Below are 57238 nucleotides of genomic sequence, written 5' to 3' on the forward strand. Positions count from 1 at the left end.
CGGCCGCTCGGACACCACGGTGAGGTTACCGCCATGACCCTCGACGATGGCGCGCACGATCGCCAGGCCGAGCCCGGTGCCGGAGCGCCTCGACGACTGCGGCCCGCCGCTCCCGTCGTCCGCCTGCGACCGGGCGAAACCGATACCCCCGTCCTCCACGTCGATCACGGCACCGTCGCGGGTCGCGTGACAGCGCAGCGCGATGGCGTCACCGTCCACGGTGAACTTCACGGCGTTCTCCACCAGGGCGTCGAGGGCGGCCTCGAGCCGTGACTCGTCACCTTCGATCAGGGCGGAGGGCGTGTCCAGGTGCCAGTGACGGTCCGAGGCCGGCCGCCACCGCTGGACCGTTCGCCGCAGGAGAGAGCCCAGGTCGACGGGCCCCCACTCGAACTCGGTGGGCTCATAGGCGTCGGCCAGGACGAGGAGACGCCCGGCGAGGCCGCCGAGTTTGTCCAGCTCGTCCACGACGACGTCGAGGTCCTCCTTGCTCTCCGGGGTCGGCAGCTCGTTGCGGACCATCTCGGCGTAGCAGCGGGCCACCGTGATCGGCGTTCGCATCTCGTGCGAGCAGTTGCGGACGAACAGCTCCTTGACCTCCTGCGCGCGACGCTCCCGCTCGACGAGGCTCTGCATCTTCGCGAGGGCAGCCGCCCGCCGGCGTACGTGCCAGACCATGGTGAGGAACACCAGCGCCATCAGCGGCACTTCGGCGAGTTCGTCCCGGGATGCGTAGCCCTCCGCCACGACCCCGCCCAGCGTCGTACCTGTGACCAGGGTGACCACGGTCAGCACGACGGACGTGCGGCGGGCCGACCAGTTCTGGACGCCGTAGACGAGGGACATGCTGATCCACACCAAGTGGAACGCCACGGTCTCGAGGTCGGGCACGACGAAGATCAGCAGCTGGCTGCACGCGGCGAACAGCGCCCAGCCGGCGAAGACGAGCCGCCGGCGCTCAGCCGGCACGGAACGCGTACCCGACATTGCGCACCGTCTCGATGACCGGCTGGGGCACCTTGCCGCGGATCCGGCGGACCGTCACATCGACCACGTTGCTCCCGAGGTCGTCGGCATATCCCCAGACACTCGTGAGGATTTCACGTCGGCTGCACACTTCCCCGGCTCGCCGCATGAGGTGGCCGAGCAGCATGAACTCCCGGTGCGACAGGGGCACGTCCCTCCCGTCCAGGCTGAGCGTCTGCCGCTCGAGATCGAGGGTGACCTCCCCGACGTGCAGCCACCGCTGGGACATGCCGGTGGAGGGCGTACGGAGCCTGGTGCGAACACGCTCCACGAGCTCCGCAGTCGCGAAGGGCTTGCCAAGGAAGTCGACGGCCCCGATCCGCAGGCAACGGACCCGTGTGGCGACGTCCATCACGGCGGACAGGACGAGGACCCGCTGGTCGGGTCGCAGTTCGAAGGCGCGCCGCATCACCTCGAAACCGTCGAACCCCGGCAGCATGAGGTCGAGTACGACCAGGTCGAACTTGCCGTCTTGCAGGCGCCGTACGGCGGCCGGGCCGGACCCCGTGCCGTCGACGACGTGACCGTCCGCCTCCAGCGTGCGCGTGAGGTAGGCGCGCAGCCGTGCCTCATCCTCGACGACCAACAGTTGTGCCATGGTGGCTACTACCTCCCCTGCACCGCACTCGACAGTCCCCCCTGGGCTGTCATCTGCGGCTGTCCCCGGACCTTTGTAAATGCCGCACCCGGGGTTGCGCAGCCGATCTCGGATAGTGTCGTGATTCGACCCGGTTTGATGCCCACCGAAGGCGATTGATGTCACGTTGAGTAAGTTGACATGCGCACGCCGTAATGGTGGGAACAGTGCACCGGCATCCCCCACGGGCCGGCCTCTCGACATCCCGTCATGACAGCTGGATGAGAGGCGCGTCATCTTCGCCCCGCGCGCGGCGTCCCGCCGCACAGTTGTCGCGCAGACCCGCGGGGCGCGGCACTGGGGAGGCCGCGGCGGGTCACCAAAGGGAGGGGGAAAGGCGTGTTCATCCAACGCGCGAAGAGATCCACGCTTGGGGCGTGGGCACGACTCACCGTCGCGCTGATCATCGCCGGGGCGGCGGTGGCGATGTTGATGTGTCTGCCACCGTCGCAGGTCCAGCAGGCGCAGGCGGCGGCTGCCGCCGATGGGCCGAGCAGCCCGACGGACGAGACGAAGGTCCCGCACTACTTCGGCCCGTCGCCGAACTGGGCCAACAGCCCGCTGACCGTGTCGAAGGCCCGTGTGAACATCACGTCCACCACGGGCGCCGGGACCGGTGCCGAGGCGACGGCTACCGTGGACCCGCAGACCGGCGGCATCGCGAGCATCGACGTGACCGCCCCGGGCCACGACTACGTCGCCAGCTCGACGACGGTCACCATCGACGGTGGCACCATACCGGCGACCGCGGAGGCCACCGTCCAGTCGAGCGGGGGTGTGGTCGGCCTCAAGGTCGGCGCGGGCGGCAGTGGCTACGGCGGCTTCGCGGTGGACATCAGCGGCGGCGGCGGGAGCGGTGCCGCCGCAACGGCCTCAGGTGGGGTGGACGCCGTGACGATCACCGAGGGCGGGTCGGGCTACACCATGCCGACGGTGGACTTCGACCTTCCCGACGACCCGAACGGCACCGTGGCCAAGGGCCACGTCGAGCCGGCCGATCTGGCTGCCGACGGCAGCATCACCAAGGTGACCGTCGACGATCCCGGCAGCGGCTACAGCAGCGCACCCGGCGTCGCGATCCACAACGGCACGCTGGCCGACCCGATCCTCGGCGCGACGGAGGCGAAGGCCTCCAGCAGCCTGAAGCTGGTGGCGCTGACCGTGGACAAGGTCGGCTCCGGCTACACCGCAACGCCCGACGTCACGATCACCGACCCGACGGGCAAGCAGGGCGCCGGGGCAACGGCGAACGCGGTGACGGACGTCGGTGCCATCCTTGCCATCAAGGTTACTGACCCGGGGGCCGGTTACCTCACGGCCGGGATGAAGAAGTTCCAGGACGAGCTGCCGGTCACCTGCGCCCCCGGTGTGGACGGCACGGGTTGTCCCGACGTCCCCCAGCTGCAGGCGCCGTCGACGAAGCCGTCGGAGAAGTTCATCCCCATGGGTGTGCCGGAGCCCGTCACCACCAGCGCCAAGCCGGCCGACGAATACGTCATCGGTCTCGTGCAGTACCTCACCCGGTTCTCCTCGGACCTGCCGCCGACCCTGGTGCGCGGCTACGTCCAGCTGTCGACGGACGCGGTGCCCGGACGGAAGGTCCCGCTCTACAACGAGCTGATGGACGGCACCAGGCAACCGCTGCCGTACACGGGTGTGACCTCGCCGCAATGGATGGGTCCCCTCATCGCCGCGACCAAGGACCGGCCGGTGCGGATCGTGTTCCGCAACCTGCTGCCGAAGGGCGCCGACGGTGACCTGTTCCTGCCGGTCGACAGCACCGGCATGGGCTCCGGCATGGGCCCGATGGCGATGCCCACACCGAAGAACGACGGCACCGTCATGGACGAGGTGCGCAATCCGACGTGCACGAACGCCAGGACCGGCTGCTTCACGCAGAACCGGGCCACGCTGCACCTGCACGGGGGCATCACGCCGTGGATCAGCGACGGCACCCCCCACCAGTGGATCACCCCGGCCGGCGAGACCACGGACTGGCCGGAGGGGGTCGCCGTGCAGAACGTGCCGGACATGGTGGACAGCAACGGGGCGACGCTCTGCGCCGCGAAGGACGACGGCTGCTCGACGTTCTACTACACCAACCAGCAGAGCGCGCGGCTGATGTTCTACCACGACCACTCCTACGGCATCACCCGGCTGAACGTGTACGCCGGCGAGGCCGCGGGCTACACCATCACCGACGACACCGAGAAGGCGCTCGTCAAGAGCGGCACCATCCCCGACGCGGCCGACACCCTCCCGCTGCTCGTCCAGGACCGCACGTTCGTCCCGGACGACGCACAGCTCAAGGGGCAGAAGGACGCCGACGGCAAGGTCGTCTCCTACGGTCAGGACCCGACCTGGGACACCAAGCGCTGGGGCACCAAGGGCAGCTTCTGGTACCACCACGTCTACATGCCCGCGCAGAACCCGGGCGACCCGTCGGGCATGAGCGCGTACGGGCGCTGGATGTACGGGCCGTGGTTCTGGCCGCCGGCCGGCGACGCCAAGTACGGGCCCATAGCTAATCCTTACTACGACCCGAAGTGCAAGCTGGACGACCCGTCGACCTGGCAGTACCAGACCGACCCGTACTGCGAGCCGGAGCAGATCCCCGGCACGCCGAACATCTCGATGGGCATGGAGCAGTTCAATGACACGCCCATCGTCAACGGGGTCGCCTACCCGAAGGCGACGCTTCAGCCGAAGACCTACCGGATGCGGCTGCTCAACGCCGCGAACGACCGGTTCTTCAATTTCCAGTGGTACACCGCCGACCCGAAACAGGGCGACGGCACGACCGAGGTGGCGCTGAAGCCGAACGAGCTGGAGGCCGCGCAGACCGACCCGAACGTGTCGCCCACCCCGGTGGACGCGAACAACGACGCCGCCGGGCCGGACTGGATCCAGATCGCCAACGAAGGTGGTTTCCTGCCGGCTCCGGCCGTGATCGACGGTCAGCAGCCGACGACCTGGATTACCGACCCGACGCGCTTCGACGTCGGGAACGTGGACAAGCACTCGCTGGCTCTCGCGCCGGCCGAACGGGCGGACGTATTGGTGGACTTCTCGAAGTTCGCCGGAAAGACCCTCATCCTGTACAACGACGCACCCGCGGCCTACCCGGCACGCGTCTCGTCGTACGACTACTACACAGGCGCACCCGACCTCAGCCCGGTCGGCGCACCGAAGATCCTGCCGGGGTACGGGCCCAACACCCGCACCGTGATGCAGGTGACCATCGCGGACACGACGCCGGCTCCGGCGTTCGACCTGGCGAAACTGCGGGCCGCCTTCAAGCACCACGCGGACGGCTCGGGCGTCTTCGAGTCCGGGCAGAACCCGACGATCGTCGGGCAGGCAGCCTACAACTCGGCGTATGGCACGAGCTTTGCCGCCAGCAGCAACTGCAACGTCAAGAACACGTCCGTGAACACCTGTGACGGCCTGGTCCGCGTGAACGACACGTCGACGTTCGGCTTCAACACGCTCAGGTCACCGACCAGCAAGATGGCGATGCCGTTGCAGCCGAAGGCCATCCACGACGAGATGAACGCGACCGCGTTCGACGACTTCGGCCGGATGGAAGCCAACCTCGGCATCGAGGCGCAGCCACCGTCACCGGGTGCCCAGAACGTGACGTTGTACCCGTACGTCAATCCGCAGACCGAACTGATCGACGGCACCGACCTGCCCAAGGGCGACACGAAGGTGACGCCGATAAGAACCAACGCGGACGGGACGCAGATCTGGCGGTTCACCCACAACGGGGTGGACACGCATCCGATCCACTTCCATCTGTACGACGTCCAAGTCCTCAACCGGGTGACCTGGGACAACATCATCATCCCGCCGGACGCCAACGAGCTGGGGTGGAAGGACACCGTGCGGATGAGCCCATTGGAGGACACGATCGTCGCGCTGCGGCCGGTCGTGCCGACGGTACCGTTCGAGGTGCCGAACTCCATCAGGCCACTCAACCCGGCGATGCCACTCGGCGACACGTCGATGTTCAACAGCATCGATCCGCAGGGCAACCCGACGGCGGCCATCACCAACAAGCTGGTGAACTTCGGCTGGGAGTACGTCATCCACTGCCACATCCTCAGCCACGAGGAGATGGACATGATGCGCCCCGAATCGCTGGTGCTGCCGCCTGCGAAGGCGACCGGCCTTTCTTCCTCCGTCGTGGGCACGGGCAAGAACGCCCGGATCCGGCTGGCGTGGCAGGACAACTCGATCAACGAGACCTCCTTCGTCGTCCAGCGGTCGAGTGACGGAACCACATGGGCCGACGTCGGCACGGTCGCCTCGCCACTGAACCAGCCGAACGTCCATGAGGCCCGCTCCTTCGACGACCCGACGGCATCGGTGACGACGCCGTACCTCTACCGGGTGGTCGCGCTCAACACGGTCGGATACGGCAGCGAGTTCCCGAGCATGACGGCGAAGTCGGTGTCGGACCCGTTCGGCGTCAACGCCCCGCAGTCCCCGACCGGCCTGACCGCCGCGTTGCAGACCGGGCCGAAGGTCAGCCTCACCTGGCGCGACAACGCGACCAACGAGTCCGGGTTCGTCGTCGAGCGGTCCACGGACAACGGCGCGACGTTCAGCCAGGTCGGCACGGTCCCGGCCCGCAACAAGACCGGACCGGTCACGTTCGTGGACAGCACCGTCGCACTGGGATCCACCTACCAGTACCGCGTCTCGGCGCTGAACATCGCCGGCCGCGGCACGACGCCTCCCGTCACGGTCATGGTGTCGGCCCCGCCGATTGCCGGCAGGCCCGGGTCGGCGGCAAGGAAAGTATCCAAGTGACCTGGGGTGATGTCTCGGGCGAGTCCGGCTATGCCGTCAGGTGGAGTGACACCAGCACGTTCACCACGTTGGCCGGGACGTCGCCGGGGATTTCCGCCGGGCCCCGGCTCTACAGGACGGGCAAACTAGCTCGCCAGGTCTGGTACGTGCAGGTCCGAGCGACAAACGCACTCGGAAGCTCGGCGTGGTCGTCCCCGGTCCGGGTGTCCGCGGCACCGTGACCCCGGGAAGGGCGGAGCCGGTCCCGGCCGAGTGACCACGCAGGCCAGGAGGGCGGGACCCCGCCCGCCCTCCTGGCTCTGCACGAGTGGACTAGGGTTCGTCGGAGCCGTCGGCCCGCGAATGGTCCGGATGTTGTCCCCGGCGAGACGAGCCTGGTCATCTGTCGACGTCGGACCCCTCGGCCCGTGGACGGCTCCAAGCGGATGTGTCGGCCCGCCCGGTGCTACGGCGAGGCGGGCAGGTGCGGGGAGCGGAGCACGAGCAGGGTGATCTCGCTGGGGGCGAAGACGCGGAACGGCGGACCCCAGAAGCCGGTGCCGCGGCTGGTGTAGAGGAGGGTGCGGGGGCCGTGGTGGCTGAGGCCGGCGAGGGCGGGCTGGTCGATGCGGACGAGGTGGTGGAAGGGCCAGATCTGGCCGCCGTGGGTGTGGCCGGAGAGTTGGAGGTCGATGCCGGCTGCTGCTGCCCGGTCGATGAACTTGGGCTGGTGTGCCAGGAGCAGGACGGGTAGGTCCGGGTCGGCGCCGTTCAGGGCTCCGGCGAGGTGGGCGCGGTGGCCTGCCAGGCCGGAGGACTCGGCGGTGACGTCATCCACGCCGGCGACCACGAGGGTGTCGCCTCCGCGTTCGAGCAGCAGATGGCGGTTGCGCAGCGGCTCCCAGCCCAGCTCGTCCATCAGGTCGACCCAGCCCTGGGCCTGGCTGTAGTACTCGTGGTTGCCGGTGACGTAGACACGGGCCCGGGTGGCCCGCACGGTTCCGAGTGGGGCGGCCTGGGCGCGGCGGCGTTCGGCCGTGCCGTCCGCGATGTCGCCGGTGTGGCAGACCAGGTCGGCTTCCAAGGTGTTCACCGTCTCGCACACCCGTGCCGACCAGCGGGCGCGATCGAGGGGACCGTAGTGGGTGTCGGTGATGAGGACGACGCGGATGCCATCCAACCCCGCGCCCAGCCGCGGGAGTTGCACGTCGAGTCGGCGCACCCGTGGCACGCGGCGGGCCTCGGCGTACCCCCAGGCGAGCAGGACGGCGGTTACGCCGAGGACGGCCCAAGTGACTATTCGGGCCCGGTCCTGACTCTCGCCGACGCCGGCCACGGTCAGGGCGAGCCGCAAGAGGACGCCGATCAGAGTGGACCAGGTGAACAGGACCCAGCTGGTGCCCAGCAGGGTGTCACCGACGATCGCCGCCCGGTCCTGCTGACGCCGGCCGTGGCCGCGCACCATCGCGAGCGGCATACCGACGAGGCCGAGGACGAACAGGGCGGTGCCGACCAGCGTGACGGGCAGCGGCCAGTGCTGGCCGGTGTACAGGAGCACCCAGCAGGGCACGGCCCATAGCAGGACCGGGGCGATCAGGGGGATGTAGCGCATCAGGCGGTGCAGTCGGCTCTGCCGCGGCGCTTGCGCTTCACCCTCAACGGGCCGGGTGTTGCTGGTGTCGGTCACGCTTCCCCTCCCTGACCAGGCTGCCGTCTCGCGCACTGTATCCGGTCGCCCTCGGGCCGGCGGACCGGCGTTCACGGGCGCGGCCCCCTGGGGCGAAGGGTTCTCCGCAGGATGGCAAGACTCCGCCGCAGACACCTCCCTTGGCATGAGCCGCGATCAGGGCGCTACCGCCCCGGCTTGGCACTGCCGCCACTGGAGGGCGCGCCGGTGGGGCGATGGCCTAAGAGAACGACTCTGACCGCCCCCTCCCTGGACCTGGCTGGCTGTCGCGCGGCCCCTCCCTTGTGCGCGATGTCCTAGCTTGTCTGTTACAGGAGTCCGAGGCCGTAACGACGGCGTCTCGGCCTGAACACCAAGGGGAGATCATGGCTGTCACGACCACGCTGGCCGCACGCACAGGAGCGGCCTTCCAGGTATCGCAGGGCGGAACACTGCGTGTGATCAACACGTACGGAAGCCAAGTGGTCGACACCTGGGCAGTGGCGAGGCAGGAGCCGCAGCACGGGCTGTCGATGGCGCACACGCGCGCCGTGCTGGGCCGCCTGATGGTGAAGGCCGGTGACGAGCTGGTCGACGACTTGCGCAGGCCCATCCTGCAAATCGCCGAGGACACCTCTCCGGGCGTGCACGACACCCTCATCCCGGCCTGTGACCCCGTCCGGTACCAGCGACTGGGACACAAAGGCCACCACGACAACTGCAGCGACAACTACCACCGAGCCCTCGCGGAGTCCGGCCTTCCGGACCTCCTGACCCCGGTGCCCGCTCCGCTCAATTTGTTCATGAATGTGCCCGTGAACTCGGACGGCGACATCGTGTTTCGCGCGCCGGTCAGCCGTCCGGGCGACTCGGTGCTCCTGCGGGCGCTCACGGATGTGGTGGTCGTGCTGTCCGCCTGTCCGCAGGACCTCGTCCCGGTTAACGGCGATCTCCAGCAGCCAAGGGACGTGGAGGTCCGCATCACGGACGCCCCGGGCAAGCAGGCACAAGAGCAGTCATGAACCGGAAAACGAGCTCGGGCGGACGCCGATGCCCATGCGATCATCGATCCGGTGAACTGCGCGATGGACACCTGGGCCTGAGCCTCGATCAGAGCGCCGTGGGCCGCAGCGTCTCCGCACGCAGGTAGTACTGGTCGAGGTGGTATGGGCCTCGTGAAGTCATCGTTGCAGGTGGGAGGTCGTGCTCCTCACCGTGCTTCCCTCCGTTGGGAAGAACCCACGGTCGTGTGGCACACGATGGTCATGACAGTGAGACCCCTTGTCAGCGGGACGGAGGGACACCGACCACCCAGCACGACGGATCCACCCGCGGTACGTGCCGGGTCTGCGGGATGCTCAACGGCCGCACCATCCCTTGTCGAGCCTTGAACGAGCAGGAGGGTCGTGCAGCAAGGTGCCGACGACCCGGCACCGGCGCATCCCGGGCAACACCCTGTGGGTGGCCTGCCTCATAGCGGGCACGGCTGCCGCAGCCAACTGGGTTACAAGTCGCCGCCTGCGCGCCGCAGCGCCGGCCCGTCGGTCGGAACGGTCAGCTGGTGTGAACGGTCAGTCGTCCCAGCCGTCCCACTCCTCCAGGTCTTCCTCGTCCAGCCCATGATCGGCCATCATCTGCTCGGCCTCGGTCCGCGCGCCGCGTGCCCGCAGGGATCGGACCAGTACGACGACCGCGTTCCAGCGGGCGTCGTTCCAGGGGTCGTCGGGGTCCGTCAGCAGGTCCAGTGCCGCACGGGCCGCCTCCTCCGCGGCGCCTGTGGCACCGAGGCGCAGGCGGACGACCGCGAGTGCGGTCAGGATCTCACCGAGCAGTTCCGCGGTCTCGGTGGACCGCGCGGCGGAGGGCCCGGTGAGGAGACCACGGGCGGTCGACAGGTGCGTCGCAGCCTCCGTCAACCGCCCGTCGCGGTGCAGCATCCGGGCGCAGGCGTGCAGGAGCCCGGCCCTCGGCTCGACCGGCGTGTGCGGCTCGGCCAGTGCGGACTCCGCCTCGGCCAGCAGCTCGGCCACCGCCGCAGGGGCGGGGTTGCGCAGCAGCGCCTGCCGCAGCGCGGACAGTCGCTCCGCGGGGTGACCGGAGGCGGCGAACCCCCGTGCCGCCGAGAAGTACCAGCGTGACGCCTCAGGGCCGTTTCTCAGCCACTCGCCGAGTGTGGCCTCCAACTCTGGGCGGTCGGGCGCCCCAGGGGCCTCCCCGTGCTGCTTCTCCAGCAGCTCACGCAGCCGGCGGACGGCCTCGCCCCGATGGCCGTCCTGCTCGTAGGCGCGGGCCAGCAGCACATGGCAGCGGGTGGCGTCCTCGGCCATGCCGAGGCGTTCCAGTTCGCGGATCGCCTCCTCCGCCGCTTCCACCGCCTCCGCCGGGCGTTCGGTCTCCAGGAGGACTTCGGCTGCGGCGAGCCGCGCACGGGCCGCGCCCTCGGCGTCACCCGCGGCGGTTGAGGCGGCCACCTGCTCGATCAGACCCCGGACGCGTTCGCCGCCGCGCGTGTGCGCCGACGCGGAGAACACGGACATGGGTACGGGTGCACCGATCGGCCCGGCCGCCATCCATCGCCGGATCCGCTTGCTCTGGTAGTCGTTGCCATTGCGGGTGTCGAACCGGGCAGCGATGTCCATGGCCGTTTCGCGGAGTTCGGTGGCGAGAGCCGAGACGCTGGTGTCCGGGCGGCGCCGGCCACCCGCGGCCGGGAACCGCAGGAGCAGCTCACCCTCGCCCTGGTTCTCCAACGCGGCCAGGACGGCCACGGCCGCAGCCGCGAACTCCGCTTCCGCCAGCGGTGTCCGGGCCTGGTCCAGCCAGGACAGATGGCGCTCGATCAGGTCGAGGCCGCGGCCCGCGTTGCCCGTGTGCACGCAGAACAGCAGATGCAGTGCGAGCTCCGCCAGGTGGTGTGGATTGTCGCGCATCCGCCGATACGCAGTGCGGTGGGCCTCGAGTGCCTGCTCCCCGCGGCCGGTACGCACGTACGGCAGCAGCAGCTCGGAGTTGATCCACTGAGGCTGCTCGCTGCAGAACGAGGTGCGGGCCGGCTCCCCGATCCGTATCGCCTCCACGTCCCGGCCCAGCGCGACCAGGGTCCGCACCTGACTGCTCGGGACACAACCTGAGCAGTCCGACAGCGAGTCGCGCCGGGTGCGGTCCATCCGCTCGTAGAACTCCTGGGCCTGCTCCAGCTCGCCCACGCTCTCCGCGATCAGCCCCCGGTGCTGCAGTACGGCGTGCATGCTGTGGCCGCCCCGCCGGTAGCGGCGCTCCATGTCGTCCAGCAGGTCGAAGGCGCGCTGCAGCGGAATCTCCGGGAACTGGTGGACGCTGTAGATCATCCACTTGATGTTCCACAGCAGCCGGTGCTCGGCCCGCGCTCCGAAGCGCTCGGGCTCACGGTCGTACGCCGCCAGACACCAGGAGTAGGCCAGGAACGCCTTGGCCGGCACCCAGCTGTGCTGGAACACCGAGGTCGCCTGCATCCGTACCTCGAAGGCGAACTCCACCAGGTCGAGCGCGTCCGCGTGCCGCATCACCTCCTCCAGCGCCGCGAACTTCGCCGCTCCCCTCGGCATGCCGAGGGCATCCTGGTAGAGCTTGCGCAGCTCCTGCTCGGTGTGGCTCACCGGGCACCGCCGGCGACGGCGCGGCCGATGAGGCCGAGGAAGGACTGGTTGAGGACGGCGGTGTCCGCCGGGCGCAGCGGATGGTGCCCCAGCAGCAGCGCCTGCACGTACAGGCCCTCCAGACAGGTCGAACGGAGTTCGGCGTCGTCCAGGGCCAGCACTTGGCGGGCGAGTGCGTTGCGGTGGTTGAGCACGAGGCGGGGGCGGGGAGCCTCGGCGGTCTGGAAACTGCCGAGAATCGACGCCCAGACGTCGTCCGCCTGCTCCTTGGTCTCGCGCAGGTCCACCTGGAACGCCGTGTCGTCGTCGAGTAGATACAGCGCCGGGAGCCCGGACGGATCGAAGGAGCGTACGAGAAGGTCGCAGCCGAGCCGTGCCAGGACGCGGTCAGATGCGGCGAGGGCAGGGGCGACGGCCCGTTCCTCGGCTGCCGTCAGCCGCTCCAGGTGCGTGGTCAGATCGGCCGCGCGCAGCGTCTCGGCCTCCAGCTCCCGATCCGCCGTGACCAGCCGGTCGATGATCTGGGCGTCGTACACGTAACCGGCGTTGACGACGGCGAGGCCCTGGGCCGCAGCGACAGGGGCCAGCTGACGGAACTCGTCGACCAGTGGGGTGAACCGGAGCACGCCGTATCGCTCCCGGAACTCGGCCAGGGTCAACGGGCCGACATTGGTCTCCATCGGCCAGAAATCCGTGACCAGCCGGAGCATCTCGTCGTCGTGCAGCGCCAGTGCCTTCACACCCAGATGGTGCACCCGCAGGAACTCCCGCAGCCGTGCCGGGTCCTGCCGGCTGAGGCGGACCAGCCATGCACGCAGCACGTCGCCGAGCGCGTCGCGGGTGTTCTCCAGCAGCGAGTCCTCATAGAGGGCTTCCCGGCTCGCGGTGGGGCGGAGTTCCGCAGTGTCCGCGACGCAGCGTACGAAGAAGGCCCACTCGGGCAGCAGCCGCTCCGCGCCCTCGGACAGCAGCATCTGCTTGAGGTAGACCCGGTGCGCGGCAGGAACCGCCGGATTGGCGGGCATGGGCAGAACGAAGGCGACGCCGCGCAGGCCCGCCTCGGCGGCGGACAGGTCCACCATGTCGAACGGGGTGAAGCCGAAGACCCGCTCACAGTAGGCCTCCAACCGTGCGCGGCGCTGCGCCGGATCCTCGCCCTCAGGGCGGTCCCAGGGCGCAGGGCCACCGGTGATCTCCATGCCGTCCACGATGACGGTGTGCGGCAGATGGGCACCGTAGTGGGCGACCAACTCGGTGACGGCATCCCGGGTGAGCAGGTGTTCGCAGCCGGGGCGCGGGCGCAGGGTGACGGTGGTGCCCGGCTCGGTGCGCTCGTCCTCGGACGGGGCCGCGTGCACCGTGTAGCTGCCGTCGGAGCGGCCGTGCCACAGCACGGTGGGCTCGTCCGCACGGCGGGTGGTCACCTCGATGGAGTCCGAGACCATGAAGCAGGACAGCAGCCCGATGCCGAACTGGCCCAGGAACTCGTGCCGTGCGAAGCCGAGTTCGTCCCGCTTGGAGCTGCGGCCTATGGTGGCCAGCAACTCGTGGACCTGCGTCTCGGTCAGCCCGATTCCGTTGTCGCTGATCGTCAGTGATCCATCGCTGGTGGAGTCGGCGGACGAGACGACGATCCGGCCGGACCTCCGAGCGGCGGCGTCGGGACTGTGAGCGGCGGTGATCGCGTCCACCGCGTTCTGCAGCAGCTCGCGGGCATAGACCTGCGGACTGGTGTAGAGGTGATGGCTCAACAGGTCGACGATCCCGCGCAGATCGACGCGGAAGGTTTGGTTCACGGACTCTCCCCATTCTGGACTGGGCAGCACCTTAGGGCCGGGGACTGACATCGCAGAACGAATATCGTCCACGGGTTCGATCGGGAGGTTCGCCCGCACCATCCGTCCATGCGTCCGGTCGGCCTCGCGCGATCCGCGTCCGCCCGCCGCCCGGACCTGCAGGCCGGTGACACCGATCCGCCGTAGAAGTGGTCCAGTCGGCGGCGCGCTCACTGCGGGCTTGCTGCTGGGATGAGTACGCGGCGAGTCGCGCAGAACGAGTCACCCGTCGCCGTGGCTGAGGTTGCCCGGGTCTTCTGGCGTGGCCAGGATTCCAGGGCTTTCGCGGCCGGGGCCCGCACGCTCCTCGCGGGCGAGGGCAGCGATGGTGCCTCCGGCCAGGATGGGTGAGACGGCGGCCGTCGCTGAGGTGGTGGTGGACCTGGTAGGTCTCGTTCTTGGTGGCGTTGTGCACCTGAAGGCGGGGTTCGGCTCCGGGAACGAGTGCGGCGTGGTGGTCCACCCACGGCGCGCCGCCGGTCGGCGTCGTGCCGGGCGGAAGCCGGCGGCTCTGCAGGACGCGGCTGAATGGCTTCGCTGACCTTGTATCCCAGTCGGCGTAGTTCGCCGTGTACGCGTCTGAACCCCCAGCGGGGGTTGTCGGTACCGAGCTGGGTGATCAGGTCGCGGAGCTCGTCGGCTATCGGCGGGCGTCCTGGTGAGGGTGGCTGGGTCCACTTCTGCTTGACCAGGCGCTGGTGCCAGGCGAGCAAGGTGCGTGGCGAGACGATCCGTTGGCCGCGGAGTCGCTGAGGCAGGTGCCGGACGAGGGCGGCCAGCAGCGCACGATCCGGCCAGTCAGGCTTCGGCGCGGCGACCTGAGGGCGCAGCACCGCGACCTCGCGGCGCAGGATGAGCATCTCGGCGTTCTTCGCTGCGGTAGACCTGCACAGCAGGGCACGCCAGGCGAAGGTCTGTGTGGCATCAGGTAGATCATCCGTACGAGCACGAGAACGGATCAGGCCCGACCACGGACAACACCCAGGTCAACACCGGTGAAGGATTTTGGAGCGCTACGCGGCTCTGGGCCGCGAGCCCCTCCCCGGCGCGCTTCGCGGCTACGACGCTTTGCCGTGAGCGGGGTGCGGATGAGTTGGGCTCAGTCCTCGTTCTGGGCGCGTCGGTAGAGCTTGGCTATGTCGTCGTCGAAGTATGCGGCGTAGGAGACATCGTCCTGGTCGCCGCCGCCCTCGTGGCCGCCCAGGACGCCGATGACGGTGCCGGTGTGGCTCTTGGGGTTGTAGTCGGTGAGCCAGGGGCTGCCGCTGGTGCCGTCCTCGAGGTCGGTGCACTGGATGCGCAGCTGGGTGTCGCTGAACTTCGTGGTGCGGTTCTGGCATGAGATGGGGGTGTCACGGCTGGTGGGATAGCCGGTGATCTTGACCTTGTTGTCGAAGCCGCGGTTTATGCCGAGGGTGTTGCCGCCCAGGACGTCCTGGATGTTCTTGCCGTCCTTCTGGTCGAGGACGAGGAAGGCGACGTCGAGGTCCTCGTCCTGCGACGTGGCCCAGCGGTCGTCGACGACCACCTTGCTGACCTTCCACAGGCCGGTGGGTTCGTCGCCGTTGCGGTAGCCGGGGGCGAAGATGAGGTCGTTCAGCGGCTGTCCGGAGTCGGCGTCGAAGGCGCAGTGGGCCGCGGTGATCAGCATGTTCCGGCCGGGACTCTGCACCACGCTCGCCGTGCAGAAGTGGGCGCCCTTGTCGTCCTTCTCGAAGACCGCGCCGATCCGGGCGTTCTCCTCGGTCGTGCGGGGGGTGTACGCGTTGCCGTCCTCGGCCGGGGCTGTCGCGGGGAGGTCCTGGTCCTGCTCCCGCGGGGACTGGCCCGGCTCGCCGGACTTGCCGAAACCGCTGCGTGCGCTGGTTCTGGCCGCATGGGTTTCCCCCGGCGCGTCGCCCACCACTGCGGCCGCCCCGACGATGACCAGCGTCAGGGGCAGTACGGAATTCCTGACCAGCGAGCGCACAAGGTCATTATCGACGCGGGCCGGGAAATCGGGAGGTGCTTCACCATGATCCGCTGGTCTGGGCCTTGAGGAAGGCGGCCCACTCGCGCCCGCTGGGGCGGACGCCCCCTCCCAATCGCAGCTTGAACTCCGAGTTGCCGGCCGGGCCGGGCGGGAGCCGCGGTCGGGTGCTGGACGGCCGCGCCGGGGACACTCCGGGGCGGCCGCGTGCGAGTCCGACAGCGCCGGTCAGCTGCGACGGTGCGCCGACTCCTCCAGCCGCTCGACGAGTTCGGCAGCCATGGCCTTGATGGTTTCCAGCCCCTTGCGCCCCCACGGCTGTGGGTCCTGGTCGACCACGCAGATCGTGCCGAGCACCACGCCGGTGCTGTCTATCAGCGGTGCGCCCAGGTAGGACTGGACGCCGATCGCGTCGACCACCGGGTTACCGGCGAACCGCGGGAAGTCCCGGATGTCCTCCAGCACCAGCGCCCGGCGGCGCTTGACCACGTGCGGGCAGATGCCCATGTCGATGTCGCGGGGCATGACGCGGCCGGGAACCGGATCCTCCAGCAACGGCGGTCCCACGTGGACCGTGGTGTCCTGCGCGGCGCTGTACAAGCCTGCGAAGTACTGGCGGTCGGCGTCGAGGAAGAAGTTGACCCCGGCGTAGCAGCCGCCGGTACGGTGTGCCAGTTCCCGTGCGAAGGCGTCGAGTTCGGCATCCGGACGGGCATCGATGCCCAGCTCGCGCAGCCGCTCGGATCGGGCACGCACCTGTGGGTCCTCCGGGGGGAGGAGCAGGTGGCGCAGGGCGATCCCGGACTCAGGCCCGGAGGAGGGGTTGGTCGGTGTCGGTGCCATGGGAACTCCTTGTCGTGAGCAGATGCTGAATCAGTTCGAGCAGCACGCGGATGCCCGAGCTCTGGACGCGGGCGTCGCACAGCACCACCGGCACCTCCTGACTGAGGTCGAGCGCGGTCCGCACTTCCTCCCCGCGGTAGCGGTGGGCCCCGTCGAACTCGTTGACGGCAACGACGAAGGGCATGCCGCGCCGCTCGAAGAAGTCCACCGCCGCGAAGGAGTGCTCCAGCCTGCGGGTGTCGGCGAGAACCACCGCCCCGAGCGCTCCCTCGGAGAGTTCGTCCCACATGAACAAGAAGCGCTCCTGTCCGGGCGTGCCGAACAAGTACAGGACATGGGAGGGACTGAGCGTGATACGGCCGAAGTCCAGGGCCACCGTGGTGGTGGCCTTGTTCTCCACTCCGTCCAGCCGGTCCGTGGCCGCGCTGACGGCGGTCAGCATCTCCTCGGTGCTCAGCGGCTCGATCTCGCTGAGCGCGTTGACGAAGGTGGTCTTTCCCACGCCGAACCCGCCGCCGATCAGCACCTTGATGCCCACTGGCAGGACTTCGGCCGGCAGCGGGTCACAGTCGTTTGAGGAGGCCATCGCGTACCGCTTCCAGGAGGTCTCGATCAGGTCGTGCGTCGTGGCCCGGGGACGCCGGGTGCGCATCGCCTGCGACCACCGCGCCTCCCTCGGCCAGATCGGAAAGCAACACCTTGACCACGGCGGCGGGCACCTGCATCCGGGCCGCGACCTCGGCGACGCTCACCGGCCGCTCGCACAGCGCCAGCACCTGCGCATGCTCCAGGCCGAAGGCGCCCTGTGTCTGGGCGCCGGTGGCCCGCACCATGGTCACCAGCGTGAAGTGGGACGTGGCCCTGGTCCGGCCGTCGCTCACCGTGTAGGGACGGACCAGCCGCCCGGCCGCTTCGTCGACCAGCGGTCCGTCCGGGAGGACCGGCGTCATCGGTCACCCCACCGGGTGCCGGGGCGGTGTGGCCAGGTGAGGGCGCACGCTCTTCACCATCATCCCCATCTCGTAGCCCAGCACCGCCGCGTCGGCCTCGCGTCCGGCCAGCACTGCCAGCACCGCGCCGTGCCCGGCGGACGAGACGAACAGCAGCGAGGTGCTGAGCTCCGTCACGATCTGTCGTACGTCCCCGCCGTCGTCGAAGTGCCGGCCCGCGCTGCGCGCCAACGAGTACAGCCCACTGGCGAGGGCGGCCAACCGGTCCGCGGCGTCCTCGTCAAGCCCCTCCGCTGCCTTCACCAGCCCGTCCGAGGACAGCAACAGGGCGCTTCGGGTGTGCGGCACCCGGTTCACCAGACCCGTCAACAGCCAGGAAAGGTCTTCGCTCGCCACGATCGTGTAACTCCTCTTCTACGGAAGGAAACAGCTTGCTGGACGGGGCCCCGGGCCTTCAGGTCGGCTCGGCTGTCAGGGCGTCTCCGCTTCCTCGGCCCTGCGCATTCCGGTCTGGAACGCGGCCATCAGGCCCGGGTCGTGTGAGGTGTCCTCGGAGACACCGGTGCTGGGGGCCGCGTGCGGCCGTTCGGCGGCGTGGCTCTGGCGGCGGCGCTGAGGCAGCTGCGGACGGTCGTCCGCGCCGTCGGAGGGCACCGGGGCGGGCTGGGGTTCGGAATCGGACACGCGCGGATCCGCAACGACCTCCGCTGTTGCCCGGAGGTCCGCCGCCTCGGGTTCCACCGGGTCCGGCCCCGCGTCAGGGGTCGGGACGGTGTGGTGCGCGGGCGCGGGAACTGCCGGCTGCGAGCCGAGCAGTGCGCTGGGCAGCACCATGACGGCCTGAGTGCCCCCGTAGACGTTGCTCAGCAATTGCACGGCGATGTCGTGCCGCTGAGCCAGGACGGAGACCACGTACAGGCCGATCCGGCCGTCTTGCAGCAGCTCGCCGAGGGCGACCTTGTCGGGTGCACTCAACACGGTGTTCATCTGATTGCGCTCGGCCGGGGACATGCCCAGACCCCGGTCCTCGACCTCGATCGCCACCCCCGCGGCGACGGGCTCCACCCGCACGTGCACGGTGGTCTGGGGCGGTGAGAAGACCGTCGCGTTCTCCAGCAGCTCGGCCAGCAGATGGACGACGTCGACCACGGCGTGGCCGCTGACGGTTCCATCGATGGGCGGGACCAGCTTGACCCGGGCGTACTGGTCGATCTCGGCGACGGCGGAACGCAGCACGTCGGTCAGGCCGACGGGGCGGGTCCACTGGCGGTGGGTGCTCGCGCCGCCGAGCACGGCCAGGTTCTCGGCGTAGCGGCGGATCCGGGTGGACAGGTGGTCCACCCGGAACAGCCCTTTGAGCAGGTCGGGGTCCTCGACCTCGTTCTCCAGGTCGTCCAGCAGGCCGATCTCTCGGTGCACCAGGGACTCCAGGCGTCGTGCCAGGTTGGCGAACACCTCGAACTGCTCCAGCCGGGCGTTGTGTTCCGCACCGACCGCACCGGCGGCGGTCTCCAACAGGGCTGCCTCCGCCTCCTGCCGGGCCGCGGCGATCTCGAACCCGAGGCGGGAGAGTTCGTCCGGGCCGGTCTGCGGCGGCAGTTCTGGCCGGCGCCGCGCGGGCCGCTCCCCGTCCCGCAACCGGCGGCACAACAACTCCAGTTCGGCCCTGCCCTCGGCAATGGTACGGGTCAGCTCGGCCAGCTCGGCACGGTTCCGGTCGGCCTCGCGGGACAGCTCCGCCCAGTGTTTGGTGACTGCTCGTGCCTCCGCCGAAGCCCGTATGCCGGCGATCCCGGCCGCCATGGTGCCGATGAGCACCACGCCGCCGAACACCACGCCCTGGTCCGCCCCGCCCAGGTGGCCATCGCGGGCCAGGGCGGTGGCCACCGCACCGGCCACGGCGACCAGGCCCGGCGGCAGCACGGACGACAGCACCAGACGCCGCCTCAAGGCCCCGGCTCGCGACTCGGCCGTCACACGGGAGATCACGGACGACGTCGGCCGGTCGTCCGGCGACATGGAAGGATCAGGCATAACAGTCCCCGGACAGTGCGATGATCGGGCCGAACGCGCACGTTATCGCGCACCAGGACCCCGATGTCAGCCCCTGGCGCGTACAGAAATCGAACCGTTGTCCTCGAGTTCGCTTCGAAGTGCCCGTCCCAGGCGTGCGAGTGTGGAAAGGGCCACCAGCACCGGGGGCAACCTTCGTGCCCGCGGCCGTCACCAGCAGGCTGGTGCGCAATCGCCACGCCTCCACGAGGAATCCGTCGAGCAGCGAGCCGAGCGGGGCCAGCCCCATGCCGATGCATGTCCCCCTGCGCCCGATCCGCCAGCAGAGCCTGGGCCCCAGCGGGATCACCGGTCCCACGGATCCGCCGCGCGAGAGGACCGGACGGCACTACGGTTCAGCTCGCCGAGGTCTGACGCCGTTGTGCTTGATGCGTCCAGGCGATGGCGTCGAAGACGCGCAGGACGATGTCCTCGCCGATACCGGCCTTGTGACGGAGACGGATCAACTGATCGCAGAGGGCGCCGTTGCCGGCCCGAAGCGCTGCTGTCAGCGCCGCCCTGAAGGGCTGATCCGTCCGCGGGCGCTCGAAAAGGCGGGCACGGCATGCGCGTCAGCGGCTGCTCAGGCACTGTGCCCATGCGACCTGAATCCCCGGCGGCGCATTGCCTTTCCTGGCTATGGCCCCAGCTGCGGTGGTCGCGCCACGATTGGAGCACCAGGCCGATCCGGCCGCGCCAGGCGTCGTCGGCGTGCGCCGGGTCCTTGCCAAGGACCCGGACCTCGCCGGCGGAGCGCTGCCGGAAGCCCTCCAGGATTTCGACGGTGGTGGTCTTCCCCGCGCCGTTGGGGCCGAGTAAAGCGAAGATCTCTCCGCGGTGGATGTCCAAATCGACGCCTTTAAGCACCTCGGTGCTGCCGTACGACATCCGCAGCTCCCGTGCGAAGACGACTGGTTGGCGAGAGTCGGCGGCTGTGGTGGGGGTGCTGGTCATCGGCTCGTCTCCGCGCGCTGCTGTTCGGGTGCCGTCTGCTGCGCCGCGGGGCCCGCGCCCTCGACAATGGCGCGGAGAGCGGCGACATGGCCTTCGAAGGCGGTACGCCCGCGGGCCGTCAGCCGTACCTTGGTGCGGCGTTTGCGCCCGCCGCCCTCCTTGCGGATCTCCAGATAACCGGCCTCCTCCAGGGTGTGCAGCTGCTTGGAGAGCGCGGAGTCGCTGAGCGAGAGACCGTCGCGGATGAACGAGAAGTCGGCCCATTCCGTGGCGGACAGCAGGGCCACAATCGACAACCGGGTGGAGGGATGGATCAGTTCATCGAAGCCCGTTGGGGTACTCATAGGCCCGCCTCCTCGTCAATGGCTTGTGTGGCGTGGCCGCGCAGCGCGCGTTCGCGGAGTGTGCTGACCGCCCAGCGGTTCGCCGGGCCGGTGAAGAGGACGAACACGGCAGCCCCGACGGTCGCTGTGATCAAGCTGGGGCAGGGCAGGGCGAGTGAGTCCGCCAGGTGGTCGGCGAGCAGGATCGTGCCGCCGGTGAGGCACCCGCCCGCGATGAACGTGGCGAAGCTGCGCCAGCTGTACCGGGAGCGGTGCAGCCGCATCCGGGCGCGGCGGCTGTAGACGACGGCCAGGGAACCCAGGACGCCGACATAGGCAGCGAGCGTCAGCCACAGGCCCCACGCCGGGAGCTTGAGCCCCATGCTGGCAATGAAGACCCACATGACCGCGGCCGTCATGTAGGTCGCCTTGGGATCACCGTGCGCGCATCGCTCGATCTCGTCGTACACCCGCTCCTGCGGCACCCGGATCCGCTGGAGATCCTGCCAGGCCCGCTCGGCATCCACCGGTGTGGTCATGCCATCGCCTCCCCGAAGACGTTGCTGGACCGCCGGGCGCGCCGGACCGATCAGGCCGGGCCGCCCCACGTTTACTTGCCTACTAGGAAAGTTAGCGCCGACTTTCTCAGTAGGCAAGTCGAAGGGGGGTCCCATCGCACCCCTGCTGGTCAGAAGCTCTTAGAACTCCTAACAAAGTGAGAGGTTGACCAGTCGGCGCCAGCAGATGATGCCGCAGGCCAGACTGAGGAACGCTTCGTGGATGTCGTCGCGGATTTCCCAGCGGATGCGTAACCGACGGAACCAGTGCCGCAGCGCGAAGCTCTGCTCGACCACCCACCGGTGGACGCCCAGACCTGAGCCGGGGTCGGTGCCGCGACGGGCGATGACGGGGGTGATCGCCACGATCAACCCGGCCATCGCCGCCCTGATCCGCGATGCCGGCGATCCCGCGCTCGACGACCGCATTCACACCCTGCGCACCGAGCTCGACGTCGCCGGCCTCACCTCCATGGCACGCACCCTCGAACTCGCCGCGGCGTTCCGCCAAGCCGTCCTCGAGGACCACGACGCACTTGCCGCCACCTCTCCCGGCTGCGCGAGCAGACCCAGAACGGGGACTACGCCTACTACATCGACATCGGCTCCTTCATGGCCGACCTCCCCTCCCCGCCAGCCACACCGCGCCGCACTGGCTGGATGGCGAACAGGCAACCCGCACCCTATGGCGCCCTCGTCACCACCCGCCAGCACCACCTCCACCGGTAACAGCAGAGGGGACGCGCCGCCGCCCCGCGCGCCAACGTCCGACCAGCACACACGGCTGCGGCCCGCGAACAGGCCAGGTGTTCGCGGGCCGCAGCTTCAGGAGCACCAGAGGCAAGGAGAGAAGCCGTGCCCCGCAGTCCCGACGACGACGTGCCTCGCCGTATGAGCAATTCCGATACGCAGCTCAGTGCCGATCAGCAGCAGGCCGCCATCAATGACCGGACGACGCTGCGCGGCGGCGTGTGCACCGGCAATCCGACACGTCGGCGTCAGCTCACAGCCACAACCGTGGGCACCCACCCTCGTGTCGCGGAGGGTGGCACCCGAGCGGGCCGGGAGCGTGTGTCCGGCCTGACGAAGGCCGCGGAGGCGAGGCCGTCCGGAGACCGGCGACCGCGCGAGCACGACGCCCGTTCCGCCCGGAGGAGATGCGCCGGAAGGCTGCACCCTTCTCGCCCGCGACGGGGTGCACGAGAGCGTCCGAGCGTGGACAGGGACCCACGTCGCCACTGTTCGTCACCTACGACCGGTCTCGCCTCCACGGATTCCGGCCACTCCGCCGTGCCCCCGGACGGCGCAGCGCCCGCCATTCCTCCCTGGTGCACGCCGCGAGGAATGGTGGGACGCCGCAGGAAGTGCGCCGTGGCGGAGCGGGATCAGTCGGCCAGCCGGTTGATGGCGGCGGCAGCGATGCCTTCCATGTAGCCGGGGTCGTCGCTGGGCTGACCGGAGAGTTCGACGATGCCGAACCTGTGACCGCTGCGGATGACCGCGACACCGCCGGCGGCCCCGCCGTCACCGCTGAAGGCCGGGTACCACCTGCCCTCGCCGGCCTTGACGGTGATCGTGTGCCCCTTGCCGTAGTACCAGTGACCAGCCGGCTCGACCTGGCAGCTGCGCACCAACTCGTTGAGCTGCTTCTCGTACGAGGCCGCCGACGTATCGGTGGAACCGTCTGCGACGGATTCGGTCAGCAAGGTGTCCTTGGTGTCGAAGGTCCAGGTCACGTCGGCATAGGCGCCGGCCTTCCCTTTGGTCAGCATTCGCATCGTCTCCTCGCCGGAACACGCCGAGAGAGCCTGCTTCCCGGTCATGTCCACCGTCGCGCCGACCGGGGAGAGGCCCTGCTGGAAGAAGTCGTCGCGCTGGATCAGGTTGTCGGCGCCGAGGCGGGGCTCGGCAGGAGTGGCTGTGGGCGCGGCTGCCGGCCGGTTCGGCAAGCCCGTGTCCCCGCCGGCGGCAGCGGGATGTGCGCCGATACCGACCGCGAGCAGGGCCGCACCGATGGAGGCTGCTACTCCTGCGGTACGACCGCGGCGCGAGAACTTCTTGCTGGCAGCTTGGTTGTCGAACATCTCATCCCCCTGTGTGGTCACAATGCGGCTTGGGTTCTCGTACACCCAGGGAGATGCACGGGGTACTGCAGATGTTGGACAGCGGTCTGCTGCGATCGGTGTGATCCGCCTCACCTCTGTCAGCGAGATCGGGGTGGTCTCAGAGCTGTGTGACGGCCGCACGGACGATCCGCGTCATCGCGGCCGTGTCCAGGCAGGCGTCGACCTCCAGGACCCCGTAGTGGGAACCGTTCCGGAGTACGGCGATGCCTCCGCACGGCTCCTTGCCCTGTGGTGCGGTCCCTGCGGTGTTCAGGTCACCGTCGTAATAACCCATCCAGCTCGCGGCGATACCCCGAGCCACATCGATCGTGTGCGTCGGCCCGTAGACCCAGTGGGTGGCCGGTTCGTTCTGGCACGGCACTTCCTCCAGAAGGAGGCGCTGGAAGAAGTTCTGGGCCAGTGCCGGGCTTCCGGCGTCGGCGGCGACTTCGCGCGCGACCTGTTCGTCGATGTTCACCGCCAGAGTGGGGTCGCTGTGGTCCGCGTGCGTGGTCGTCATCAACCCGCGGAAGTGTGCGTCCGACCTCCCCAAGGTCTGGTCGAGGGTCTTCTCCCCGGCGCAGGCCGCGTTGGCGTAGTGACCGTCTCCCACACGATCCCGTACGTAGATGTGCTTGGAGAACCCGACCTTCCTGAACTCGGCCGCCGCCAACAAGTGCCGGTCCGTCATGGGTCCGCCGGCGGGCTTCGGCGCGTCGGAGCCGTTACCCGGCGAGGACGGCACAGCGCCCGGCGTCACTGCCCGAGTGGTCGGAACAGAGCGAGCGGGCAGGACGAACCGGCCGGTCAGCAGGCCGAGCCCGACGGCCACCGAAAGAATGACCACGATCGTCCGAGCTCGCACGGCAGCACCTCCCGGCTCCTACTCAAGCTGAAATGCCGGTTGACACCGGAGCGTTGAAATGTCTCAGAAGCCGCCGCCGAGGCGGTCCCGCATGAAGCGGCGAGCCTGGTGGATGCGGTCCTTGACCGTGCCCAGGGGAGCGCCGGTGATCTCAGCGACCTGAAGATAGGTCAGGTCTCCGAGATCGCGCAGCACGAAGGATTCCACCAGGGCCGGATGCCGCTCCTCGAGCGCGGCCAGCGACTCCATGAGATCCAGGCGGGTGCCCGCGATGACGCTTGTCGTTCGAGGGTCGACGCCCTCGGGAAGGACCGCGTGACTGTCCTCCGCGCGCCGGCGCATCGAGCGGTACGTGGCCCTGGCGGCGTTCGAGGCGATCACTGTCACCCACCCGAGGAACGAGCCCCGTCCGCTGTACTCCTGCAGATGTGTGCTGATGGACAGCAGAGCGTCCTGCGCGGCCTCTTCGGCGTCGGCGTGGTGCGGCAGGAACCTGGAGCAGCGGCGCATGACCGTGGGGCGAAGCTTGACAAGGAGGCGGTCCAAGGACGCCCGGTCACCTGCCCGGGCGGAGGCCACGAGCTGTGCCATTTCGTCCTCGTCGACCACCTTGCTGTCCCCCGTTCTCGTCCGACCTGAAGTCCGCCTGGCCACACCGCGGTTCCCGGCCCCGGCGCATCCGGCAGAATATTGCCACATGCAGAAGCTGGGCCGTTATCTCCTCGAGAACAGGCTGGGAGCCGGTTCGTTCGCCACCGTCTGGAAGGCATACGATCCGGAGCTCGACACGGACGTCGCGGTCAAGGTGCTGGCCGACAACTGGGCGTCGAACGCCGATGTACGGGAACGATTCCTGGCGGAGGCGAGGCTGCTCCGCAAGATATCCAGCCCACGTGTCGTACGCGTTCACGACGTCGGTGTCCAGGACGACCGGCCCTACTTCGTCATGGACTACGTCCGGGGCGGCACGCTGGCCGAGAAGATCGGGCACTGCCTGCCCGCGGAGGCACTCCATCTGGCAGCCGAAGCCGGATACGCGGTTCAAGTGCTTCATGACACAGGCGTCGTCCACCGCGACATCAAGCCGTCGAACCTCCTGCTCGACACCGGCCGCACGCCCACTGCCGTACTTGTCGCAGACCTCGGCAGCGCGAAGCGACTCGCTGACGCGTCGGGGTTGACCGTGACCACCGGCACTCCGGCGTACATGGCGCCCGAGCAGGCTTTCCAGACAGGCGGGTTCGATGGTCGAGCCGACGTGTACGCCCTCGGTATCGTGACGTTCGAGCTATTGACCGGCAGGAAGCCGTTCGGTTTGGGCGGTCGTCTCACCCCCACACCAGAGCAGGCATCGACGTCTTCGCCGCCAAGGATTCCCAGGGAGCTCGGGGTTCCGAACGGCGTCGACACACTTCTTCGTGCCGCGCTGTCCGTCGATCCCGAGGACCGACCGCAGACCGCTCAGGCGTTCGCGGACGCGCTGCTGTCACGGGGAGGAGGGGAGTGGGCGCCGGCCACGTCTTCGCGGCCGACACGCCTTGCGGTTTCGCTTGCGGCGGTCGTCGTGTACTTGGTGACAGCGGTGCTGACCTGGTTGGTTCGCTGAACGCGGATTCCCCGTCGGCGTGCAGATCCGAAGAGCAGGCGAACATGCCGTTTCCGAACACTGTCGCAGGTCCGGCGTACGCCTGCTGTTCACGTTCGGCGAAGGCGCGCTATCGGCCGCCAGGTGAGGTCAGGCAGGCCGTGCGCCTGTGTCCTGTCCGGCGGCGCGGCAGGCGGGATAGATGACCTGGGCGTGGGCCCCGTATCTGACGGTGAGCACCTGGCTGCGCGCGCAGTATCTCTACTTCAGAAAAAGGGGAGGACAAAGGCCCGGCACCGTGTCTCATGCGGTGACCGGGCCGGGTTCCTGAGCCAGGGGCTTCGGTTCGGGGGAGATGGCTGTATGGAAATCTTGCTTTCAGCCAGGTCCTGGGCCGAGGCCGGGGTCAGCGGTTCGGCTTACCTTTCTTGCTCCTGGCGGCGGCTGATCGCGCGAGCGCGGCAACCGACGCGATGTATTGCCGGACGTCCTCCTGGAAGGCAGGGGCGGCTTGTCTTGTCCAGAAGTCGAAGTACTCCTGGACCTGTCGGTGGAGTTGCTCGGGCTGTGGTGGGCCGGAGACTTGGAGGGTCACTTGGTTCCCCACGTCCAGCAGTTCGAGCGGGCGTGCGAGTCCGTCGTAGGCGGCCACGATGTCGTCGACGAAGTCTGGTTCGACTGCCAGTTGGATATCACGGTCGGACTCGCAGACGGTGAGCCACTGGTCATCGTCGATGAGGATGACCGGCCAGGTGGGCCGGTTGCCGGTTTCCTGCACGCCTACCACCTCCCCTGCCACGGCCTGTGGTTGCCGATGGCCAGTCGATGGCATGGGAGTACCGGCTGTGGAACAAGGATCGCGATGTTTGTCTGGCCTGTGCGGGTGTCGGTAAGGGGCGGAATCTCGCGGGTTGCGGGGGTTGGTGACGGTGAGAAGCTCGCTGTCGTGTCCTGGGGAATTGATGGTGGATGGGGCTGTCGGGCGGGCAAGTCCCGCCGTACGTCGTAGGCGGCGGCGCTACGGCTGAGGCTTCTGCGGCGCTGCCCCCGGCGCCCCCACGCGCAACCCGTCCATCACCAGGTCGAGTAGCCGTGTGGCGCGTGGCTGCCAGTCGTCGTACGCGGCGAGCTGCCACAGGCCGGCGATCGCGAGCAGGAAGTCCTCGGGGGTCACCCCCGGGCGTATCGTGCCGGCCTCCTCGTTCGCCTTCAGCAGGAGCGCGACGGCCGAGGTCATGGGGCCGCGGCTCAGGTTCATCAGGGTGCCACCCGCGGTGGTGGCCTTGCTCAGCGCCTCGGCGAGGCCCGCCTTGGCCAAGGCGTACCGGGGGAGCCGGTCCATCCACTCGCGCAGGGCCTGGTCCGGAGCTCGGGTCTGCAGCAGGTGGGCCGCGGCGTCGGCCACCTGCTGCACCTCGTAGCGGTAGACCTCCAGCACGAGCGCCTCGCGGCTGGGGAAGTTGCGGTAGAAGGTCCCCTGCCCGACACACGCCTTCTTCGCGATCGCGCTGAGCGGGGCGTCCGCCGAACGGGTCAGTTCCTCCAGCGCCACGGCCAGGATGCGCTCGCGATTCCGTTGCGCGTCCGAGCGCAGGGGGCCGTCCTTCTTCTGTTGCACCCATCCTCCTTCCGGAATCGCCGCCGGGCTCCGCCGTGGCAGTCGCGGCCGGACCACCCTTGCTAAGCGGACAACTGTCCACTAGGTTCATTCGTAACGGACAGCTGTCCGCTTGGACTCACGATAGCGGCAGTCGCGGCCTTTGTGGATGGCCGGAACCATGCGGCGACCGGGATTCCCCCGCCCGCCCCACGTCCGAGGATCGTCCGTACGACTTCTACGCGCACCACGAACGTGAAAGAAGGCTGACCATGGCCCCATTGACGTCCAGCGCCATCACGCTCAACGTCAACGGTGAGAAGTACACGCTGCCCGTCGACCACCGCACCACCCTGCTCGACGCCCTGCGCGAGCGTCTTGATCTGACCGGTACGAAGAAGGGCTGCGACCAAGGTCAGTGCGGCGCCTGCACAGTGCTGGTGGACGGCCGACGGGCCCTGTCCTGCCTGCAGTTGGCGGTGGCCACCGAGGGCCGTGAGGTCACCACCATCGAAGGTGTGGCCGACGGTGACACCCTGCACCCGGTGCAGCAGGCGTTCCTCGACCTCGACGGTTTCCAGTGCGGCTACTGCACTCCGGGGCAGATCTGCTCGGCCATCGCGGTGATCGAGGAACACGCCGCCGGCTGGCCGAGCGCGGCGACCGCCGACGTGCGCCCCGAGGCGGGAACGTCCCCGCTCACCCCCGAGGAGATCCGTGAGCGGATGAGCGGCAACCTGTGCCGCTGCGGCGCCTACGTGTCCATCGTCCAGGCGGTCGCGCGGGCGGCGCAGGCCGATGCTGACGGAACCACTGAGACCACCGAGACCGAGGAGGCCGCGGCGTGAGGGAGTTCGGCTATCAGCGGGTCTTCGACGTCCACGGGGCGGTCGCCCTGCTCGGCGCCGACCCGGACGCACGCTTCCTCGGCGGCGGCACCAATCTCGTCGACCTGATGAAGGCAGGCGTGGAGCGGCCCGCCCGCCTCATCGACGTGCGTGAACTGCCCCTGGACGGGATCGAGTCGACGCCGGACGGCGGACTGCGCATCGGTGCGACCGTCACCAACAGCGATCTCGCCGCCCACCCCGAAGTGCGGCGACGCTACCCGGCGCTGACGCAGGCCGTCCTGGCCGGCGCCTCGGGCCAGCTGCGCAACATGGCGACCGTGGGCGGAAACCTGCTCCAGCGCACCCGCTGCGGTTACTTCACCGACCTGACGAAACCGTGCAACAAGCGTGTCCCCGGCAGCGGTTGTCCCGCCGTCGAGGGCGAACACCACAACCACGCGATCCTCGGCGCCTCCGAGCACTGCGTGGCCACGCATCCCTCGGACATGGCGGTGGCGCTCACCGCGTTCGACGCAGTCGTCTCGTACGAAACGGCGGACGGGCCGGGGGAATCGGCGCTCGCGGAATTCTATCTGCCCGTGGGCGACACCCCGCATCTGGAGACCGCCCTGCCGCCGGGCGCGCTGATCACCGCCGTCACGCTCCCGCCGAACCCGGTCGCGGCCAACTCCCGCTACCGCAAGGTGCGCGAGCGCGCCTCGTACGCCTTCGCGATCGGCTCCCTCGCCGCCGCGCTGGACGTCCAGGACGGCGTCGTACGAGACGTGCGTCTCGCCCTCGGAGCGGTGGCGTCCCGGCCGTGGCGGGCCCGCAAGGCCGAGCGGCTGCTGACCGGAGGCCCGGCGACGGCCGAGGCGTTCGCCGCCGCCGCGGACGCCGAACTGGAAGCCGCCGAAACGCTGCCGAAGAACGGATACAAGGTGCCGCTGACGCGCAATCTCGTCGTGGCCGTGCTGACCGAACTCGCCGAGGAGTCCGCCCGATGACCACGACCACCCCGGCCGCCGCGGTCACGAAGGCCGTCGGCACCGCGCACACCCGCGTGGAGGGCGTCGCCAAGGTCACCGGCGCGGCCCGCTACGCGGGAGAGGTCCCGTACCCCGAACTCGCCCACGGCTGGATGGTGTTGTCCACCGTCGCCCGCGGCCGGATCCGTTCGGTGCAGGACGCCCGGGTCCTGGAGATGCCCGGCGTCGTCGCCGTCCTGCACCACGGCAACGCCCCCAGGGTCGACGGGAACTACGCGGGCCCGTTCGGGCCGCCCGACCCGATCCTTCAGCCCCTCCAGCACGACCGGGTGCCGTATGTCGGCTGGCCGGTGGCGCTGGTCGTGGCCGAGACCTCCGAGCAGGCCAGGGAGGCGGCCGAGGCCCTGGTCGTCGAGTACGACGTGGAGCCGCACGACGTCGAGTTCCACGCCGGGCGCCCCGACGCGTACCTGCCGGAGGGCCCCACGACGGAGATGTCGAAGGGAGACCTGGAGGCCGAACTCGCCGCGTCCGCCGTCGTCGTGGACGCCGAGTACAGCACGCCGGAGGAGCACCACTGCCCGATGGAGCCGCACGCGGCGACCGCGCGCTGGGAGGACGGCCGGCTCGAGGTGGTCGACTCCAACCAGGGCAGCAGGTTCGTGGCGGACGAGCTCGCCCAGATCTTCTCCCTCGACCCCGGCTCGGTACGCGTACTGTCCGAACACGTCGGCGGCGCCTTCGGAGCCAAGGGCACCCGCCCGCACCTGGTCCTCGCCGCGATGGCGGCGACCGTTCTGCACCGGCCGGTCCGGGTCGTCACCACCCGTCGCCAGATGTTCTCCCTGACCGGCTACCGCAGCCCCACCGCACAGCGCGTCCGGCTCGGCGCCGACGCCGACGGACGGCTGCGCGCGCTCGACCACCAGGGCGAGTGCCTCACCTCCACCAACCACGAGTTCGTCGAGCGCAGCGCCGACTACGGGCGTTCGATGTACGACGCCGACGCGCACCACACCGTCAACCGTGTCGTACGGCTCGACGTGCCGACCCCCACCTATATGCGTGCGCCGGGCGAGGCGCCGGGCTCGTTCGCGATGGAGTCCGCGCTGGACGAACTTGCCGAGAAGTGCGGCCTCGACCCGATCGTGCTGCGCGCCCGCAACGAACCGGACGCCGGCCCCCTCTCCGGCCTGCCGTTCAGCAGCCGCAACGTCCTCGCCTGCTTCGAGGAGGGCGCCCGCAGGTTCGGCTGGGCGGACCGCGACCCGCGCCCCGGCGTGCGCCGCGAGGGCCGCTGGCTGCTGGGCACCGGCACCGCCGCGGCCACGTTCCCCGTACTGGTCGCCCCGTCGACGGCGGCCGTGACGGCGGAGGCGGACGGCACCTTCACCGTACGGATCACCGCGGCGGACGTCGGGACCGGGGCGCGCACCGCGCTGACCCTGGTCGCCGCGGACGCGCTGGAGGTGGCGCCCGAGCGCATCCGGGTGCGGATCGCGGACAGCGACTTCGGCCAGGCGATCCTGGCCGGCGGCTCGATGGGCACCCGTTCCTGGTCCTGGGCGATCGTGGCCGCGGCAGCCGACCTACGGGAGCGGCTGGCACTCGTGGACGGCATTCCGCCGGAGGGCATCACGGCGCGCTCGAACACCGCCGAGGCCATCGGCAGGCTGACGAGCAAGGAGCGGTACTCCTTCGGCGCGCAGTTCGCCGAGGTCGCCGTCGACGTCACCACCGGCGAGGTCCGGGTACGGCGGATGCTCGGGATGTTCGCGGCGGGCCGGATCGTCAACCCGCTGACCGCGCGCAGCCAGTTCGTCGGCGGCATGGTCTGGGGCCTGTCCATGGCGCTCCACGAGGAGGCGGTCCGGGACCGGGCCACGGGTGGACACGTCGGCGCGGACTTCGCGAACTACCACTTCGCCGCGAACGCGGACGTCCCCGTCATCGAGGCGGACTGGGTGGACGACCCCGACCCGGACGACCCGGTCGGCATCAAGGGCATCGGCGAGATCGGGATCGTGGGAGCCGCGGCGGCGATCGCCAACGCGGTCTGGCACGCGACCGGCGTACGCCACCGGCACCTGCCCATCCGGCCCGACCGCGTCCTGATGGCCGGCCGAGATGCTTGACATCGCAATCGAACTGCACCGGTGGGCGGCCGAGGGCCGTGACTTCGCCGTGGCCACGGTGGTGGCCGTCGGCGGCAGCGCTCCCCGCCCGCCGGGCGCGGCGCTCGCCGTCGACGCCGACGGCACGGCTGTCGGCTCGGTCTCCGGCGGCTGTGTGGAGGGCGCGGTGTACGACCTGTGCGTCCAGGCGCTCCAGGACGGCCGCGCGGTACGGGAACAGTTCGGCTACAGCGACGAGGACGCCTTCGCGGTGGGCCTGACCTGCGGCGGGGTGATCGACGTCCTGGTCACCCCGGTCCGTGGGGACGCGCCGTACCGGCGGGTGTTCGAGGCGGCGCTCTCGGCCGCCGCCGGTGGGGAGACGGCCGCGGTCGCCCGCGTGGTCCGGGGCCCGGACGAACTGCTCGGCCGCCCACTGCTGGTCCGCGCCGACGGGGCGTACGAGGGCGGTCTCGGCGGCGATCCGCGGCTGGACCGGACGGCGGCCGCCGAGACCCGCGCGCTGCTGGACGCCGGTCGCACCGGCACGGTCGACGTCTCGGAGGACGGCTCGCACTGCCCGGGCGGTGTGACGCTGTTCGTCGAGTCCAGTGTTGAACCGCCCCGCATGATCGTCTTCGGGGCGATCGACTTCGCGGCGGCGCTCGTGCGGACGGGCAAGTTCCTCGGCTACCACGTGACCGTCTGCGACGCCCGCTCCGTCTTCGCCACCCGGGCCCGCTTCCCCGAGGCCGACGAGATCGTGGTCGACTGGCCGGACCGCTATCTGCGCAGCACCGGGACCGACGCCCGCACGGTCCTGTGCGTGCTCACCCATGACGCCAAGTTCGACGTCCCGCTGCTGGAGGAGGCGCTGCGGCTGCCGGTCGCGTTCGTCGGCGCCATGGGCTCGCGCCGCACCCACGAGGACCGCAACCGGCGGCTGCGCGAGGCGGGTGTCACCGAGGAGGAACTGGCCCGTCTGCACTCCCCGATCGGCCTCGACCTGGGTGCCCGTACGCCGGAGGAGACCGCCCTGTCCATCGCGGCCGAGATCGTCGCGGCGCGCCGGGGCGGGTCGGGCATACCGCTGACCGGCGCACCGACCCCGATCCACCACGACCGCCCCGAAGGCCCCGGTCGGGTGACCGCACTGACGTCGGCAGCCGGATGACCTCCTTATTGGAGGTCCTGCGCCGCGGCCGAGCGGCGTCAGGCGTCCGCGGGGCCGAAGGAGGGGCATCGGCGGGGGAAGGGCGCAGGCCACGGCGTGCGTGACGCGCGGGGTTGAAGGCGGCGCCTGCTGTGTGCGTCCTGACACCGCTCGCCGCCGACCGTCACAAAGTGTCGACGAACGTCCGCCGTCGGTCCTGGCCGTGCTACCGAGCTGGGGGAGTGGCATGCGGTTTCCGCCGCTCGATGGGACGGCGCACTCCAAAGCTCACCTGACCTGGGCACTCAGCGGCCCACCGGCTCGGCTGGTCCGACTGGCGGCGACGTCATCAGACCCGGTCCCGAGGCGGCCACTACCGCCGGCAGGCCGCGAATCAGACATGATGTGCTGAGCACGCTGGTTGGCCGCTGAGCGCCGTAGCTGGCCACTTCGGTGCTCAGCGGGCGAAAGGCAACTGTTCAGCCGAGGATCGCGGTGGCTTCGATCTCGACCAGATGGTCGCGTACGTCTAGGGCCGCAACGCCCACCAGCGTGGCCGGCGGGACCGGGGTGATTCCCAGCTTTGCGGCCGCCCGGGAGATTTCCTCCAGGAGCGGGGGCATCTTGTCGGGAGTCCAGTCGACAACGTAGAAGGTCAGTTTCGCCGACGCAGATCCGCCCGGACGAACCGGCCCGCCATGGGCACTGGAAGTGCAGCGGAGGCGGGGTGACGGCGGTATCGCTGTCACCCCGCCCCCTCCCACGCGCTGTTGGGCCATCGGGTGATGCGGAAGGAAGTTCCTCGCCGCCTCGAAGGCTCCCAGGCCCGCGCTATCGGCTCCGCTTGATGCGCTATCGGGATCTTCAACACTCCTCGCGGGCGCCGCGCTGGCGCTGGCTACCGGCGCCGCGCTGCGGACACCCGGCGTCATCCTCGTGGCCCTCGCCTTCGGTGGCTTTTCAACTGGCCACAGGGCTGGCCAACGCCCGGCTCCTCGTCGGCCGGGTGGGTCGGCCGGGCGCTGTGCGGTCTGTCAGCCCATGTCCGTCAGGAGAGCGTTCAGTTCCTTCTCCTGCTGCGCAGGCGACATCGGCGGGTTCGAGTGATCAATGCCGAACGTCTTGAGCACCTTGTCCATCTGGGCGTCGATGGAGGTCCAGCCGGTCTGGTCCAGCGGCTGCAGGGAGGCCTGGTCGGCATCCCACAGGTCACGCAGTGACTGGGCGGCCGCGTGTGCCCCGGTCTCGTCCCCCGAGCGTGCGTCCTTGAGCGAGGTGGAGGCGAGAGTCTTTAGCGCGGCGACCTTCGCGGGCGGGAAGTGCTTCACCGCCTGGCCGGGAGCCATCTGGACGGCGGAGGTGGCGTCGGTCTCCGGCGCCGGGCCGACGTGCGGCTGACCGTGGGCCCAGACCAGCAGGCCCGCGGTGGCGACGGCCAGCAGTCCGAAGCCAGCAAGCGCGGTGTGCTCCTTGCGCGGGTTGCTGGTGGCCTGTGCGGCGTGGGTCGCCTCGTGGGTCTCGGTCACATCCGAGCGCGTCACCGTCAGGTAGACCACCGTCGCCAGGATCAGGCCGAGGAAGATCAGGCTGGTGGTGAACGTGCCCAGCGCGAGACCGGTCGGGTCGCCCGGGTTCTGGGCGACCTTGGGGGAGGCGAGCCAGTCGCCGATGTTCGCGCCCAGCGGGCGGGTCAGGATGTAGGCGAGCCAGAACGACAGCACCGGGTTCGCGCCGAACCTCCACAGCCCTGTGATCGCCGCGATGAGGCCGAGCGGCAGCAGCACCGAGACGCCCGGGCTCCAGCCGGTCAGCTCCAGAGTCCAGTCGCCGGTCGCGGTGCCGAGCGCGAAGGTGACGAGAACGGCGAGCCAGTAGAACGACTCACGTGGCAGCGTCGTGACCGAGTGGATCGACAGCGTGCGCTCACGCAGCCACCACACACCGAAGACCACCGCGAGCAGCACCGAGAAGACCGCGGAACTGATCCACAGCGGCACGTTCAGCTGGTCGGTCAGGATGTCGGTGTACAAGGTGCCCGTGACGCTGACAACGACGACGGTCAGCCAGTAGGGGAACGGAACGTACCGCTTCAGCCGCAGCTGGACGGCCAGGACCACCACGAACACCGCGGTGAAGATCCAGGCCGTGTTCACCAGGCCGACGCCCAGCTTCATGTTGATCCAGTCGGCGAAGCTCTCACCGACGGTCGTGCAGAGGACCTTGATCACCCAGAACCAGATGGTGACCTCGGGGACCTTGTTGAGCATGAGCCGCCCGCTGCGCGTGCGTGCTTCCGTTGTCGTTGTCATGCAAGGAGGTTTACGCGGGGAATCTGCACGTAACCTGACTACGTCGTTGCACGGGCTGCCGGGAACGTCACCTCGACATGACCGCGGCCGTCCGCGATCGCGCGGACCTCCGCACCGGCCGAGGCGGCGATGCGCCGGACCACTGGGAGCCCCAGCCCGTACCCGTCGCCGCCGCTCACACCCGCTTCGAAGACCCGGTCGACGTCCGCAGGATCGAATCCGGGGCCGTCGTCCAGGACATCGACCACGATGGCCTCGCCATGGTTGCGCGCGGTGATCCACACACGGGACCGCGCATGCCGCAGGCCGTTCTCCAGGAGGGGTGACAGCAGCGACACGGCGACGTCGGCCGCCACGGCGACCTCGACCTTCGAGGGAAAGGCGACCTCGACCGCGCGGCCGGCGATCGCCTGCCGCGCGGCGGAGCGCAGATCGCATCGGGTCCCCTTGTCCGTCCGTGCGCGGGCGGCCCGCAGAAGCGTCGTGATCGCCGCATCGAGGCGGTCGACCTCGCCCAGCACCGCCTCCGGCGGCACCGGCTCGCCGGACAGCTGCGCCAGCTGCGCCTCGGCCCGCAGGACCGTGAGCGGTGTCCGCAGCTCGTGGGCGATCTCATCGGTGAGCCGGCGCTCGTCCGCCAGCGCGTTGTCGACGCGCTCCAGGAGATGGTCCAGGGTCCGCCCCAGTTCCCCGAACTCGTCGCGGGGGACCCCGAGGTTGAAGCGGCGCCCGGGTTCGTGATGGCCCCAGTCGTCGGCGAGGGCGGCCATCTCGTGCACGACCCGCAGCGCGCGGCGCACCACGAGGTGTGCGACACCGCCGGCGAGGAGGATCGTGAGGCCGCCCAGTATCAGGGACAAGGTCAGGCTGCGCTGCCCGGATGTCTCGTAGGGCGTGAGGTCCACTCGGACGATCACCATGACGTGGTGGCCGTCGATCGGGACCTCCCGCGCGTACAGGAGGTAATCGCCGACCGACGCGGTCTGCGATCGCCCCGAGTCCGCCAGCTCCTCGACGCGATCGGCCAGGCTCGGCGGCACGTTCCCGTCGATCAGGCGGCCGTCGGCATACACCCAGGCGACCTCGTCCAGCGCCTCGCTGCTGTTCTCCGTCAGTACGACACGGCCGCCTTCGGCGGTAACGTTCGCCGCGACCGCCTCGGCGCGCGTACGTGCCAGATCGTGCGCGTCGGCGTCCGTCACCCGGCTCAGCAGCACGTGCGAGACCACCACCAGCACCGCGACCACGGCGGTGGCGATCAGCACGGTGAGTGCGACGACCCGCTTACGGAATCCCGTCACTGCCATCGGTAGCCCACGCCGCGGACGGTCGCCAGACGCTCGGCCACACCCAGCGCACTCAGCTTGGCCCGCAGTCGGCGCACGAAGGAGTCGAGGGTGTTGTCGCTGACCTGCGCCCCGTGCGGCCAGCCGGCAGCGATGAGGGCGTGACGGCGTACCGCGTCGCCCTGCGAGGCGATCAGGCGGCCCAGCAGCCGGAACTCGGTCGGGGTCAGGCTCATGCTCACCGAGCCGTAGGCCACCACGTGCTTCGCCGGATCGAGGACGACCTCGCGCGGTGCGGGCGCCACGGTGGCCCGGCGCAGCAGCGCCCGGACGCGGACCAGCAGTTCCGGGATGTCGAAGGGTTTGGTCATGTAGTCGTCGGCGCCGGCCTCGAAGCCGCCCACCTTGTGATGCAGGCCGTCCAAGGCGGTGAGCATCAACACCGGCGCGTCGACGCCGCGAGCCCGCAGGGCCAGGCAGACGTCGCGGCCGTCGGCGTCCGGGAGTCCGAGATCCAGGACGACCAGATGGGGCGCCGGTGCGAGCTGCCGCAGCAGGCTGTCGGCCGTGGCGGCGACGGAGACGGTGTGGCCGTCGTGCTCCAGGGCGCGCTTGAGGACGTCGCGGACCGCCGCGTCGTCTTCACACACCATGATGAAAGCCACGTGCTGACCCTAGATACTCCCGTCCCAGTTCTCCATCTTCCCTGGTCAGCTGCCTGACGGTCGGGAGCAGGCCGCTGGTGCCGCACATCCTTGCCCTGCCATGGAGTCGCGACGGCTGGGCGCGACCGGCCGAGCCGCATCGCAAAGGCACGGGGTGGCAGCTGGTTGCTGCCACCCCGCTGGTGTTCACAGGCCCCGCACGGCGGGGCCTGTCGGCCGCTGTGTCCGTCAGTTGTAGACGGCCCAGGCCAGCTGCTTGGAGTTGGTCTGGGCGGGGCAGGACGCCTTGCCCTTGTCGAGCTGGGCGGAGAAGACGTTGACGTCGACGCCGCAGAACGCGGCGGCCACCGGCACGGACACGTTCTGCAGCAGAACGACCTGGTTGCCGTTGAGCAGGTTGTTGGCCTCGACGTTGACCAGGCTGCCGTGGGCTGGCGTCGCCAGTGCCGGGGCCGTGGCCGAACCGGTGATCGCGGCACCCGCCAGCACGACGGCGGCGATGGCCTTCTTCACCTTGAGCATGAGCGTTGTCCCTGCCGAACGGTCGAACAGGAACTGCGGTGGCTGGCCAGCCGCCCGGGAACTTATCCCGTGGCCGGATTAGGTGACTATCGCCTCTTCGCTCCGATGTTCCGGTATTGGCCAGCCGCAGTGAGCGCCTGATCGGTACTCGCCACGCCAGAATTCCACGCATATCGGGCATTCCGGTGATGGCGGAAACGTCAATGCAGTCGACGGGAAGGTAATGGACTGGGCCAACGGTCCCCGCCCACGTTGACCGACAATGTTCGCTTGCATGGATGGCCGTTCGAATCCCAGACCGTACGGACCGCTGGGAAGGCGGTCCGTACGCAAGCCACCACAACTCCCTCTCGGCAGGCCGCATCACCGACCGCAACTGCCGCTACTACGACTGGCACAGCGGCCGGTGTGCACGAGCTGCGGGGCGAGGTTCACCGACGAACGCTGGCAGCAGATCCGGCAGCAGTCCTGGCTCGGCGAGCGGGACGGCCTGTGCGGGCCGTGCGCGCATGAGGCCATCGAACGGGCCAAAGCCGAACGGGCCGCGCGCCGCCAGGCGGAAGAGGAAGCCGCCACCCGCGCCGAGGCGGAGGCCCACCAGCGCCGCGGCGTCCTCAGGCGCCGCCTATAGCTGTACCGGTGGCGGGCATCACGCCTTCGCAGAGCCGGCCAGAGCGGCGAGCACGCGATTGCCGCTCCCCGGCACAGACGCCGGCCTGCGAAGGCTACGGGGAAGTGCTGCAGCCACACGTGCCCCGTCTTCGACCGGCGTACACAACGGCGCCGGATTCCGCTACGAAGCCTTCACTGAGGGGCCCCGAAGATCCCGGCCAGGGACCCAATAGGGTTGTCCTGTCAAGGAAAAGAGGAAGCGCGAAGTGGCACCATCCAGCAAGTACACCCCGGAATTCCGCGCGGAAGCCGTCCAGATCGCGCTCCGTTCCAGCAAGACCATCTCCGAGACGGCCCGTGAACTGGAATTGAACCCGGAGACACTCCGGGGCTGAGTGAAGAAGTACCAGAAACAGCACGAGCCGCCCGCCGATGCCGAGCTCTCGCTCAGCGAACGTGCCCGACTCAAGGAACTTGAACGCCGCAACCGTAAACTGGAGATGGAAGTCTCCTTCTTAAAAAAGAGCCGCAGTGTACTTCGCGAAGGATCCCCGGTAGCGAGTAAGTCCGAGTTTATCGAGACGGTGCGGCTCGACACTGCGGGGTACGCGTATTCCGTCGAGTTCATGTGTGAGCGACTCGGCGTATCCAGGTCCGGCTCCTACGAATGGCGGAGCCGTCCCGATTCCGCGACGGCACGGCGGCTGTTGTCCACGAACGATCCAGCTCGATCGCCTCCCAGTCCACCGTTACCCACGTGCTCGCGTGGCACGGTCAGGGTGGCCCCGCCCGGGCGCCGCACGGCGCCAGGATCCGGGTTGCGACAAGGGGCGCCTACTGTTGCGCGACCCGGAGAACCGTCTCCGTGTCCGTGCTGGGATGGGCGGCTCGGTGCTGCTGATGACGGGTCAGCGCGGGGACGTCAGGCGGGGGACGTCGGCGGGGGAGAGGTCGGGGCGGGCCCGGTGCAGGCGTGCGGGGTGGCGCCACCGGCCGGAGGCATCGCGGGCGACGTCGATGCCGACTTGCGTCAGTGCTGCGTCGTAGCGTGCCCGTCGACCCGCTGAACGGCGACGTGTAGAGGGCGCACACGGTGCGGGGTCTGCGCAGCCGTCGGCCCTCCCGCGGGGAGGCGGGGAGGAACGGCGCGGCCCCGCCCAGGTGAATAGCACGCGGACGGGGCCATGGGGCGGGGGCCTCCGCCTGGGGGAGGAAGAGGATCACCGCGGCCTCAGGATGGCACTGGATTCGGCCAGGGAACAGGGTTGTGACTGGAATCGGTCGCATGGCGGGGCCGGCCGTGGCGTTCGGCCCCAGGCCGGTGGGGGAGCCATCACCACCAACGAGGTCCTGCTCGATCATGGCCGCGCTGAGCCCGGCGTGGGCCACTCGGTCGGCGACGTTCTTCCCGACCGATGACGATGACGGCCAACACGCTGTCGACACTGGTGGTGTGGTCGGTCATGTCAGTTGCTCCCACCGGTGCTCCGGCTGGCGTCGTGTCCGAGGCGCAGCGCAGAGACGAGGAAGAAGATGCCGCCAAGCAGGGCGTAGCCGGCCAGATTGCTCAGCGAGGAGTGAGGGGCAGCGGCCTGCCGGAGGAACGAGATCCCGGCGAGCGCGGAGATGCTGCCGCTGGCGATCATCGCCCACTGGCCTCCGAGGTCGCGTCGCCGCAGAGCGACGATGAGCTGGACGAGGCCCGCTACGACGGCCCAGACCCCCCACACGCGCAGGACCCCCGGAATGCCGGAGGTGACCGCGAAGACCAGTCCGACGGCGGCGAACACACTGATCGCGACGTTGACGTAGAGACCAAGAGCGGACCGGCTCGCTCGGGAGGAGCGGGTATCGACGACGGCGGCGCCCACGTCGAATAGCGGGTAGATCACGAGCAGGGTCGCGCTCACCGGCCCGATGCTCGACGCGGTCAAGAAGAGCACGACGGCCCAGATCAGAGCGAACCCGAAACGAACGAGGTAGAGCCGACGAAGCGCTGATGCGACGGTGGCAGGGGCAGGGGCAGTAGTCGTGGTCATGACTGTTCCTTTTCAAAGAAAGCCGTTGGATCCGGTGTCTGCTGACGGGGAGCGGGCAACGGCATGGCCGCCGGACTCCTGGTAGAAAGACCGTTCTCTCTTGCAGTGTGGAGCCTGACACGACTCCTCGGCGGTTGCAAGACCGATCGTTCTTTCTGCTATGGTGGGGTCATGGCCACCCGGACACGTCCCGCGCCCGACAACCCGAACGGCGGCTCATCGGGAGAGCCGGTCCGCTCCGAGGCGCGAGAGCGGCTGCTGTCCACGGCCAGCGCGCTGTTCTACCGCGAAGGCATCAGGGCGGTCGGGGTCGAGCGGATCCTCGCCGAGGCCCCGGCCACGCGGGCGACGTTCTACCGGCACTTCCCCTCGAAAGAAGACCTCGTGGTCGCCTACCTGCGCGGCGTCGACACCGACACGCGGGCCGGCGTGCAGGCCGCCATCGAGGCCGCACCGTCCCCGGCCGACGCACTGCGCGCGATCGGGACCGCCGTCGCCGACAGCCTGGCCTCGCCGGAGTTCCGCGGCTGCGCGTTCCTCAAGGCCGCCGCCGAGTACTCCGACCCCGAAGACCGGGTGCGCCGGGTGATCCTCGATCACCGAGCCTGGTACACGACCACGCTCACCGAACTCTTCGCGCAGGTCTTCGGGAACTCACCGCGTCGCGGCAAACCAGAACACGCTGCCCGGCACTTCGTCATGATGCGCGACGGCGCCATGAGCGGCGCCCACCTCGACGGCGTCGACAGCGTCGGCGCCGCGTTCCGCCGCGGCGTCGAGGGCCTGCTCACCGTCCTTCACTGAGCACCCACACAGCATCGGGCCACGAAGCAACACACAGCGACTTCGCCGCCGGGGTTGGTAGTCGCCCCACGGCCCACCTGCACGAGATCGGTGTTCCCCCGCAGCGCGGCAGGACCTCCGCGATCCGCCAACGCGTCCTCCAGGCCCCGGCCTCCGTCATCGCGAAGGCACTCGGCTACCACGACAGGACACCCACCCGCCTGGTCACCGAAGCCGGCGGAACCGGGAGCCGATACGCCCTGGCGACCACAGCCAGTGATCGCTACAGGTCGCCGGTTGCGCCCGTCTCCATGAAGCGGACAACGCAGCGACGGATGTGATCAAGGAACTTGCCTTCGTACATTAACGGGCGCCCCGAACGCGGCCTCGACTGGTGAGCTGGCGTATTCGGGTGTGTCCCCTCCACCCCACGTCATGAGTCACACCACGTCAGGCCGTGGAATGGCCGTTGACGCGGTACTCCTCGGAGGGCATCGAGTCCCATTCAGTATTCGCGCCGTCGCGCGTAACCATGAACAACGGATGCGATCGGAGGACCTGCCCGACCAGTTGCCCGCGCATCACGACCCCGGAATCATCCGGTCCTGCGTAGCCCTCGGGCGTGTAGCGGAAGGGCACGTCCATTGCCTCGGCATACGCGATTGCGTCGCTCTCCGGCTCCGACAGTTCTCTCCCGACCAGCGGGAGTCCGTCATACGAGACCTGAGGTCCGTGCACGGCGTCGGCAGCGATGCAGAACAGCCCCACCGCTTGGCTCACATAGGCCGTGACGGCAGGCGGTGAAGGAGCCACCCCGCGACGGTGGACTTCGACCTTCCAAGTCGGCGTGAAGATCGCGTGGTCCCGTGCACAATCGCTGACCTTCGTCTGGCCGAGCATCTCAGCCGCCTCGACTACTTCGTCGACGGTCATACCGAACCGGAGCGGTCCGACGCCGACAGCCGGCGAATAGGACCACTCGTCCCGTTCGGCGACTCCGGTCTTGAACGCCATAGTCGCTCCTTTAGAGACACCTGAGACTTGCCGCCGCCCATCATGCCAATCGCCGACCAGCAGACTGCCGGGTGCTGCCGAGCTCGCGCAGATCACTCAGCGCGAGCCCCATCTGGGCTCGGCCGCGAATACGCGACATCTCGACATGCGACGTCACCAGTCCCGAGGCCGTTGAGGACCGCGAGTTCGCGGGAACTGAAGGTTCTTCAGCGCGAACCCACGGGTCCAGCGGTGGGCATCAGGCTGACGCATAGGTGAGTTCGGGTAACACGAGGATGCTGAGCGGTCCGCAGGCTTCGGCAGTGATGTCGGCGGACTCCTCGACTATGACGGGCGCCCGCCGAACTGCCAGTTGTGCACCTCGATGTCGGCGTACCGGTCCGGGGTCAGGATGGCACGTGCCGTGTCCGGGTCCGGCGCTCGGACCAGCGCCGCGGTGCCCAGCCAGGTTGCGCCGTTGTCGGACAGCAGCGGTCCGTAGGCGATTAGCTCGTTCGGGTCGGGCGGCACCGCGAGGTCGGCGGCCTGTCCCGTGCCGAGGCCGATCACCAGGTACCGGTTGCCGCCGGTCCGGCCGCCGGGGAAGTCCCACATGGTGCGCCCCAGCGTGTTGCGCCACCGTCGTAGCAGCACGTCCCGGTAGACGCCGGCCTGGTAGTTCGGCTCGTCGAAGGCGAATGTGCGGGCAGCGGCGGGATCGGGCAGGTCGACGATGTGCACGCTGCCGGTGGGTGTGTCGCCGTCGTCGGCGAGAGTCCGGCCCCGGGCGATCATCTCCTCCGCGTACTGGTCCATGTAGGACCAATGCTCTTCCAGCAGCTCGTCGCGCAGCGGTAGGGAGCCGGGCCGGTCGCGGTGGTAGCAGAGGAACTCCATGCCCAAGGATCTCTTCAAGGAAGTAACCAGGTCGAGCGGGTTTCACTGCGAGGGTTGCTTGGCGGCCTGCTGCAGCAGGGCCCCTGCCGAGTCCGCGTAGCGCATCGCGGTCTTCTCGTCGAGCCCGAAGACCTCCGCGAGGTGGAGTGGATCAGGGCCTTTGACCATGGCTTCTTCGAGCTGCCTGTCGACGCGGAGTCTCTCCAGGGTCGCGTCCTGTCCCCGCATCGGAGCGCTGACCCAGTGGTTGCTAGCCCGGCTCGTTGTGTTGGCGGTCTGGTTGTTGATCAGCAGGTGGAGGTTCGCGGTGTTCGGCCACCGTCGACGCCGGTGCTCCAGCCAGTCCAGCAGCAGCCGCAAGGTGACGTCATCCAGAGGGCGGACACGTCCGGCGATGGTCAGCCGACGGTTGCCGAGGTCGACGTCGTCGAGCAAGAGGTTGGCGATCTGGGCGACCCGGGCGGCATGGACCGCTGCGAGGGCGAGGATGAGCCGCGTCGCTGGGGTGGTGGTCGCCGCAACGGAGCGGGCAGTTCCAGGACCAGGCCGACGCCGCGGCCCGCGACCAGATGTCCTACCGGGCATTCCTGGCCGAGCTCCTGATGGCCGAGTGCGACGACCGGGCCAGGCGCCGTTCCGAGCGCCGCATCCGGGCCGCGGCCTTCCCTCGCGAGAAGTCGCTGCGGGCCTTCGACTTCGACGCCAACACCAACGTCGACCCCGCCACCGTCAACACGCTCGCGACCTGCAAGTGGGTCAGGAAGGGCGAGCCGCTCTGCCTGATCGGCGACTCCGGCACCGGCAAGTCCCACCTCCTGATCGCCCTGGGCACCGAGGCCGCCATGTAGGGCTTCAGGGTCCGCTACGCGTTGGCGACCAAGCTCGTCAACGAGCTGGTCGAGGCCGCCGACGAGAAGCAGTTGTCGAAGACGATCGCCCGCTACGGCCGCGTCGACCTGCTTTGCATCGACGAACTCGGCTACATGGAACTCGACCGCCGCGGAGCTGAGTTGCTGTTCCAGGTCCTGACCGAACGCGAAGAGAAGAACAGCGTCGCCATCGCCTCCAACGAGTCCTTCGGCGGCTGGACGAAGACGTTCACCGACCCACGTCTTTGCGCGCCAATCGTCGATCGGCTCACCTTCAACGGCGCGATCATCCAGACCGGCACCGAGTCCTACCGGCTCGCCCACACCACGGCCCTCGCCGAGCAGGCCGCCACCGGCTGCTCCGGGCCCCACACGGGAGGGGCCGCCCGACAGCCAGCCGAAACCCAGAGCCGGCATGGCCCGTCAGGGGTGACTGGAGGTCATCGCCGCAGGCGACGCCGAGGGCGCCCTTGACAGGGCAGGCCGGCTCTCATCATGACCGGGCGGGCGGCCCCGGAAGTTCCCACACGCACGTGTCGGCGCACGCCTGAACGTGCTTAACCCGGTACCTGATGATGCGCTCACCACGGGTTCTCGTCAGTCCGCAACGGACGGTCGGCAGCGTCAGACGGCCGGGCACTTCTCATGCCACCTTGATGACAACCTTGCCCGAGGTGTGACCGTTCTCGACGGTGGCGAGGGCGGCCGGGGCGTCGGAGAGCGGATAGACCGCGGTGATTACGGGTGCGAGGAGTCCGTCGAGGGCCAGCCGGGCCGACCGCTCCAGGTTCTCGCGGTCGACGCGACGCTCGACGAAACGCCCACCGAGATCGGGCACAGACATATCACCCACAGCGATGACGTTGCGGGGATCCTGGGCCAGCGGAGCGACCGTCCGCAGCGAGGTGCCTCCGGCCAGGTCGACGATCCCGTCGAAGCCGTCCGGAACCAGCTCGCGTGCCGCGGCGGCGACGTCCTCGGCGGTGTAGTCGATGAACCGCACCCCGATGGCTTCGGCGTGCTCGCGTTTGGCGGTACTCCCGGTGCCGATCACACGCAGCTCGCGCCCGATAGCCAGCCGGGCGACGGCGAGGCCGACCCCGCCCCCGACTCCGTTGACCAGGACCGTGGCACCGGCCGGGAGGCTGAGCTGGTCGAGCAGGTCCACCGCGGTCGTCCCGGCTACTGGCAGCGTTGCCGCCACGGTCGCGGACAGACCCTCCGGGATGCGCGCGGTGTTCGGCGCGGACAGCACCGTCGTCTCGGCGTAGGTGCCGCCACCGGTGAGTGCGAAGCCGAAGACCGCGTCACCCACCTCGAGCCCGTTGACGTCCTCGCCCCGGGCGAGAACGGTTCCGGCTGCCTCCATGCCCAGCACGCGGGGAAACGGACGCCCGCCGTCGAGCCCGTCGACCAGACCCGAGCGCAGAAGGTGGTCGAGGGGATTCACGCCGGCGACGTCGACCTGGATCAGCACCTCACCGCGACCGGGGACGGGGTCGGGACGATCGAAGAACTCCTGCACCTCGGGCCCGCCATACCTGCCGAAACCCCACGCCTGCCCCATCTTCCGCCGCCTCTCGTATGACCGACCCGGTGATTCCGGGCGTTGTCGCCATCCTCACCTCTGACATTGATGTGAGGGGCAACCGGCTGAGATGCAGATCACAGCATCAGGCCGACTGCGCCACCGGTTCCGGGGCCGTGGACAGCTCCGCCCGGTGTCGGCTGTTGGCCCTGATCAGCACGTCGAGTGCATCTCGGGTCTCGATCAGGTGCGCGATGTCGGCGTCGATCCGGTCGCGCTCGCGCATCATCGCCGTGAACGTCTCCTCGGCGACGCCCAGGTCGCCCGGGACGTCCACACACGGCAGCACAGTCGCGATCACCCTGCTGGACATACCCGCGTCGAACAGCTGTCGGATGAGTGACACGCGCTGGACCGCAGCATCGGAATAGTGACGCTGCCCCGCGTCGGAGCGTGAGCTGGTCAGCAGGCCCTGTTCTTCGTAGTACCGCAGTGAGCGCGGACTCACGCCCGTGCGCTTGGACAACTCGCCTATCCGCATCCCTGAGAGCCTACGCCCGCGTGCTCCAGGTTCAGACCGCCGTCCAGTCATGGACGCTCGCGGACACCCCCACGGCCGCAGGGTTGTCCTCCCGGTCCCACGACTGAGCACGTTCGTCTGTACACGCCTGAGCACTTTTCTGGCCCTGACAAGATTTCCGTGAAGCTGGGGTGTGCCCCCGTGCGCCGGTGACGCTCCGTCACGGGTAGCGGCACTGTCAGCGAGTGTGATGACCTCGTACGGATCATGTCTGCGCACCTCGAGACGGTGCGGGTGGAACGAGTGTGGGTGGCGGGCGGCGTGGTCCGTATCGCGGCCTGCACCCGCGAGTTGACGGTGGCGTGTCCGGACTGCGGTCGCGGTTCTGCGCGGGTGCACAGTCGCTATGGCCGCACGCTGGCCGATGTCGCTGTCGGAGGGCGCCCGGTGCTGATAGGGCTGTCGGTGCGGCGGTTGTTCTGTGACAGCCCGGGCTGCGGTCGGCGGACGTTTGCCGAGCAGGTCGAGGGGCTGACGGTGCGCTACCAGCGCCGCAGCCCACTGCTGCAGCACCTGGTGGAGATGGCCGGGGTGCTCCTCGCCGGCCGCGGCGGCGCCCGGCTCCTGCAGATCCTGAAGGTCCCGCTGTCGCGGACAAGCGTGCTGTTCCACTTGATGCGCTTGCCGCTTCCGCCAGCCGCGACCCCGCGGGTGCTGGGCGTGGACGACTTCGCGCTGTACGCGGACGTCTACGGAACCCTGCTGGTGGACGCCGACACCCGGTGGCCGATCGAGTTGTGGGCCGGGCGCGACGCCGAGCAGCTGGCCGCCTGGCTACGGACGCACCCTGGTGTTGAAGTGGTCTGCCGGGACGGCTCGCTGGTCTACCGCCAAGGCATCACCGACGGCGCCCCCGACGCGGTGCAGGTCAGCGACCGCTTCCACCTGTGGCAGGGGCTGTCGAAGCGGATCGGGGATATCGCCGCCACCCACCGCGCTTGCCTGCCCGCCGGAGTGCCCCAGCACGAACCGGCACCGCCACCAGCGGCCCCAGCGGGACCGGCCGACCAGGCCGACACCCCAGCCCGCCGCCATGCGAAGCGGCTGTTCGAGGCGGTGCACGCGGTGACCGACACCGGTTGCTCGCTCAGCGCCGCAGCCCGCGAGTTGGGCCTGAACCGGCGCACCGTGGGCAAATACGCCCGGGCCGCCACCTGGCAGGATTGCGTACGGCGCACCCGGCCCCGCCGACCCACCAGCCTCGATCCATACCTCGACTACCTTCGCCAGCGGTGGGAGGAAGGCGAGCACACCGCGACGGTGCTGCACCAGGAGATCGCCGCCAAGGGCTACAGCGGCCACTACCAACGGGTCAAAATGGCCATCGCACCCCTACGCCGCGGCCTGCCGATCGACACCCCACGCGAACGGCCGCCCTCACCCCGCGAAGTCGCCCGGTGGATCACCACCACGCCATCCCGCCGCAGCTTGCACGCAACCGAGGCACTCCGGCGACTGTTCGAGCACTGCCCGGAGCTGAACCGAACCCACGACCTGGTGCGCCAGTTCGCCGCCATGCTCGACACCCGCGACGCCACCCCGCTACCTGACTGGCTCGACCAACTCGCAAGCTCCCGACTTCCCGCACTGGCCAGCCTGGCCAAAGCCATCCACGAGGACCAGCCCGCAGTCGTGCAGGGCATCACCACACCGTTCAACTCCGGCGTCAACGAAGGCCGCATCACCGACCTGAAACTCCAGAAGCGGATCATGGCCGGACGCGCGGGAGTCCCGCTGCTCCGCCACCGCGTCATCCTCATGGCCCTGCTCCGACGCCGCTTCCCGTGACGGAGCGTCACCGGCGCACGGGGGCACACCCCAGCTTCACGGAAATCCTGCCAGGGCCACTTTTCTCGGTACGCCGACAAGATCTGGGCCTATGTGACCGCCGGGTGCTGGACCGCGATGGAGAAGGACGGTCACGGCCTTGAGTGATCGACGGTTCCCTTCTCGATGGCTTGGCTCAAGCGGAGCTTGCGCCGCCGCCTGATGTGCCGCCGCACTTCCTGACCGGGGTCGTCACTGCCGTGCTGTCCGTTCTGTTCAGGCGGGCCGCCCCGTTACCTTCTTCGTGGCCTCGCAAGGAGGCTCCCGGCCTTCGGCTCCGGTATGACTTGTGCCCCCAGTCGAGATGATCGAAAAGGTGGTGTCGCCGGTGCCGAAGGCATTGGCAGACCGCTGATTAGAGGCACGAGCGCCAAACCCTCAACCGGGTACGGCAGTCTCTTCGTAACGTGGATGCCGGCACGCTGATGCCGCAGGTGAGGCCGGGAAACAGGCGAGCGCGGGAGCGACGGTCGTGACGGACGAAACTGATATCGGCGTCTATCTCGGGCTGGATGTCGGCAAGGGCGAACATCACGCTGCCGCCGCGGTTCTGGCCCTTGACGGCGCTACCCCAGCCGCTGTTTATACCAAGCGCGCAGTGGCTGACTGCTTGGAACCCCGACCTTCCGCTCGACCATCCACCCGCTGTCTTCGTGGCCTCCTCGGACGTCGTCGGCAGAGAGAACGGCTGCTCGACCCCCAGGGGGCCATGTGACCCTGGATCCGCTCGGGATCGTAGGGCACCACACACACCGTCACCGGAACTTCCCGGCTGCCCGCGGTGCGTCACCGGTGCAGGGACTCGGCGACGGCCGGGTCCTCGAGCACGGTGACGCACCAGGCGAAGTGCTCGTCACCGCCGCCTGGCGCGAAGGCGTCGCTCGTGGCCATCGCATAGGCGGCCCGGTACAGCAGGAGGTCGTCGACCGCATAGCCGAACTCGTCGGCGAACCGCGTGGTGAGCTGCCGGGTGATCTCCGGGGCGTGCTCGGTGCCCGCCGGGAAGATGGCCGCGGCCACGGCGGCGTCGAACCGGGGGTCCCCGCCCGTGGACAGGAAGCCGTAGTCCACGAGGGCGAGCGGACGCAGGTCGTCGTCCACCAGCACGGTCTCCGGGAAGACGTCACCGTGGACGACCGCCTCGTCGGTACGGGGCAGCGAGCGCAGCTTCCGAAGCAGCCGGGCGCGCGTGTCGTCGAAGTCGCGGACATGCGTGGAGAGCCGGTCCGCGCACCGGCTGACCCGCCGGTCCACCAGGTCCGCCAGAGCGGATCCGAAAGTGGTGTGGCCTTCCCACAGCGGGCGTTCCTCGTCCAGCACAGGAAGGTGCTTGACCTCGTCGACGTCATGGGCGTCCGCGAGGGCGCGCAGCACGCCGACCAGGCAGTCGACCGCTTCGGGCAGCACCTCGTCCGGGTCGTCGGTGCGGATCCTGCCCGCCAAGGGCTCGCCGGTCAGCTCCCGCTCCACGGTCATCGGGACGCCGTCGATGTCCTCGACGGCGAGGATCTCCGGGGAGTCGAACGGCAGGTGCGCCGCGGCATCGGCGTAGAAACGCTGCATCCGCCGCAGTTCGGATCCCCGTCGGCGCTCCCACACCTTGGCCACCGTTCCGTCCCCGAGTCGGTAGACGGCTCCCTCCACCGCCGCCTCGACGGGCCCGGCGTCGGGATATCCGGCGTCGACGAAATGTCGTACGCGCCGGGCCGTGGTGTCCCGTATCGCATCGGACATCTCGTGCCTCCTTCCGCCCCTGGCGTGAACGGCCGGCCGGTCGGCGGGGCCGACGCCGGGACCATCTCCCACGGTAGGCCCCTCGCCCGCACGACACCCGGTGATGGAGGGCTGCCGGGCGCCGTGCGGTCCGCCGCGCGTATACGGCGGCACAGTGCCGGCGGATCCTGCGTATCCGGAGCCGACAGTGGCTGTTCCTTCGTGCACTGGCGGCCGTCGCCCGCCGACGGCCGCGTCCGGCCACTGCTCGGGGGCCCGCCGACGGGCACCACGCACTGCGGCGTCCGTCGGCCGCAGCCCCCTACCGCTAATCCGGCCGTGCCCCGCCCGGGACGACCAGCGCCGAAAGCCCCGAAAATACCGTCCCCATAAGGGAGTTGACATCCATCACAAGATCATGATCAAGGGTGGCTACTTAGCGTCACCACCGACTACGGGCCAGACCCGAAGACCGTACAGCCCCCAACCCAGCGCTCCGGTTGCCGTCACCACGTCCGGCGGGTCGACACCTCGACCGAGCGGAACCCCTGCTGCTGCCCGCTGGTCTGGACAGCCACGGAATCGCCAGCCGGCCGATGTACTGCTCAGAAACCTCCTCCCATGCCTTGACCGGACGTCCGATCCCGCGGCTCTCCGCCGGTCGGTCACGGTCGTTGTCCGAGGTGGCCGGTTGACATATGTCGGACCGGTGTGAGGCTGAAGGAGACACGGTTCCGCCGTCGCGTCACGTAGAGCTTGACAATGCCGCCCACCGGGTCCAGTCACCCACCACTTCGCGGCGGCGACAGATGAACCGAACCCCTGCTCCGTAGGGGGACAGCTCCGGGACGCGAAGTGAGGCGATCGAATGGACCGGGTTCCCGAGGTGGCCGTGGTAGGAGCCGGCATCGTCGGCCTCTGCACCGCCTATGCACTAGCCGAACGCGGAACCACGGCGCGGGTGTACGAAAGCGGCGTTCCCGGCCACGGACAGTCCAGTGGCCAGTCCCGCATCTTCCGCCATGCGCACGACGACGCCCGCCTGGTCGAATTCGCCCGGCAGGGCCGCGCCGTCTGGGACGAGTGGGCCGACCGGTTGGGCGCCGAACTGATCTCCCAGGACGGAGTGGTCGCCCTGGGCGGTCCCGTTCCCAGGAGACTGCGCATTCTGCAGGATGCCGGCGGCATACCGGTCCGGACCGTGGACAGCGCCGAGCTCCACACCCGCATGCCGCTGCTCGCCGCCTACAGCGGTCCCGCGATGCTCGATGAGGACGGCGGCGCCATCCGCACCCGTGTCGCAGTCGAGAGCCTGGACAACGCGCTGGGTGACGCGGTGGTCACCGACGAGGTCATCTCGCTGCATCCCACGGGCTACGGCACGGTGGAAGTGGTCAGCGCCGTCGGCCGCGAAGAGTACGCAACGGCCGTGGTGTGCGCGGGCCTGAGCACCGCGCGGCTGGCGCGCAACGTGGGGCTTTCGCTGCCCATACGGCCGGCAGCCCACGTCCGCCTCACCTTCCAGGTCAGGGGAGCGCCCCCGGAACGGGTCGCCTGCCTGCAGGACAGCAGCGGCGACTTCGGCGAGGTCGGCGTCTACGCAGCCTCCTACCCCGGCAACAGACGATATGCGGTGGGCCTCAGCCAAACGGTCGAGGTACGGGAGGACGGCAGCTTCGCGGACCCCAATGCACTGGCGGCACTCAACGACCGCGCCCGCGCGTACGTCTCCCGCGCATTGCCCGGCCTCGACCCCGAGCCCGTCGAGTACCTGCACTGCTGGGTGACAAGCCTGCCGTGGAGCGAAGACGGCATGGCGGTCTGGGAAGCCGACAGAATCTTTTTCACCGCCGGGCACAACCTGTTCAAACAGGCACCTCGACTGGGACGGGCATTGGCCAGAGCGGCCATGGCCGAAGAACTCGAGGAGAACCTGCGGCCAGCGGCAGCACTCGGCCAGCCCCGCTGAACGCCCCAACACTCGGCGCATCCCGCTCCGACGACTGGGTACCTACGAGGGGCGAGGAAGCCGGTTCGCCCCGGTCTTCCCGGAGGCAGCTATTTCGTGTCCCCGTTTCAGAGAACTCTTCCGCGTTTCGGTTGGTTGCGTTTCCGCTTGGAGAGCGACGTACGCGTTACGGCGTACATCTTTGTGGTGGAGGCCGGCTGAGGGGCACCGGCCCCTTTGCTCAGCCGCGGTACACCGCTGGCATCCGTGTGGTGGGTGACCACGGAAATCTGCAGCATGATGTCTTCTGCACCCGGGGGTCGCGAAAACTCCCTCCTACGCTGGTCGCCCGGCCCGGGCCGAGGGACACGTCGGTGATCGCGGTGCCATTCGGAAAGATCCCGATCACATCAGTGCGGCAGCGGCGACCGCGCGACGCGGACAGCTTTCACTGGATGAACCGTGGGCCCAACAGGGAATCTTGGCGCGTGCCGCAGGAGAATCCCATTCCGGTCTGAGAAGATTCCATTCCGATCTGAGATGTATGTCGTGGTGCAGTTGGCGGTTGGCAGTCTCGGCCACCGTTACATCCAGTAGGAAGCCATGGCGGATCCGCGGACGCTCGGTCAGGGCACCAGGGGGATGGGGGAGGATCCCGGGCGCCGCGCGGCCGAGGTGTCGGCCCTGCGCGCCGGGCTGGACCTGGGAATGACCCTCGTCGACACCGCGGAGATGTACGGGGACGGCGCGGCGGAGGAAGTGGTGGCCGGACGGCGGGACGAGGCGAAGGGCGTGTACCGCGCACGCGCGGGTACGGGCGGGGTGTGGACGCGGGAGAAGGCGGTCTGCATGGAATCAGTGCCCGTGGGCCAGGATGGCACGGCGCCGGATGAGCGCACCCTGCAGGCCACCGTGGCCCTGAGCGAGGACGGCATGGACATCGCCCAGGCCCGCCACCTGGCCGCCGGCTTCCTCACCCGCGTGCAGGCCGAACACGGGCTGCCCATCTCACGCCGCGCCATGGATCTGACCCAGCTGGTGGTGAGCGAGCTGGTCACCAACGCCCGCAAGTACGCGCCCGGCCCGATACTGCTGGACCTGCGCATCGCCGGCGACACGGTCGAGGTAGTGGTGTGGGATTCCGACCCGGTGCTGCCGGCGGCCCGGGCCGCCGACGCAGGCCGGGTAGGACAGCACGGCCTGGAGATCGTCATGGCCGTCTCCCAGGGCTTCGAAGCCCAGCGAGAGCCGGTCGGCAAACGCATCACCGCCCGCATCGCCCTCCTGGACGACCCAGGCGGGGAACTCGCCGGACGCCAACGCCTGTGACAGCAGGACGTTCGACCGGGCGCGACACGGGCACCCGTCAACGGCTGTCTGCCGTGAGGGAGCCCGGACCATGGTCATCGTTTCCTACCTGCTGCTGCCACTCGTGGCCGTACTGCTATACGGCATGAACCGCCTCGAGGACTGGCTGACGCGCACCCCACAGCCACCCCGCCACGCCCACCCCCGACACCTGCGCCTGATCCAGGGCGGAAGGCAAGGACTCCTCACGTATCCACGGGCCAGTCGACGGCGGCCCGACGCCGCCTGATTGCGCCCGCACGCACGGCCGCCCGGCCCCTGTCACCGCAACACGCTAAGTGGTCGGCTCCGTAAGTTCTTCGGGGGTTGATCTTCAGTTTCGCCCGGCGGGTCTTGGTGTTGGACAGGCCGCCACTGAGCACGGGCGGCCGTGAGCCATTCCGAACTCGCTACACTGCGCGCCATCGTGTCGCGGCGTTTCGGAGCTGGTTGGGAGCGGCTGCGCTTGGTAGGGACTACTGGCGGAAGAAGGGACACCATGCGGCGCGCCGTTGCTCTGACGCTCTGTTCGGGGATGTTGGCTGCCACTGCGGCGTGCGCCGGGTCCTCGCCGGGGAACTCGGCGGCGCGGCAGACGCCGTCTGCCGGCGCCCCGTCCGTGTCCTCGGCCAGCAGCAGGAGCCCGAGCGGCGGGGTGACCGCCTCCTGCCCGGATGGCGTGCAGGTCCAGAGCGCGGCCTCACCCGCTGCGGGCAGCGGCACTTCCGCCGACACCGCGCAGGCACAGGCACTTGCACAGGCCGTCGGCGATGAGGAGTTCAACGCCGCGTACTCGGACATTTTCGGCACGGTGATCGATGGCTACACCCAGGGGCGGGTGGTGCTGTGTGTCACGGACGTAGCGCGCGGGAGGCTGCTCGCGCAGGCGGCCAAGCGCGCACACCCGGCCGTTGACCTCAACCGGCTCGCCATCCTCCCTTGCCGCTACTCCGACCGGACACTGCAGGCGGCCGTCCGCGGGCTCATGGCGCACAACGGCCCGACGATTGCAGGGTTCCCCGTCTACCAGATCGGCCCGGCCACGGACCATTCCGGCATCCAACTGCAGACCAGCCAGGCAGGCAGCGCCTCAGCGGCCTTGCGCCGCTACCTCACCTTGCAGCTGGGCGGCATCGCCTTCACCGTCGTCAAGGGTGAGCAGGCAGTCGGATGAGGCGGCCGTTCCTCCGCCCACCCGACAGGTGTAGCGCAGGCGCATCAGCTGACCCGTTCGCCGTCGGCCAGTTCGGCCTACACGTAGGCGAAAGCTCCGCGGTGGCGGACGTTCAGCCGCTCCAGCTGCGGCCAGGCTGTGCGGGCGTGCTCGCCGAGGCGTTGCTCGAGCGATAAGGCCGGCAACCACGGCGGCACCGGCTACCCGCAGGTCCGTCTTGTAGCTCTGGTCGCCTGCGGCACGCGCGCCCTCATCGACGCGGTCTTCGGCCCCAAAGCCTCTGGCGAGACCACCTACGCTCCACGGCTGCTGCCCAGCCTGCGCCCCGGGATGATCCTGCTGGCGGACCGCAACTTCGCCGCCCACAAACTGGTGGCCGGTATCGCGGCGACCGGAGCCGACGTCCTGGTCCGGCTCAAGAACGGCCGCAGGATGCCGGTCCTGGCCCGCTGCCGGGACGGCTCCTACCTCTCGACGCTCGGCCCGGTCGCGGTCCGCGTCGTCGACTGCGAGATCACCGTCACCACGGCCACAGGACGGCATGCGGGGGTTGCTCGCACGGGATGAAAAGCCGACCTTGATCGGGCGAAGCCGCACCAAGATGCTGACGCTGGCCGATCGCTTCTGGGTGGAGCTGCCGGTGGCCGAGGTGGCTCGGCTGGAGGCCGCGGAGGTGGTGATCAGTGACCAGTCGCTGCTTCCAGCCGTCGATCACCTGCTCGGGCAGGCGAAGGGTATCGATACCCAGGTTGGTGGGTTTCAATGGAAGATGCGATTTGACGGCTGCGATGTTGTGGCGCGGTGGATCGGGCCGTCGGCGCGTGTCAGCGGCTGGCCACTGCCATCCCGGCGGTGCGCCACGATCTCGGCCGCGATCGACACGGCTGTCTCCTCCGGTGTGCGCGCGCCGAGGGCAAGGCCGATTGGCGAGTGCAACCGTGCCAGCTCCGCCTCGGTGACACCGGACTCCCGGAGCTGCCCCAGCCGTTGCAGGTGGGTCCGACGCGAACCCATCGCGCCGATGTAGGCGATGGGGAGCCGCAACGCCCGCTGCAGCAACGGGATGTCGAACTTGGCGTCGTGGGTGAGCGCACAGATCACGGTGCGGCCGTCCAACGCCTGTGACTCCAAGTAGCGGTGCGGCCAATCGGCGACCACCTCATCCGCTTCCGGAAAGCGTGCTGGAGTCGCGAAGAGGGGGCGCGCATCACACACGGTCACGTGGTAGCCGAGGTACTTGCCGATCCTTACGAGTGCCGCGGCGAAGTCGATGGCACCGAAGACCAACATACGTGGTGTTGGAGCGATCGATTCCACCAACAGCGTCAGTGGCTCGCCGCACCGGCTGCCTCGGGCACCGATCTCGATCGTGCCCGTGCGCCCTGCCTCCAGGAACACAGTGGCCTCGGCACGCGCCGTCGCCTCCAGGGCTGGATCGCCGAAGCCGCCCGCACAAGAGCCGTCTGCCCGTACGAACAGCGCCCCGCCCATCAGGTCGGCCGGCCCGCGGACGACCCTGGCCAATGCCACCGCATCTGCCGCAGCTGCGGCGGCCAGGGCCCCCACCAACTCCACGCGCTCGGTGGGGATGACCGGCTGTATGAAGATATCCAACACTCCGCCGCAGGTCAGGCCGACCGCGAAGGCGTCCTCGTCCGAGTAGCCGAACCGCTGTAGCGTGCAGATGGCGGACGCCAGTGCTTCACGGCAGAGGTCGTACACGGCCCCCTCCACGCATCCTCCTGACACGCTCCCGATGACGGTGCCGTCGACGTCGACGGCCAGCGCTGCGCCTGGTGCCCTGGGAGCGCTGCCGTGGACCGCGACCACGGTCGCGACAGCGAAGGCCCGCCCCTGCTCGCACCAGCGCGACAACTGGTCAGCGATGTCCAGCACGATGCTCCCTTCTGTGTTCGGCGGCGGCCTGGGCTTTCCGCGCGTTCACCGCGATGACTTCGCGGAGACGGTGGAGGGTGTCACAGCGGCAGACGTTCTGGACCTCGGCGTGACCCAGGTCGCCGATCTCGTGGCCGCCGGAGTTGCCTGACCTCGGCGCTGGTGGCCATGACATATCTGGTCCGGCCGCCGCGTGCGACGCGGGGTACCAGGCATGCTTCCCGCGTCGGGCGCAGGGCCTTGCCGGCCATGGGAGGAGGCTATGGATGGTGCTCACCACGTGCAGGCCCGCCTGCGAGAGCTGACGCAGGTGCCGCGTCATGCCCTGTGCGGCGCGCACTCGGGCGTGGCGGGTCACATGTGCGCAGCACCCGCCTTGATCGCTTCCCGAATGCGGTTGTAGGTGCCGCAGCGGCAGATGTTGCGGATCTCGTCAAGGTCGGAGTCGCTGATCTCATGACCGGCGGCCTGTGCCTGCCTGACCTTGGCCACCGCCGCCATGATCTGCCCTGGTTGACAGTAGCCGCACTGCGCCACGTCGTACTCCAGCCAGGCCTCCTGCATTGGGTGCAGGTCCTTGCCGACCGTGTCGGGCAGGCCTTCGATCGTGGTGATCTCGTCGTCCGGCCCCACGTCCTTGACCTTCACCGAGCAAGGATTGAAGGCCTTGCCGTTGAAGTGGGACGTGCAGGCCTTGCAGACATTGATGCCACAGCCGTACTTCGGCCCTGTGACATCCAGTACGTCACGCAGGACCCACAACAGCCGAAGGTTGTCATCGACGTCGACGGTGACGCGCTTGCCGTTGAGGATGAAGGTGTGCATGCTCATGGTGCGCTCCTCAGTAGGTGTGGCTCAGACCGTCGGACGGCGACTCGGGAACGGGTGGGACGAAGGGCTTTACCTCGAAGGACACCGTGCCGTGGTTGATCGGGAACCGAGTGGGCATCGTGCCGGTCGCACGGGCATAGGCGCCCGCGACCGCGGCGACCGATGCGGCCACTCCGGCTTCGCCGGCACCACCGGGCTGCTCGGAGGCGGAGGGCATCACGATGCACTCGAAGTCAAAGGGGACGTTCCACTGCCGGGTGTAGAAGTAGTTGTCCCAGCTGGCTTCAAGGAAGTGCCCGTCGCGCAGGTGCAGGCTGCTGGTGAGGGCGAGGGCGATCCCGTCCGAGACACCACCCAGCATCTGGGCCTCCAGGCCCTGGGGATTGATCACCAGTCCGGCGTCCACGGCGATCACGGCCTTGGTCACCCGGGGCCCGGTTACGGCGTTGTAGATTTTGCGGTTCACGGTCTCGGGTCGACAGTCGATCTCGACGAGCACCGCGGTCGCGCCCTTGTACTCGCTGTGGATCGCGATGCCCTGCGCCATCCCGGCGGGCATCGACCTGCCCCACTTACCCACATCGGCAACCTTCTGGAGCACTGCCTTGACCCGGTCGTTCTTGAGGAACGCAAGCCGGAACTCCAGCGGATCCCTGCCCATCTTCCGGGCGAGCTGATCGACCACCAGTTCATTGGCACACGCCACATCGGGCGAGTAGATGTTGCGCATGCTTCCGGTGTTGAAGCGCGCGTCGGTCTCGTTGAGCACCTGGGTGACGACGCCGAAGTTGTAGGGGAGTTCCTGAGTCAGCGCAAAGATGGTCTCGGAGAATCCCAGCGCGCCGAGCCCGCTGGGCAGCCTGTCGGCCGTCGCCGTGATCATCTCGCCGAGTCCGTGGCTGAAGTCGGTGACTACACTGGTATGCCGCTGTTCGAA

General features: G+C 69.2%; 50 protein-coding genes and 5 pseudogenes (2 of these 55 only partly in view). 19 read left to right on the forward strand and 36 right to left on the reverse strand.

Going from position 1 to position 57238, the window contains the following annotated elements:
- Positions 1–969: the 5' portion of a sensor histidine kinase gene (locus ACFYZE_RS30870; RefSeq protein WP_389001214.1), read on the reverse strand. Its footprint begins 183 nt before the window's first position; 969 of the gene's 1152 nt are visible here — the first part of the coding sequence; the start codon lies at positions 967–969; the stop codon falls past the left edge of the window.
- Complete coding sequence (locus ACFYZE_RS30875; protein WP_389001217.1) at positions 959–1624, reverse strand: response regulator transcription factor; 666 nt, start codon at positions 1622–1624, stop codon at positions 959–961. Before ACFYZE_RS30875 ends, ACFYZE_RS30870 begins: the two co-directional genes overlap by 11 nt.
- A gap of 378 nt (positions 1625–2002) precedes the next feature.
- Between ACFYZE_RS30875 and ACFYZE_RS30880 the strand changes: the two genes are divergently transcribed.
- A complete protein-coding gene (locus ACFYZE_RS30880) occupies positions 2003–6481 on the forward strand; it encodes a multicopper oxidase domain-containing protein (protein WP_389001220.1) in 4479 nt (1492 codons plus the stop codon).
- Positions 6482–6926: 445 nt separating this feature from the next.
- Here ACFYZE_RS30880 and ACFYZE_RS30885 read toward each other — a convergent pair whose 3' ends face one another.
- Positions 6927–8147 carry a metallophosphoesterase gene (locus ACFYZE_RS30885; RefSeq protein ID WP_389001223.1) on the reverse strand — a complete coding sequence of 407 codons (1221 nt, stop codon included), beginning with the start codon at positions 8145–8147 and terminating at the stop codon, positions 6927–6929.
- 365 nt (positions 8148–8512) lie between these two features.
- Here ACFYZE_RS30885 and ACFYZE_RS30890 point away from each other — a divergent pair, with 365 nt between their 5' ends.
- Positions 8513–9148, forward strand: coding sequence for a DUF1989 domain-containing protein (locus ACFYZE_RS30890; protein WP_389001226.1), 636 nt, complete (start codon positions 8513–8515; stop codon positions 9146–9148).
- Positions 9149–9697: 549 nt separating this feature from the next.
- Here ACFYZE_RS30890 and ACFYZE_RS30895 read toward each other — a convergent pair.
- The 16 genes and pseudogenes from ACFYZE_RS30895 to ACFYZE_RS30970 form a co-directional block, all read right to left on the reverse strand.
- Complete coding sequence (locus ACFYZE_RS30895) at positions 9698–11761, reverse strand: hypothetical protein (RefSeq protein WP_389001229.1); 2064 nt, start codon at positions 11759–11761, stop codon at positions 9698–9700.
- Entirely contained in the window at positions 11758–13557 is a 1800-nt protein-coding gene (locus tag ACFYZE_RS30900; RefSeq protein WP_389001232.1) for an HSP90 family protein, read from the reverse strand. Before ACFYZE_RS30900 ends, ACFYZE_RS30895 begins: the two co-directional genes overlap by 4 nt.
- 1138 nt (positions 13558–14695) lie before the next feature.
- Complete coding sequence (locus ACFYZE_RS30905; RefSeq protein WP_389001234.1) at positions 14696–15565, reverse strand: trypsin-like serine peptidase; 870 nt, start codon at positions 15563–15565, stop codon at positions 14696–14698.
- Positions 15566–15793: 228 nt separating this feature from the next.
- Positions 15794–16408, reverse strand: coding sequence for a GAF domain-containing protein (locus ACFYZE_RS30910; protein ID WP_200417887.1), 615 nt, complete (start codon positions 16406–16408; stop codon positions 15794–15796).
- Positions 16371–16946, reverse strand: a complete 576-nt coding sequence (locus ACFYZE_RS30915) for an ATP/GTP-binding protein (protein WP_389001237.1) — start codon at positions 16944–16946, stop codon at positions 16371–16373. The genes ACFYZE_RS30910 and ACFYZE_RS30915 overlap by 38 nt, the downstream gene beginning before the upstream one ends.
- Positions 16947–16971: 25 nt before the next feature.
- Positions 16972–17358 carry a DUF742 domain-containing protein gene (locus ACFYZE_RS30920; protein WP_389001240.1) on the reverse strand — a complete coding sequence of 129 codons (387 nt, stop codon included), beginning with the start codon at positions 17356–17358 and terminating at the stop codon, positions 16972–16974.
- 3 nt (positions 17359–17361) lie between these two features.
- On the reverse strand, positions 17362–17754 hold the full coding sequence (locus ACFYZE_RS30925; RefSeq protein ID WP_200417884.1) for a roadblock/LC7 domain-containing protein: 393 nt from the start codon (positions 17752–17754) through the stop codon (positions 17362–17364).
- 75 nt (positions 17755–17829) lie between these two features.
- Positions 17830–19392, reverse strand: coding sequence for an ATP-binding protein (locus tag ACFYZE_RS30930; protein WP_389001244.1), 1563 nt, complete (start codon positions 19390–19392; stop codon positions 17830–17832).
- A gap of 374 nt (positions 19393–19766) precedes the next feature.
- Positions 19767–19922: a DUF6308 family protein gene (locus ACFYZE_RS30935; protein WP_389001369.1), complete on the reverse strand. Its 156-nt coding sequence runs from the start codon at positions 19920–19922 to the stop codon at positions 19767–19769.
- Positions 19923–20055: 133 nt separating this feature from the next.
- Positions 20056–20364: pseudogene (locus ACFYZE_RS30940) on the reverse strand (ATP-binding cassette domain-containing protein); the annotation flags it as partial.
- The gene (locus ACFYZE_RS30945; protein ID WP_389001247.1) at positions 20361–20708 is read right to left on the reverse strand and encodes a winged helix-turn-helix domain-containing protein; all 348 of its coding nucleotides are present in this window, start codon (positions 20706–20708) and stop codon (positions 20361–20363) included. The gene ACFYZE_RS30945 and the pseudogene ACFYZE_RS30940, both read right to left, overlap by 4 nt.
- A complete protein-coding gene (locus ACFYZE_RS30950) occupies positions 20705–21226 on the reverse strand; it encodes a hypothetical protein (protein ID WP_389001250.1) in 522 nt (173 codons plus the stop codon). The genes ACFYZE_RS30945 and ACFYZE_RS30950 overlap by 4 nt, the downstream gene beginning before the upstream one ends.
- Before the next feature lie 168 nt (positions 21227–21394).
- Positions 21395–21604: pseudogene (locus tag ACFYZE_RS30955) on the reverse strand (IS5/IS1182 family transposase); the annotation flags it as partial.
- A 1025-nt stretch (positions 21605–22629) separates the two neighbouring features.
- Positions 22630–23328, reverse strand: a complete 699-nt coding sequence (locus ACFYZE_RS30960) for a hypothetical protein (RefSeq protein WP_389001252.1) — start codon at positions 23326–23328, stop codon at positions 22630–22632.
- A 139-nt stretch (positions 23329–23467) separates the two neighbouring features.
- Positions 23468–24214: a hypothetical protein gene (locus tag ACFYZE_RS30965; protein WP_389001255.1), complete on the reverse strand. Its 747-nt coding sequence runs from the start codon at positions 24212–24214 to the stop codon at positions 23468–23470.
- 63 nt (positions 24215–24277) lie between these two features.
- Complete coding sequence (locus ACFYZE_RS30970) at positions 24278–24805, reverse strand: RNA polymerase sigma factor (protein ID WP_389001258.1); 528 nt, start codon at positions 24803–24805, stop codon at positions 24278–24280.
- Positions 24806–24911: 106 nt separating this feature from the next.
- Here ACFYZE_RS30970 and ACFYZE_RS30975 point away from each other — a divergent pair, with 106 nt between their 5' ends.
- Positions 24912–25820, forward strand: a complete 909-nt coding sequence (locus ACFYZE_RS30975; protein WP_389001261.1) for a serine/threonine-protein kinase — start codon at positions 24912–24914, stop codon at positions 25818–25820.
- 385 nt (positions 25821–26205) lie between these two features.
- Here ACFYZE_RS30975 and ACFYZE_RS30980 read toward each other — a convergent pair whose 3' ends face one another.
- Positions 26206–26577, reverse strand: coding sequence for a hypothetical protein (locus ACFYZE_RS30980; protein ID WP_389001264.1), 372 nt, complete (start codon positions 26575–26577; stop codon positions 26206–26208).
- Positions 26578–26817: 240 nt separating this feature from the next.
- Positions 26818–27417: a TetR/AcrR family transcriptional regulator gene (locus tag ACFYZE_RS30985; RefSeq protein ID WP_200423615.1), complete on the reverse strand. Its 600-nt coding sequence runs from the start codon at positions 27415–27417 to the stop codon at positions 26818–26820.
- Between the two features lie 251 nt (positions 27418–27668).
- Between ACFYZE_RS30985 and ACFYZE_RS30990 the strand changes: the two genes are divergently transcribed.
- Genes ACFYZE_RS30990 through ACFYZE_RS31005 form a run of 4 tightly spaced genes read left to right on the forward strand, consistent with a single transcriptional unit; the run spans position 27669 to position 32503 of the window.
- Positions 27669–28244, forward strand: coding sequence for a (2Fe-2S)-binding protein (locus ACFYZE_RS30990; protein ID WP_389001267.1), 576 nt, complete (start codon positions 27669–27671; stop codon positions 28242–28244).
- On the forward strand, positions 28241–29233 hold the full coding sequence (locus tag ACFYZE_RS30995) for an FAD binding domain-containing protein (RefSeq protein ID WP_389001270.1): 993 nt from the start codon (positions 28241–28243) through the stop codon (positions 29231–29233). The genes ACFYZE_RS30990 and ACFYZE_RS30995 overlap by 4 nt, the downstream gene beginning before the upstream one ends.
- Positions 29230–31350: a xanthine dehydrogenase family protein molybdopterin-binding subunit gene (locus ACFYZE_RS31000; protein WP_389001273.1), complete on the forward strand. Its 2121-nt coding sequence runs from the start codon at positions 29230–29232 to the stop codon at positions 31348–31350. Before ACFYZE_RS30995 ends, ACFYZE_RS31000 begins: the two co-directional genes overlap by 4 nt.
- On the forward strand, positions 31343–32503 hold the full coding sequence (locus ACFYZE_RS31005) for an XdhC family protein (RefSeq protein WP_389001276.1): 1161 nt from the start codon (positions 31343–31345) through the stop codon (positions 32501–32503). Before ACFYZE_RS31000 ends, ACFYZE_RS31005 begins: the two co-directional genes overlap by 8 nt.
- Positions 32504–32961: 458 nt before the next feature.
- Here the strand turns inward: ACFYZE_RS31005 and ACFYZE_RS31010 are convergent.
- From ACFYZE_RS31010 to ACFYZE_RS31030, 5 genes and pseudogenes are all read right to left on the reverse strand, one after another.
- Positions 32962–33162: pseudogene (locus ACFYZE_RS31010) on the reverse strand (RidA family protein); the annotation flags it as partial.
- Positions 33163–33516: 354 nt separating this feature from the next.
- Positions 33517–34791 carry a hypothetical protein gene (locus ACFYZE_RS31015; RefSeq protein ID WP_389001279.1) on the reverse strand — a complete coding sequence of 425 codons (1275 nt, stop codon included), beginning with the start codon at positions 34789–34791 and terminating at the stop codon, positions 33517–33519.
- Positions 34792–34829: 38 nt separating this feature from the next.
- Positions 34830–36098 carry a sensor histidine kinase gene (locus tag ACFYZE_RS31020; protein ID WP_389001282.1) on the reverse strand — a complete coding sequence of 423 codons (1269 nt, stop codon included), beginning with the start codon at positions 36096–36098 and terminating at the stop codon, positions 34830–34832.
- Positions 36089–36742 carry a response regulator transcription factor gene (locus tag ACFYZE_RS31025; RefSeq protein ID WP_389001285.1) on the reverse strand — a complete coding sequence of 218 codons (654 nt, stop codon included), beginning with the start codon at positions 36740–36742 and terminating at the stop codon, positions 36089–36091. The genes ACFYZE_RS31020 and ACFYZE_RS31025 overlap by 10 nt, the downstream gene beginning before the upstream one ends.
- A 228-nt stretch (positions 36743–36970) precedes the next feature.
- Positions 36971–37264, reverse strand: a complete 294-nt coding sequence (locus ACFYZE_RS31030; RefSeq protein WP_389001288.1) for a hypothetical protein — start codon at positions 37262–37264, stop codon at positions 36971–36973.
- 406 nt (positions 37265–37670) lie between these two features.
- Between ACFYZE_RS31030 and ACFYZE_RS31035 the strand changes: the two genes are divergently transcribed.
- Both ACFYZE_RS31035 and ACFYZE_RS31040 read left to right on the forward strand, forming a co-directional pair.
- Positions 37671–37895: a hypothetical protein gene (locus ACFYZE_RS31035; RefSeq protein ID WP_389001290.1), complete on the forward strand. Its 225-nt coding sequence runs from the start codon at positions 37671–37673 to the stop codon at positions 37893–37895.
- A gap of 247 nt (positions 37896–38142) precedes the next feature.
- Positions 38143–38271, forward strand: coding sequence for a transposase (locus ACFYZE_RS31040; RefSeq protein ID WP_389001293.1), 129 nt, complete (start codon positions 38143–38145; stop codon positions 38269–38271).
- 1071 nt (positions 38272–39342) lie between these two features.
- On the opposite strand, the gene ACFYZE_RS31045 is transcribed toward ACFYZE_RS31040, so the two are convergent.
- Entirely contained in the window at positions 39343–39915 is a 573-nt protein-coding gene (locus tag ACFYZE_RS31045) for a hypothetical protein (RefSeq protein ID WP_389001296.1), read from the reverse strand.
- 171 nt (positions 39916–40086) lie between these two features.
- On the opposite strand from ACFYZE_RS31045, the gene ACFYZE_RS31050 reads away from it, so the two are divergent.
- A complete protein-coding gene (locus ACFYZE_RS31050) occupies positions 40087–40719 on the forward strand; it encodes a TetR/AcrR family transcriptional regulator (protein WP_389001299.1) in 633 nt (210 codons plus the stop codon).
- A gap of 429 nt (positions 40720–41148) precedes the next feature.
- Here the strand turns inward: ACFYZE_RS31050 and ACFYZE_RS31055 are convergent, their stop codons facing one another.
- From ACFYZE_RS31055 to ACFYZE_RS31065, 3 genes are all read right to left on the reverse strand, one after another.
- The gene (locus ACFYZE_RS31055; RefSeq protein ID WP_389001302.1) at positions 41149–41712 is read right to left on the reverse strand and encodes a hypothetical protein; all 564 of its coding nucleotides are present in this window, start codon (positions 41710–41712) and stop codon (positions 41149–41151) included.
- Between the two features lie 324 nt (positions 41713–42036).
- Positions 42037–42588 (reverse strand): YciI family protein, encoded by a 552-nt coding sequence (locus ACFYZE_RS31060; protein ID WP_389001305.1) that lies wholly within the window; start codon positions 42586–42588, stop codon positions 42037–42039.
- A gap of 42 nt (positions 42589–42630) precedes the next feature.
- Positions 42631–43023 (reverse strand): hypothetical protein, encoded by a 393-nt coding sequence (locus tag ACFYZE_RS31065; protein WP_389001308.1) that lies wholly within the window; start codon positions 43021–43023, stop codon positions 42631–42633.
- 65 nt (positions 43024–43088) lie between these two features.
- Here ACFYZE_RS31065 and istB point away from each other — a divergent pair.
- A pseudogene (gene istB / locus ACFYZE_RS31070) lies at positions 43089–43811 on the forward strand (IS21-like element helper ATPase IstB); the annotation flags it as partial.
- A gap of 289 nt (positions 43812–44100) precedes the next feature.
- Here the strand turns inward: istB and ACFYZE_RS31075 are convergent.
- Both ACFYZE_RS31075 and ACFYZE_RS31080 read right to left on the reverse strand, forming a co-directional pair.
- A complete protein-coding gene (locus ACFYZE_RS31075; protein WP_389001311.1) occupies positions 44101–45024 on the reverse strand; it encodes an NADP-dependent oxidoreductase in 924 nt (307 codons plus the stop codon).
- Positions 45025–45130: 106 nt separating this feature from the next.
- Positions 45131–45526, reverse strand: coding sequence for a MerR family transcriptional regulator (locus ACFYZE_RS31080; protein WP_189304622.1), 396 nt, complete (start codon positions 45524–45526; stop codon positions 45131–45133).
- Between the two features lie 288 nt (positions 45527–45814).
- Between ACFYZE_RS31080 and ACFYZE_RS31085 the strand changes: the two genes are divergently transcribed.
- Entirely contained in the window at positions 45815–47353 is a 1539-nt protein-coding gene (locus ACFYZE_RS31085; protein WP_389001314.1) for an ISL3 family transposase, read from the forward strand.
- An 825-nt stretch (positions 47354–48178) separates the two neighbouring features.
- Here ACFYZE_RS31085 and ACFYZE_RS31090 read toward each other — a convergent pair.
- Positions 48179–49126, reverse strand: coding sequence for a phosphotransferase family protein (locus ACFYZE_RS31090; RefSeq protein WP_389001317.1), 948 nt, complete (start codon positions 49124–49126; stop codon positions 48179–48181).
- An 847-nt stretch (positions 49127–49973) separates the two neighbouring features.
- Between ACFYZE_RS31090 and ACFYZE_RS31095 the strand changes: the two genes are divergently transcribed.
- From ACFYZE_RS31095 to ACFYZE_RS31120, 6 genes and pseudogenes are all read left to right on the forward strand, one after another.
- Positions 49974–51074 (forward strand): NAD(P)/FAD-dependent oxidoreductase, encoded by a 1101-nt coding sequence (locus ACFYZE_RS31095; protein WP_389001320.1) that lies wholly within the window; start codon positions 49974–49976, stop codon positions 51072–51074.
- Between the two features lie 582 nt (positions 51075–51656).
- Positions 51657–51809: pseudogene (locus tag ACFYZE_RS31100) on the forward strand (aldo/keto reductase); the annotation flags it as partial.
- A gap of 93 nt (positions 51810–51902) precedes the next feature.
- Positions 51903–52382 (forward strand): ATP-binding protein, encoded by a 480-nt coding sequence (locus tag ACFYZE_RS31105; protein ID WP_389001372.1) that lies wholly within the window; start codon positions 51903–51905, stop codon positions 52380–52382.
- A 70-nt stretch (positions 52383–52452) separates the two neighbouring features.
- A complete protein-coding gene (locus tag ACFYZE_RS31110) occupies positions 52453–52650 on the forward strand; it encodes a hypothetical protein (RefSeq protein ID WP_389001323.1) in 198 nt (65 codons plus the stop codon).
- Between the two features lie 405 nt (positions 52651–53055).
- A complete protein-coding gene (locus ACFYZE_RS31115) occupies positions 53056–53574 on the forward strand; it encodes a hypothetical protein (RefSeq protein ID WP_389001326.1) in 519 nt (172 codons plus the stop codon).
- A gap of 138 nt (positions 53575–53712) precedes the next feature.
- The gene (locus tag ACFYZE_RS31120) at positions 53713–54141 is read left to right on the forward strand and encodes a transposase (protein WP_389001329.1); all 429 of its coding nucleotides are present in this window, start codon (positions 53713–53715) and stop codon (positions 54139–54141) included.
- Positions 54142–54333: 192 nt separating this feature from the next.
- On the opposite strand, the gene ACFYZE_RS31125 is transcribed toward ACFYZE_RS31120, so the two are convergent.
- Positions 54334–55470 (reverse strand): XdhC family protein, encoded by a 1137-nt coding sequence (locus ACFYZE_RS31125; RefSeq protein ID WP_389001333.1) that lies wholly within the window; start codon positions 55468–55470, stop codon positions 54334–54336.
- Here ACFYZE_RS31125 and ACFYZE_RS31130 point away from each other — a divergent pair.
- The gene (locus ACFYZE_RS31130) at positions 55460–55621 is read left to right on the forward strand and encodes a hypothetical protein (RefSeq protein ID WP_389001336.1); all 162 of its coding nucleotides are present in this window, start codon (positions 55460–55462) and stop codon (positions 55619–55621) included. The genes ACFYZE_RS31125 and ACFYZE_RS31130 overlap by 11 nt on opposite strands.
- A 203-nt stretch (positions 55622–55824) precedes the next feature.
- Here the strand turns inward: ACFYZE_RS31130 and ACFYZE_RS31135 are convergent, their stop codons facing one another.
- Together ACFYZE_RS31135 and ACFYZE_RS31140 are read right to left on the reverse strand one after the other, a co-directional pair.
- Complete coding sequence (locus ACFYZE_RS31135) at positions 55825–56301, reverse strand: (2Fe-2S)-binding protein (protein WP_389001339.1); 477 nt, start codon at positions 56299–56301, stop codon at positions 55825–55827.
- 10 nt (positions 56302–56311) lie between these two features.
- A protein-coding gene (locus ACFYZE_RS31140) for a molybdopterin cofactor-binding domain-containing protein (protein WP_389001342.1) crosses the window boundary here: on the reverse strand, positions 56312–57238 show its 3' end. 1407 nt of this gene lie beyond the right edge of the window; the window shows 927 of its 2334 coding nt (coding positions 1408–2334); the start codon falls outside the window, past its right edge; its stop codon occupies positions 56312–56314.

It is taken from the genome of Streptomyces sp. NPDC001796, from assembly GCF_042892355.1.
In the GTDB taxonomy this organism is placed as follows: Bacteria; Actinomycetota; Actinomycetes; order Streptomycetales; family Streptomycetaceae; genus Streptomyces.

Bases quoted from the DNA above. Each gene is read 5' to 3' on its own strand.
- ACFYZE_RS30875 (WP_389001217.1), bottom strand. From the start codon at position 1,624: ATGGCACAACTGTTGGTCGTCGAGGATGAGGCACGGCTGCGCGCCTAC.
- ACFYZE_RS30890 (WP_389001226.1), top strand. From the start codon at position 8,513: ATGGCTGTCACGACCACGCTGGCCGCACGCACAGGAGCGGCCTTCCAG.
- ACFYZE_RS30910 (WP_200417887.1), bottom strand. From the start codon at position 16,408: ATGGCACCGACACCGACCAACCCCTCCTCCGGGCCTGAGTCCGGGATC.
- ACFYZE_RS30920 (WP_389001240.1), bottom strand. From the start codon at position 17,358: ATGACGCCGGTCCTCCCGGACGGACCGCTGGTCGACGAAGCGGCCGGG.
- ACFYZE_RS30930 (WP_389001244.1), bottom strand. From the start codon at position 19,392: ATGCCTGATCCTTCCATGTCGCCGGACGACCGGCCGACGTCGTCCGTG.
- ACFYZE_RS30945 (WP_389001247.1), bottom strand. From the start codon at position 20,708: ATGAGTACCCCAACGGGCTTCGATGAACTGATCCATCCCTCCACCCGG.
- ACFYZE_RS30950 (WP_389001250.1), bottom strand. From the start codon at position 21,226: ATGACCACACCGGTGGATGCCGAGCGGGCCTGGCAGGATCTCCAGCGG.
- ACFYZE_RS30960 (WP_389001252.1), bottom strand. From the start codon at position 23,328: ATGTTCGACAACCAAGCTGCCAGCAAGAAGTTCTCGCGCCGCGGTCGT.
- ACFYZE_RS30970 (WP_389001258.1), bottom strand. From the start codon at position 24,805: ATGGCACAGCTCGTGGCCTCCGCCCGGGCAGGTGACCGGGCGTCCTTG.
- ACFYZE_RS30975 (WP_389001261.1), top strand. From the start codon at position 24,912: ATGCAGAAGCTGGGCCGTTATCTCCTCGAGAACAGGCTGGGAGCCGGT.
- ACFYZE_RS30990 (WP_389001267.1), top strand. From the start codon at position 27,669: ATGGCCCCATTGACGTCCAGCGCCATCACGCTCAACGTCAACGGTGAG.
- ACFYZE_RS31000 (WP_389001273.1), top strand. From the start codon at position 29,230: ATGACCACGACCACCCCGGCCGCCGCGGTCACGAAGGCCGTCGGCACC.
- ACFYZE_RS31005 (WP_389001276.1), top strand. From the start codon at position 31,343: ATGCTTGACATCGCAATCGAACTGCACCGGTGGGCGGCCGAGGGCCGT.
- ACFYZE_RS31015 (WP_389001279.1), bottom strand. From the start codon at position 34,791: ATGACAACGACAACGGAAGCACGCACGCGCAGCGGGCGGCTCATGCTC.
- ACFYZE_RS31020 (WP_389001282.1), bottom strand. From the start codon at position 36,098: ATGGCAGTGACGGGATTCCGTAAGCGGGTCGTCGCACTCACCGTGCTG.
- ACFYZE_RS31030 (WP_389001288.1), bottom strand. From the start codon at position 37,264: ATGCTCAAGGTGAAGAAGGCCATCGCCGCCGTCGTGCTGGCGGGTGCC.
- ACFYZE_RS31045 (WP_389001296.1), bottom strand. From the start codon at position 39,915: ATGACCACGACTACTGCCCCTGCCCCTGCCACCGTCGCATCAGCGCTT.
- ACFYZE_RS31050 (WP_389001299.1), top strand. From the start codon at position 40,087: ATGGCCACCCGGACACGTCCCGCGCCCGACAACCCGAACGGCGGCTCA.
- ACFYZE_RS31055 (WP_389001302.1), bottom strand. From the start codon at position 41,712: ATGGCGTTCAAGACCGGAGTCGCCGAACGGGACGAGTGGTCCTATTCG.
- ACFYZE_RS31060 (WP_389001305.1), bottom strand. From the start codon at position 42,588: ATGGAGTTCCTCTGCTACCACCGCGACCGGCCCGGCTCCCTACCGCTG.
- ACFYZE_RS31075 (WP_389001311.1), bottom strand. From the start codon at position 45,024: ATGGGGCAGGCGTGGGGTTTCGGCAGGTATGGCGGGCCCGAGGTGCAG.
- ACFYZE_RS31080 (WP_189304622.1), bottom strand. From the start codon at position 45,526: ATGCGGATAGGCGAGTTGTCCAAGCGCACGGGCGTGAGTCCGCGCTCA.
- ACFYZE_RS31090 (WP_389001317.1), bottom strand. From the start codon at position 49,126: ATGTCCGATGCGATACGGGACACCACGGCCCGGCGCGTACGACATTTC.
- ACFYZE_RS31095 (WP_389001320.1), top strand. From the start codon at position 49,974: ATGGACCGGGTTCCCGAGGTGGCCGTGGTAGGAGCCGGCATCGTCGGC.
- ACFYZE_RS31105 (WP_389001372.1), top strand. From the start codon at position 51,903: ATGGAATCAGTGCCCGTGGGCCAGGATGGCACGGCGCCGGATGAGCGC.
- ACFYZE_RS31110 (WP_389001323.1), top strand. From the start codon at position 52,453: ATGGTCATCGTTTCCTACCTGCTGCTGCCACTCGTGGCCGTACTGCTA.
- ACFYZE_RS31130 (WP_389001336.1), top strand. From the start codon at position 55,460: ATGTCCAGCACGATGCTCCCTTCTGTGTTCGGCGGCGGCCTGGGCTTT.
- ACFYZE_RS31135 (WP_389001339.1), bottom strand. From the start codon at position 56,301: ATGAGCATGCACACCTTCATCCTCAACGGCAAGCGCGTCACCGTCGAC.